General features: G+C 51.8%; 53 protein-coding genes (2 of these 53 running past the window's edge). 30 read left to right on the forward strand and 23 right to left on the reverse strand.

Annotated features, from left to right (window positions below):
- On the reverse strand, window positions 1–843 hold the 5' portion of the coding sequence (locus tag PsAD26_RS07265) for a TIGR01459 family HAD-type hydrolase (RefSeq protein ID WP_063309862.1). 12 nt of this gene lie to the left of the window's left edge; the window shows 843 of its 855 coding nt (coding positions 1–843); its start codon is at window positions 841–843; its stop codon lies beyond the left edge, outside the window.
- A 202-nt stretch (window positions 844–1,045) separates the two neighbouring features.
- On the opposite strand from PsAD26_RS07265, the gene mutL reads away from it, so the two are divergent.
- Window positions 1,046–2,989 (forward strand): DNA mismatch repair endonuclease MutL, encoded by a 1,944-nt coding sequence (gene mutL / locus PsAD26_RS07270; protein ID WP_063309863.1) that lies wholly within the window; start codon window positions 1,046–1,048, stop codon window positions 2,987–2,989.
- Window positions 2,990–3,089: 100 nt separating this feature from the next.
- Here mutL and PsAD26_RS07275 read toward each other — a convergent pair whose 3' ends face one another.
- The 3 genes from PsAD26_RS07275 to PsAD26_RS07285 all read right to left on the reverse strand — a co-directional run bounded on the left by PsAD26_RS07275 (window position 3,090) and on the right by PsAD26_RS07285 (window position 7,932).
- Window positions 3,090–4,391: a porin gene (locus tag PsAD26_RS07275; RefSeq protein WP_063309864.1), complete on the reverse strand. Its 1,302-nt coding sequence runs from the start codon at window positions 4,389–4,391 to the stop codon at window positions 3,090–3,092.
- Window positions 4,392–5,242: 851 nt separating this feature from the next.
- A complete protein-coding gene (gene rsmD, locus PsAD26_RS07280) occupies window positions 5,243–5,803 on the reverse strand; it encodes a 16S rRNA (guanine(966)-N(2))-methyltransferase RsmD (protein ID WP_063309865.1) in 561 nt (186 codons plus the stop codon).
- A complete protein-coding gene (locus PsAD26_RS07285) occupies window positions 5,800–7,932 on the reverse strand; it encodes a pseudouridine synthase (RefSeq protein ID WP_063309866.1) in 2,133 nt (710 codons plus the stop codon). The genes rsmD and PsAD26_RS07285 overlap by 4 nt, the downstream gene beginning before the upstream one ends.
- A gap of 510 nt (window positions 7,933–8,442) precedes the next feature.
- Here PsAD26_RS07285 and PsAD26_RS07290 point away from each other — a divergent pair.
- Both PsAD26_RS07290 and PsAD26_RS07295 read left to right on the forward strand, forming a co-directional pair.
- Entirely contained in the window at window positions 8,443–8,874 is a 432-nt protein-coding gene (locus tag PsAD26_RS07290; protein WP_063298790.1) for a nucleoside deaminase, read from the forward strand.
- Window positions 8,875–8,952: 78 nt separating this feature from the next.
- On the forward strand, window positions 8,953–10,266 hold the full coding sequence (locus PsAD26_RS07295) for an SEL1-like repeat protein (RefSeq protein WP_063309867.1): 1,314 nt from the start codon (window positions 8,953–8,955) through the stop codon (window positions 10,264–10,266).
- 22 nt (window positions 10,267–10,288) lie between these two features.
- Here the strand turns inward: PsAD26_RS07295 and PsAD26_RS07300 are convergent, their stop codons facing one another.
- A complete protein-coding gene (locus PsAD26_RS07300) occupies window positions 10,289–11,179 on the reverse strand; it encodes an EamA family transporter (protein ID WP_063309868.1) in 891 nt (296 codons plus the stop codon).
- 208 nt (window positions 11,180–11,387) lie between these two features.
- On the opposite strand from PsAD26_RS07300, the gene PsAD26_RS07305 reads away from it, so the two are divergent.
- Both PsAD26_RS07305 and PsAD26_RS07310 read left to right on the forward strand, forming a co-directional pair.
- Window positions 11,388–12,137: an AraC family transcriptional regulator gene (locus PsAD26_RS07305; protein WP_063309869.1), complete on the forward strand. Its 750-nt coding sequence runs from the start codon at window positions 11,388–11,390 to the stop codon at window positions 12,135–12,137.
- A 172-nt stretch (window positions 12,138–12,309) separates the two neighbouring features.
- Window positions 12,310–13,419 (forward strand): PLP-dependent cysteine synthase family protein, encoded by a 1,110-nt coding sequence (locus PsAD26_RS07310; protein ID WP_206599999.1) that lies wholly within the window; start codon window positions 12,310–12,312, stop codon window positions 13,417–13,419.
- Window positions 13,420–13,508: 89 nt separating this feature from the next.
- Here PsAD26_RS07310 and PsAD26_RS07315 read toward each other — a convergent pair whose 3' ends face one another.
- The gene (locus PsAD26_RS07315; protein WP_063309870.1) at window positions 13,509–13,952 is read right to left on the reverse strand and encodes a VOC family protein; all 444 of its coding nucleotides are present in this window, start codon (window positions 13,950–13,952) and stop codon (window positions 13,509–13,511) included.
- Between the two features lie 561 nt (window positions 13,953–14,513).
- Window positions 14,514–14,906, reverse strand: coding sequence for a DUF302 domain-containing protein (locus PsAD26_RS07320; RefSeq protein ID WP_063309871.1), 393 nt, complete (start codon window positions 14,904–14,906; stop codon window positions 14,514–14,516).
- Between the two features lie 511 nt (window positions 14,907–15,417).
- On the opposite strand from PsAD26_RS07320, the gene PsAD26_RS07325 reads away from it, so the two are divergent.
- Complete coding sequence (locus PsAD26_RS07325; RefSeq protein WP_063295484.1) at window positions 15,418–15,846, forward strand: transcriptional repressor; 429 nt, start codon at window positions 15,418–15,420, stop codon at window positions 15,844–15,846.
- Between the two features lie 96 nt (window positions 15,847–15,942).
- Here PsAD26_RS07325 and PsAD26_RS07330 read toward each other — a convergent pair whose 3' ends face one another.
- Genes PsAD26_RS07330 through PsAD26_RS07340 form a run of 3 tightly spaced genes read right to left on the reverse strand, consistent with a single transcriptional unit; the run spans window position 15,943 to window position 19,912 of the window.
- Complete coding sequence (locus tag PsAD26_RS07330; protein WP_063309872.1) at window positions 15,943–18,237, reverse strand: FdhF/YdeP family oxidoreductase; 2,295 nt, start codon at window positions 18,235–18,237, stop codon at window positions 15,943–15,945.
- Window positions 18,238–18,283: 46 nt separating this feature from the next.
- Window positions 18,284–19,036 carry a formate dehydrogenase accessory sulfurtransferase FdhD gene (fdhD, locus tag PsAD26_RS07335; RefSeq protein ID WP_063310079.1) on the reverse strand — a complete coding sequence of 251 codons (753 nt, stop codon included), beginning with the start codon at window positions 19,034–19,036 and terminating at the stop codon, window positions 18,284–18,286.
- Between the two features lie 30 nt (window positions 19,037–19,066).
- On the reverse strand, window positions 19,067–19,912 hold the full coding sequence (locus PsAD26_RS07340; RefSeq protein ID WP_063309873.1) for a patatin-like phospholipase family protein: 846 nt from the start codon (window positions 19,910–19,912) through the stop codon (window positions 19,067–19,069).
- A gap of 215 nt (window positions 19,913–20,127) precedes the next feature.
- Here PsAD26_RS07340 and PsAD26_RS07345 point away from each other — a divergent pair, with 215 nt between their 5' ends.
- On the forward strand, window positions 20,128–20,895 hold the full coding sequence (locus PsAD26_RS07345) for a LuxR family transcriptional regulator (RefSeq protein WP_208860111.1): 768 nt from the start codon (window positions 20,128–20,130) through the stop codon (window positions 20,893–20,895).
- Window positions 20,896–21,213: 318 nt separating this feature from the next.
- On the opposite strand, the gene purD is transcribed toward PsAD26_RS07345, so the two are convergent.
- Window positions 21,214–22,494 carry a phosphoribosylamine--glycine ligase gene (purD, locus tag PsAD26_RS07350; protein ID WP_063309874.1) on the reverse strand — a complete coding sequence of 427 codons (1,281 nt, stop codon included), beginning with the start codon at window positions 22,492–22,494 and terminating at the stop codon, window positions 21,214–21,216.
- 120 nt (window positions 22,495–22,614) lie between these two features.
- Here purD and PsAD26_RS07355 point away from each other — a divergent pair, with 120 nt between their 5' ends.
- Both PsAD26_RS07355 and ubiA read left to right on the forward strand, forming a co-directional pair.
- Entirely contained in the window at window positions 22,615–23,103 is a 489-nt protein-coding gene (locus PsAD26_RS07355; protein WP_063295488.1) for a hypothetical protein, read from the forward strand.
- Window positions 23,104–23,173: 70 nt separating this feature from the next.
- On the forward strand, window positions 23,174–24,118 hold the full coding sequence (gene ubiA, locus PsAD26_RS07360) for a 4-hydroxybenzoate octaprenyltransferase (protein ID WP_063309875.1): 945 nt from the start codon (window positions 23,174–23,176) through the stop codon (window positions 24,116–24,118).
- Window positions 24,119–24,226: 108 nt separating this feature from the next.
- Here the strand turns inward: ubiA and PsAD26_RS07365 are convergent, their stop codons facing one another.
- Window positions 24,227–24,826, reverse strand: a complete 600-nt coding sequence (locus tag PsAD26_RS07365; protein WP_063309876.1) for a DUF6101 family protein — start codon at window positions 24,824–24,826, stop codon at window positions 24,227–24,229.
- A gap of 317 nt (window positions 24,827–25,143) precedes the next feature.
- On the opposite strand from PsAD26_RS07365, the gene PsAD26_RS07370 reads away from it, so the two are divergent.
- The 6 genes from PsAD26_RS07370 to lpxK are packed head-to-tail and all read left to right on the forward strand — an operon-like array spanning window position 25,144 to window position 30,636.
- Window positions 25,144–26,487, forward strand: a complete 1,344-nt coding sequence (locus PsAD26_RS07370) for a TldD/PmbA family protein (RefSeq protein WP_063309877.1) — start codon at window positions 25,144–25,146, stop codon at window positions 26,485–26,487.
- Window positions 26,474–27,268, forward strand: coding sequence for a 3'(2'),5'-bisphosphate nucleotidase CysQ (locus tag PsAD26_RS07375; protein ID WP_063309878.1), 795 nt, complete (start codon window positions 26,474–26,476; stop codon window positions 27,266–27,268). The genes PsAD26_RS07370 and PsAD26_RS07375 overlap by 14 nt, the downstream gene beginning before the upstream one ends.
- A 50-nt stretch (window positions 27,269–27,318) precedes the next feature.
- Window positions 27,319–27,561 carry a DUF4170 domain-containing protein gene (locus tag PsAD26_RS07380; RefSeq protein WP_057462263.1) on the forward strand — a complete coding sequence of 81 codons (243 nt, stop codon included), beginning with the start codon at window positions 27,319–27,321 and terminating at the stop codon, window positions 27,559–27,561.
- 48 nt (window positions 27,562–27,609) lie between these two features.
- A complete protein-coding gene (locus PsAD26_RS07385; protein ID WP_057462264.1) occupies window positions 27,610–28,305 on the forward strand; it encodes a lysophospholipid acyltransferase family protein in 696 nt (231 codons plus the stop codon).
- A 24-nt stretch (window positions 28,306–28,329) separates the two neighbouring features.
- Window positions 28,330–29,619, forward strand: a complete 1,290-nt coding sequence (locus PsAD26_RS07390) for a 3-deoxy-D-manno-octulosonic acid transferase (protein ID WP_063309879.1) — start codon at window positions 28,330–28,332, stop codon at window positions 29,617–29,619.
- A gap of 3 nt (window positions 29,620–29,622) precedes the next feature.
- Window positions 29,623–30,636 (forward strand): tetraacyldisaccharide 4'-kinase, encoded by a 1,014-nt coding sequence (gene lpxK / locus PsAD26_RS07395; RefSeq protein ID WP_063309880.1) that lies wholly within the window; start codon window positions 29,623–29,625, stop codon window positions 30,634–30,636.
- Here the strand turns inward: lpxK and PsAD26_RS07400 are convergent.
- The 5 genes from PsAD26_RS07400 to PsAD26_RS07420 all read right to left on the reverse strand — a co-directional run bounded on the left by PsAD26_RS07400 (window position 30,633) and on the right by PsAD26_RS07420 (window position 36,696).
- A complete protein-coding gene (locus PsAD26_RS07400) occupies window positions 30,633–30,854 on the reverse strand; it encodes a DUF2093 domain-containing protein (RefSeq protein ID WP_093517470.1) in 222 nt (73 codons plus the stop codon). The two genes, lpxK and PsAD26_RS07400, sit on opposite strands and share 4 nt — an antisense overlap.
- Window positions 30,855–30,958: 104 nt before the next feature.
- The gene (locus tag PsAD26_RS07405; protein WP_063309881.1) at window positions 30,959–32,323 is read right to left on the reverse strand and encodes an MATE family efflux transporter; all 1,365 of its coding nucleotides are present in this window, start codon (window positions 32,321–32,323) and stop codon (window positions 30,959–30,961) included.
- A 6-nt stretch (window positions 32,324–32,329) separates the two neighbouring features.
- Entirely contained in the window at window positions 32,330–32,752 is a 423-nt protein-coding gene (locus PsAD26_RS07410) for a helix-turn-helix domain-containing protein (protein ID WP_063309882.1), read from the reverse strand.
- 146 nt (window positions 32,753–32,898) lie between these two features.
- Window positions 32,899–34,677 carry a monovalent cation:proton antiporter-2 (CPA2) family protein gene (locus tag PsAD26_RS07415; protein ID WP_063309883.1) on the reverse strand — a complete coding sequence of 593 codons (1,779 nt, stop codon included), beginning with the start codon at window positions 34,675–34,677 and terminating at the stop codon, window positions 32,899–32,901.
- A gap of 114 nt (window positions 34,678–34,791) precedes the next feature.
- Window positions 34,792–36,696, reverse strand: a complete 1,905-nt coding sequence (locus PsAD26_RS07420; RefSeq protein WP_063310080.1) for a monovalent cation:proton antiporter-2 (CPA2) family protein — start codon at window positions 36,694–36,696, stop codon at window positions 34,792–34,794.
- A gap of 217 nt (window positions 36,697–36,913) precedes the next feature.
- Here PsAD26_RS07420 and PsAD26_RS07425 point away from each other — a divergent pair, with 217 nt between their 5' ends.
- The gene (locus PsAD26_RS07425) at window positions 36,914–37,663 is read left to right on the forward strand and encodes a transglutaminase family protein (RefSeq protein WP_063309884.1); all 750 of its coding nucleotides are present in this window, start codon (window positions 36,914–36,916) and stop codon (window positions 37,661–37,663) included.
- A gap of 67 nt (window positions 37,664–37,730) precedes the next feature.
- Here PsAD26_RS07425 and tldD read toward each other — a convergent pair whose 3' ends face one another.
- The 3 genes from tldD to PsAD26_RS07440 all read right to left on the reverse strand — a co-directional run bounded on the left by tldD (window position 37,731) and on the right by PsAD26_RS07440 (window position 40,633).
- Window positions 37,731–39,155, reverse strand: coding sequence for a metalloprotease TldD (gene tldD / locus PsAD26_RS07430; RefSeq protein WP_063298805.1), 1,425 nt, complete (start codon window positions 39,153–39,155; stop codon window positions 37,731–37,733).
- Between the two features lie 115 nt (window positions 39,156–39,270).
- On the reverse strand, window positions 39,271–39,876 hold the full coding sequence (locus PsAD26_RS07435) for a LysE family translocator (RefSeq protein WP_208985558.1): 606 nt from the start codon (window positions 39,874–39,876) through the stop codon (window positions 39,271–39,273).
- Between the two features lie 139 nt (window positions 39,877–40,015).
- A complete protein-coding gene (locus PsAD26_RS07440) occupies window positions 40,016–40,633 on the reverse strand; it encodes a LysE family translocator (protein WP_208985559.1) in 618 nt (205 codons plus the stop codon).
- A 186-nt stretch (window positions 40,634–40,819) separates the two neighbouring features.
- Here PsAD26_RS07440 and PsAD26_RS07445 point away from each other — a divergent pair, with 186 nt between their 5' ends.
- Window positions 40,820–41,395: a DinB family protein gene (locus PsAD26_RS07445; protein WP_063309886.1), complete on the forward strand. Its 576-nt coding sequence runs from the start codon at window positions 40,820–40,822 to the stop codon at window positions 41,393–41,395.
- A 104-nt stretch (window positions 41,396–41,499) separates the two neighbouring features.
- On the opposite strand, the gene PsAD26_RS07450 is transcribed toward PsAD26_RS07445, so the two are convergent.
- A complete protein-coding gene (locus tag PsAD26_RS07450) occupies window positions 41,500–42,027 on the reverse strand; it encodes an invasion associated locus B family protein (RefSeq protein WP_082826817.1) in 528 nt (175 codons plus the stop codon).
- A 548-nt stretch (window positions 42,028–42,575) separates the two neighbouring features.
- Here PsAD26_RS07450 and coxB point away from each other — a divergent pair.
- The 8 genes from coxB (at window position 42,576) to PsAD26_RS07485 (ending at window position 49,611) form a co-directional block, all read left to right on the forward strand.
- The gene (coxB, locus tag PsAD26_RS07455) at window positions 42,576–43,499 is read left to right on the forward strand and encodes a cytochrome c oxidase subunit II (protein ID WP_063287202.1); all 924 of its coding nucleotides are present in this window, start codon (window positions 42,576–42,578) and stop codon (window positions 43,497–43,499) included.
- An 82-nt stretch (window positions 43,500–43,581) separates the two neighbouring features.
- The gene (ctaD, locus tag PsAD26_RS07460; RefSeq protein ID WP_063309887.1) at window positions 43,582–45,174 is read left to right on the forward strand and encodes a cytochrome c oxidase subunit I; all 1,593 of its coding nucleotides are present in this window, start codon (window positions 43,582–43,584) and stop codon (window positions 45,172–45,174) included.
- A gap of 141 nt (window positions 45,175–45,315) precedes the next feature.
- Window positions 45,316–46,248: a heme o synthase gene (locus PsAD26_RS07465; protein WP_063287204.1), complete on the forward strand. Its 933-nt coding sequence runs from the start codon at window positions 45,316–45,318 to the stop codon at window positions 46,246–46,248.
- Between the two features lie 23 nt (window positions 46,249–46,271).
- Complete coding sequence (locus tag PsAD26_RS29650) at window positions 46,272–46,427, forward strand: hypothetical protein (RefSeq protein WP_193757736.1); 156 nt, start codon at window positions 46,272–46,274, stop codon at window positions 46,425–46,427.
- A 9-nt stretch (window positions 46,428–46,436) separates the two neighbouring features.
- On the forward strand, window positions 46,437–47,060 hold the full coding sequence (locus PsAD26_RS07470; RefSeq protein ID WP_063287205.1) for a cytochrome c oxidase assembly protein: 624 nt from the start codon (window positions 46,437–46,439) through the stop codon (window positions 47,058–47,060).
- 58 nt (window positions 47,061–47,118) lie between these two features.
- Complete coding sequence (locus PsAD26_RS07475) at window positions 47,119–47,997, forward strand: cytochrome c oxidase subunit 3 (RefSeq protein ID WP_063309888.1); 879 nt, start codon at window positions 47,119–47,121, stop codon at window positions 47,995–47,997.
- A 143-nt stretch (window positions 47,998–48,140) separates the two neighbouring features.
- Window positions 48,141–48,536 (forward strand): DUF983 domain-containing protein, encoded by a 396-nt coding sequence (locus PsAD26_RS07480; protein WP_208985560.1) that lies wholly within the window; start codon window positions 48,141–48,143, stop codon window positions 48,534–48,536.
- A 127-nt stretch (window positions 48,537–48,663) separates the two neighbouring features.
- On the forward strand, window positions 48,664–49,611 hold the full coding sequence (locus PsAD26_RS07485) for an SURF1 family protein (protein ID WP_208985561.1): 948 nt from the start codon (window positions 48,664–48,666) through the stop codon (window positions 49,609–49,611).
- A gap of 52 nt (window positions 49,612–49,663) precedes the next feature.
- Here the strand turns inward: PsAD26_RS07485 and PsAD26_RS07490 are convergent, their stop codons facing one another.
- Window positions 49,664–50,149, reverse strand: coding sequence for a peroxiredoxin (locus PsAD26_RS07490; protein WP_057462915.1), 486 nt, complete (start codon window positions 50,147–50,149; stop codon window positions 49,664–49,666).
- Between the two features lie 140 nt (window positions 50,150–50,289).
- On the reverse strand, window positions 50,290–51,147 hold the full coding sequence (locus tag PsAD26_RS07495) for a protein-disulfide reductase DsbD domain-containing protein (protein ID WP_063302434.1): 858 nt from the start codon (window positions 51,145–51,147) through the stop codon (window positions 50,290–50,292).
- 192 nt (window positions 51,148–51,339) lie between these two features.
- On the opposite strand from PsAD26_RS07495, the gene PsAD26_RS07500 reads away from it, so the two are divergent.
- From PsAD26_RS07500 to PsAD26_RS07520, 5 genes are all read left to right on the forward strand, one after another.
- Window positions 51,340–51,933, forward strand: a complete 594-nt coding sequence (locus tag PsAD26_RS07500; protein WP_057462914.1) for a YqgE/AlgH family protein — start codon at window positions 51,340–51,342, stop codon at window positions 51,931–51,933.
- Window positions 51,934–52,123: 190 nt separating this feature from the next.
- Entirely contained in the window at window positions 52,124–53,530 is a 1,407-nt protein-coding gene (thrC, locus tag PsAD26_RS07505; RefSeq protein ID WP_063309890.1) for a threonine synthase, read from the forward strand.
- Window positions 53,530–54,801, forward strand: a complete 1,272-nt coding sequence (locus tag PsAD26_RS07510) for a pitrilysin family protein (RefSeq protein ID WP_063309891.1) — start codon at window positions 53,530–53,532, stop codon at window positions 54,799–54,801. The genes thrC and PsAD26_RS07510 overlap by 1 nt, the downstream gene beginning before the upstream one ends.
- 64 nt (window positions 54,802–54,865) lie before the next feature.
- Window positions 54,866–55,513 carry a GNAT family protein gene (locus tag PsAD26_RS07515; RefSeq protein WP_063298813.1) on the forward strand — a complete coding sequence of 216 codons (648 nt, stop codon included), beginning with the start codon at window positions 54,866–54,868 and terminating at the stop codon, window positions 55,511–55,513.
- Between the two features lie 102 nt (window positions 55,514–55,615).
- On the forward strand, window positions 55,616–57,671 hold the 5' portion of the coding sequence (locus tag PsAD26_RS07520) for an EAL domain-containing protein (RefSeq protein WP_063287212.1). Its footprint extends 833 nt past the window's final position; the window shows 2,056 of its 2,889 coding nt (coding positions 1–2,056); the start codon lies at window positions 55,616–55,618; the stop codon falls past the right edge of the window.

A 57,671-nucleotide genomic window follows, 5' to 3' on the forward strand; every position in this document is an offset into this window, starting at 1 on the left:
GCGCCCCATGAAACTGTGCGCATACAGACCTTCTGCCTTAAGCATGCTTTCAACGGCTTTGGCATCCCCTGTCAGATCCGCTGCATGAATACCTTCCGTCAAAAACAACGCGTTGATGCCCTGGGCATTTGCACCTTTGATATCAGTCGGTAAACCGTCACCAATTGCCAGAATTTCAGTTTTTTCAAGCGCTCTGCCTGCGTACACATTCAGCTCTGCCCGCGCCATATCGTAGATCGGATGAAAAGGCTTGCCCGTAATGATGACGCGGCCACCCATCTCCTCATAAAGCTTTGCGAGTGCGCCTCCACACCAGACCAACTTGTCGCCTTGTTCAGCAACAATGTCTGGATTAGCGCAAATGAGTGGCAGGTCCAGCTTGAATAACTCTTCAAAATGAGAACGATAGTCTTCAGGCTCTTCGGCGCGCCTGTCATTCAAACCTGAACATACGATAATGTCCGCAGCATTTGGCTCCACAAAGTCAAAACTTGCACCATGAAACAGGCTATGATTCTTTTTGGGTCCTATATGATAGACTTTTGCGTGATCTATGGCGCGCAGATCAGCCTGAACAACATCGCCTGACGAGACAATTGAGTCATAGCAGGTCTGCGGAACACCCAAACTGCGAAGATGCTGTTCAATCTCATGGGATGGACGCGGCGCATTGGTGATCAAAACAACAGGCTTGCCACAACGCGTCTTATAGGTCTCAAGAGCGTCAATTGCTGCCGGAAAAGCACTCACGCCATTATGTAAAACACCCCAGACATCACATAGAATGCCGTTGAACTGATCTGCAATCTGGCTGAGGCCAGTGATGGGGGATTGCTGCTTCATATGATGTTCTCTTGGAGGAAACTTGGATACGCTCTTGAAAAAAGAGTAGAGTTGAGCCAAATCCTCATAGCCTGAGCAGGTGGCGACGACAAGTAGATATAATCACTGCTCATCTTGCATTGATACTGAGCGCAAATCTCTGTCACAAATATGATTTGGATGCGCCATGTATATGCAGAACAATCTTTGAGACGGAGCGGTTATGGCGGTAAGACAACTTAGCGATACGACAATTAACAGAATTGCCGCTGGTGAAGTGATCGAGCGGCCTGCAAGTGTCGTCAAGGAGCTGGTTGAAAACGCAGTTGATGCTGGTGCTACGCGCATCGAGATCGTCACCGCGACCGGTGGTAAAAGCCTGCTGCGCATCACAGACAATGGTGCAGGCATGACGAAGGAAGATCTTCAGCTCGCCGTCCGCCGCCATTGCACATCCAAACTGCCTGAAGATGATCTCATGGACATCCGGACTATGGGTTTTCGCGGAGAAGCGCTGCCATCCATTGGCGCGATCTCACGTCTGGAAATAACTACACGCCATGCCTCGGAACCTCACGCCTGGAAAATTGAAGTTGAAGGCGGCCAGGACAATGATATTGAACCAGCTGCATTGAACTCCGGAACACGCGTAGAAGTGAAAGACATCTTCTTCTCGGTGCCCGCCCGTCTGAAGTTCCTGAAGTCCGACCGTGCTGAAGCAACCGCGATCACGGAAATCATCAAACGCATAGCTCTTGCAAACCCAACTGTCAGATTCACCCTCTCTGGATCAGATCGCCGGCAGTTGGAACTGCCAGCTTGTACAGGAGATGACGCAGACCTCGCCCGGATCGGACAAATACTGGGCGCTGAGTTTACAAAGAACGCTATGGAGATTGAAGCACTGAGGGAAGGGGTACATCTGTACGGATATGCAGGCCTGCCGACCTTCCACCGCGCCAACTCACAGCACCAGTTCTTCTTCGTAAATGGCCGCCCAGTCAGAGACAAATTGCTCCTGGGCTCCCTGAAAGCAGCATACTCAGACGTGCTATCTCGTGATCGCCACCCGATTGTAGTGCTCAACATTGATCTTGACCCTCACCAAGTGGATGTAAACGTACATCCAGCAAAGGCAGACGTACGCTTCCGAGATGGTCAGCTGGTTCGTGGATTGATGATCGGTGCACTGAAGAATGCCTTCGTTCAGTCTGGCTTCAGGGCATCCACTGCAAACACCCAATCTGCAATCAACGCCATCCGCCCAATGGGACAAAGCGCAGGTTTTAGTGTTCATTCAGGGGCATCCGTGCATTCACCTCAAGGCCATAGAGAGGCCCCTCAAAACTATTCGTGGCAACAATCATCCTATCGACCAGAAGAAAACGCTGCAGATATCCCTGAAGTCGGATCCAGTGAAACGCAGTTGGGCTTGATGGAAGCGAATGCGCCTTATTCTGGGCCACTGGATCAATCGCAGCCACAGCTGCAGGCGAACGAGCAGGGAACGCAGGCCTATCATTTGGTCGATGCGCCATCCGCAGACTCTCGAGCCCACGGACACCAGTTACCAGAAGATCGCGAAAACTTCCCTCTTGGAGCCGCGAGAGCGCAAATCCACCAAACTTACATCGTGTCGCAAACCAAAGATGGCTTGGTCATTGTAGATCAGCACGCAGCTCATGAACGTCTTGTCTATGAACAGTTAAAAGAAGACCTGTCGAAGCGCGATGTATCTCGGCAGATGCTCCTCATCCCGGAAATTGTCGACCTTCCTGAAGAGGATGTTGCACGATTGGAAGAACGTGCGACGGAACTGGAAGAAGTCGGCCTGGTTTTGGAGCGCTTCGGTCCAGGGGCAATTGCGGTGCGAGAAACTCCATCCATGCTTAAACGCCTCAATATCAAAGCGCTTGTGCAGGACCTTGCTGATGATTTTGCAGAGTTCGACAGCTCAACCCGTATCAGAGAAAAGCTGGATCTGGTTGCGGCGACGATGGCATGTCACGGATCAATCAGAGCAGGCCGGAGAATGCGGCCTGAAGAGATGGACAATCTGCTTCGTGATATGGAAGCAACGCCAAAATCCGGGCAATGCAATCACGGCAGACCAACATGGATCGAGCTGAAGCTCTCCGATATTGAGCGTCTCTTTGGGCGTCACTAGGTTTTACGATAAAAAACCAGAAGAGGCGGATCAATGATCCGCCTCTTCCAGTTCGTATTCTCGATTACACTAGGCAATCGATGGGTTCTGACATGTGGCCTCAGAAGTCCCGTTGAACACGGAGCAGGACTGAGATGATATCCTGTTGGCCGAGTGGACGAGTTGGATTGCCGCCGTTAGTAGAGTTGTCGGGATAAAGATCACCCAAGCCTACGTTACGGTATGCAACTTCAGTACCAATTTCGAAGCCGCTAACTGGCGTCCAGCCAATCTTACCAACAACATCCCACTGGTTTTGGTTCCAAAGGAACTTGGAGCGAGCATTTGCAAAGGAAGCCTGGATTGCTGCGTTCCACTCAGGAGAGAAGTCAGCTTGGAAACCCCATGCAATGGACCATGCGGTTGCAATCCCGTCTTCGCCATCAGTAAGTGAGGTTGCATCCCAGACTACGTTCTGCCAGTCGCTGTTGACGTAACCTAAAGCACCTTGAGCAAAAGTTGCTTGGACGACGCCTTGGAAGCCAGAAAGGTAGCTTGTAAACCATGGGATGTTGAACTCAACACCACCACCGACAGCCCAACCAAGCTTTCCAGATGGGTAAGATTCCAGATAACGGATCTCTGTCAAAGCACCCATGATCTGTGCGGAACCCCAACCTTGGTCAAGGCGGATGTTAGCAACAAGGTCTGGGAAGCGCATGCCACCGTAGCCTTGGTTAAATCCAGTTGAGTCAAGATATTCACCAGTAAAGAGGTTCTGCTGGCGAGCTGTTCTGTCTTCCACAGACCAGCTGGTGGACAAGCCGTTACCCAGATCGAAGGTGTAACCAGCAAGCCAGAGGTTTTGGTCAGAGTACGCAACGGTGGTGATCGCACCGTAGGCATAACCGGTCCAGAAGTCATAGAAGGACTGTGCACGACCGATGGTCATACCGCCAAACTGTACGAACGCATAATCTAGCGTCATTACAGTGTTGTCCTGTTCAACTCCGAATGAGCCGACCGGGTTGTTCACGTTAGGAACAGAGCTGTCATCCTGAATAAAGCCAGGTGTGTCGACTGTTCCGAACAAATCGATGTAAGCACGAAGCAAGCCGTATTCTGTTTGAGTTCGGGCGTCCATGCGGAGGTAGCCACGTGCACGAGTGGATGTTGAATTTCTTGTCCGCTCAGACCAGTCGCTTGGGGCCGCCCCAAAGTTGTTGAAACGGTATTCAGCACGAACACGACCGCGAATTCTCAAACAGGTATCAGTGCCTGGAATATAAAAATATCCAGTACCGTAGGCGTCACAAATCTGGACATATTCTACGGGCTCCGGTGCAACGGGAAGATCGGCTGCAAGGACCGGAGTGGCACTCATCATAAGCGCTGCTGCGGCGCTAGTTGTAAAGTGGCGCATAATTCGACTCCTAAATCGGGTAGAAACCCACTCCTCAAACAAGGTTAATTGACGAAACTACTTAAGGTGGCCCAAATGCTACCTAAGCAAAACTAATTTTATTGTTGTGTACGCGAATTCCCTGCAGCAATTGATGCCAGCACATGCTTATGGATGCAATAATAACTCTAAAAATAACCTAGAGTTATCAAGCTAATCGAAATCGCTGTTTCATTCCTGCAACGCTTTTATCCCAAACTAAGTAGATGTAACAAACGTAATTCAGGGGTGCTGATCATCGAATTAAGTCATTGTTATTGTTCGTTAAAAATTCATTACGCAGATTTACGAGCTCTTTTCGTATGCAACCTGCGTCATTCGAATCATAGGCACAATGTGGGTCTCTATCAGGAATGATCAAGATTCCCTGATAAGTAGATTGATAGTAATTACAAGTATTAATATTTTGCGTTATTTTGGGGAATTTTGCGTTCTTTTGAGGACTGACGCGCTGCTATGTGAACTGTGAGGCCCAATCCCGCAAATCTCTGCTTTTTAGGAGGCCGAGGGTCAATGTATCCCTCCAGCCCATCCGCACCGGACCAAGTTCTCCGCCACAGTACGGCGCCACCACCTCAAACCGCCAGACAACGACCGTCAGACAACAACCGCCTGCCACAACACCCCGGCTAAAGACGCAAGGCGCACCTCTGCCTAGCAGTCCTTGTCCTCCCGCGCCATCAGCTAGCCCATTCACATGGCACAGCAGCAGTCCACTCAGCGTGAAGAGGGGAGGGCAACAAAAAAAAGGCCTTCCCGAAACCACATCGGAAAGGCCTTCATCTACTCTTTATATATAGGGTCGCTCTGAGCTACACGCCGTTGTAGCGGAGAATGAGGATCTGGCTGTCGCCCGCATGGCGCACATCCAGCCCTTCAAACCCATCAGGGATCACTGGAGAAACACTCGTATCTTCTTCCCAGATGCAAAGTGCGCCCTCATTGAGCCAACCACCAGCCACTGCACTGGACAGAGCCTTCTCGCCCAGCTCGTTGCGGTAGGGCGGATCCAGAAACACCAGGTCGAACGGGGCAATCGTTCCCGCTTCCCCTAAAGATGTTGCATCACGCCGCAAAATCTTTGTGGCGCCCATCAATCCGGTGGTCTCCACATTCCGGCGGATCAGACCACGCGGCTCAACTGCCTCTTCAACAAAGACGCAGTACTTGCCACCACGGCTCATCGCTTCCAGACCAAGAGCGCCGGTCCCTGCAAACAGGTCCAGAACGCGTGCATCCTGAACCGGGTTGTCATAGGAATGAGCGAGCACATTAAAAATGGTCTCTCTCATCCGGTCACTGGTAGGCCGTGTGTTTTGTGTCTTGGGCGTAGCGAGAGCAGTTCCCCGAAAGCGTCCAGCAACAATTCTCACGATTTTCTGCCGCCTTTGTTTCCACGAGGCGCGCCAGAGCGATCACCACCTGGGCGACCACCACGCGCTTTATCGCCGCCAAAGCTCTTGCCGCCGCCACGTGGGCCTTTGCTAAAGCTTGGCTTGCCGCCATCACGACCACCTTCACGAGGACCCTTGCTAAAGCTCGGCTTACCGCCATCACGGCCACCTTCGCGAGGACCTTTGCTAAAGCTCGGCTTACCGCCATCACGGCCACCTTCACGTGGGCCTTTGCTAAAGCTCGGCTTGCCGCCATCACGGCCACCTTCACGAGGGCCTTTGCTGAAGCTCGGCTTGCCGCCATCACGGCCACCTTCGCGAGGGCCTTTGCTGAAGCCGCGCTTTTCGCCATCACGGCCACCTTCGCGAGGGCCTTTGCTAAAGCCACGCTTTTCGCCGTCGCGACCACCATCACGACCGCCTTCGCGCTTATCGCCACGTGGTCCCTTATTGAAACCACCACGCTTTTCATCAGAAGGCGCATCATCGCGGGAGCGACGGTTGGAGAAGCGGCGCTCACCCGGTGTTGGGCCGGTATCGCCAGAATAACGCGCATTGTCTGCAGGGTTAAAGTCACCACCGCGACCACCGTCACGTTTTGGAGCGTCGGCCTCAGCTGAACGTTTTGTGCCGCCATGAGCCAGATCGAAGTCACCACGCTTGGTGCGGGTGCCAAAACGACGCTCTTCCGGCTTACGCTTCGCAGCGGTTCTGCCTTCATCCTCATCAAAACTTGGAGTGTATGTATCTACGCTGCCGTCTGCGCTGAACACGCGGCGCGGCTTGATGTAACCACCACGCTCGTTGCTGCCAAAGCGGGAAGGTCCAGCCTGACGGTCACGATCGCCGAATGATTTGCGGTCGCCGCGGTCACGATCACCAAATGGCTTGCGATCGCCACGGTCACGATCACCGAATGACTTGCGTTCACCACGATCACGATCGCCGAATGGCTTACGATCACCGCGATCACGGTCGCCAAAGGATTTACGCTCACCACGGTCTTCAGAAGGCTTGCGGTCACCAAAGGTTGGTTTCACACCAACGCGCTTACGGTCACCAAACGGGTTCTGTTCAGAGCGTTCACCACCACTATCTTTCTGGTCGCTGCCATGGCGCAGTGGCTTACTCTTGTTCTTAGCAAGAACAGCAGCAGCATCTTTTGCGCTGATCCAGCCACCACCGGCACCACCGGAAGATTTCTTTCTCTTCTTCAGTTCGGCTTGTTTGCTGGTCCGGGTATCCATCTGGTTGACGATAGGGGCGTCAAAGTCCAGGTCAGCTTCAGTAACAAGGCGTTCGCCCAGCTGGTCTTGAAGCACACGGCCACGGATTTCCTGCAGTTCACTGTCACCAAGGTCGCCCAGCTGGAACGGACCAAAGGAAATGCGGATCAGGCGGTTCACGGAAAGGTCAAGATGCTCAAGAATCCGCTTAACTTCGCGGTTCTTGCCTTCACGCAGGCCAATGGTCAGCCAAACGTTGTCGCCTTTTTCAGTGTCCAGTGTCGCTTCAATAGCGCCATAAAGAACACCGTCAATGGCAACACCGTCTTTCAGGGCATCCAGCTGCTCTTGAGTCACCTTGCCGTAGGCGCGCACGCGGTAGCGGCGCAGCCAGCCAGTTGCAGGCAATTCAATCACGCGGGAAAGGCCACCGTCATTGGTCAGCAGCAGCAGACCTTCGGTGTTGATGTCGAGACGGCCAACAGTCACAACGCGTGGCATGTCAGCAGGCAGGATGTCAAAAACGGTTTTACGACCCTCAGGGTCTTTATTCGTGGTTACCGTGCCACGTGGTTTGTGGAACAGCCAAAGGCGCGTCCGCTCACGGGTTGGCAGAGGTTTGCCATCAACGACAACCTTGTCTTTCTGGGTAACGGTAAAAGCTGGTGTTTCCAGCACGGTGCCGTTGACGCTGACACGGCCAGCTTCAATCCATGTTTCTGCATCACGGCGAGAGCACAGACCAGCACGTGCCATTGCCTTGGCAATACGTTCGCCTGCAACGGTGACTGTCTGATTTGGTTTTTTGTCGCCGGAGGATTTTTTGGTCTGCTCGCCAGATTTGCGGGGGGAGCTAGATGGTTTTTTACCGCTGTTTTTCATTGGCTCTTGCCCGGCGAACCGGGGCCTTTAACTTTCTACACTCTGATCAGATACACTGGATGAGCTCGCATAGGCGTCACCGCCTTGGCTGCCCAGCAGTCTGCCAGATGCCACACAATATTCGAATGTCGTTAGAGTGCATTCCGTTTGATTGCAGAGAACCAGACGATAAGAATTCACTCATAATAAGAAAACGGAGCGCGACGCGTGGATGCATTCAAAACGCGGGCGTGCTCTATCCCGGTCATAACCTAAGAGGCGCCAGTTGGCAAAGGGGCAAAAGCAGACTCTCGAATTTTTTTCTGATTTTGTTGGCTCAGACTCACCTGACACTTTCATAAATGATGACAGCTTGAGTGATCAGAACATTTGCACGTCGCATAGGTCTAGCTCTTGTTAAACTGCTTTATCTCTTGTTTTTGCGTGTCTTTATCCAAAACCTGCTTCCACTTTTTAGCAATACGCACTAGCATGGCCTCCATGAAGACGCCCACATTGAACTCTACTTTTATGGATCTGGCATTGGAGGAAGCGCGCGCAGCAGAAATGCGCGGCGAAGTCCCCATTGGCTGTGTTGTTGTAAAAGATGGAAGTGTCTTATCCTCTGCGGGCAACCGCACACTGGAGCTGAATGACCCCACTGCACATGCAGAAGTGCTGGCCATTCGCGAAGCCGGAAAGCAGCTCAGCTCTCAGCGGTTGGAAGGCTGTGACCTCTACGTCACGCTGGAACCATGCCCAATGTGTGCCGCTGCCATCTCCTTCGCCCGCATCCGCAGGCTCTATTATGGGGCAGGGGATGCCAAAGGCGGCGGCGTAGACCACGGCGTCCGCTTCTACTCCTCCCCAACCTGCCACCACACCCCCGACGTCTACTCCGGCCTCGCCGAAACAGATTCCGCCGCTATGCTCAAAACGTTCTTCCAGGGGAAGCGGGATTGAGGTGTTGGGGTGCTTAAACTAGCTGCACGCTTACTTAATTTCTTATTCTTTTAAAAATTATTATTTCTGGAAATACAAATGCATAGAAAATACCTGTTTTTTTTCTTCGTTGCACCATTCCTTTATTTATCAGTCTTGTTGTCGCTCCCTGCCAATGGTTCAGATTTCGATGTCATCAAAGAGGCAGCTCAGAATGGAAACCCGAATTCACAATTTGAACTCGGGAAAAAGTACGTTACTGGCGATGATGTACCTAGAGACTATAAAGAAGCAGCCAAGTGGTGGCGTTTAGCTGCAGACGCAGGTTACCCAAACGCCCAAAATAGTCTTGGTGTTCTGTATGCCATAGGGAAGGGCTTGCCACAGGACTACGAAGAAGCAGTTAAATGGTATCGCCTTGCTGCTGACCAAAGCTATGCGGTCGCGCAATTCAATCTCGGAAAGGCCTACATTCGTGGACGAGGGGTGCCACAGAACTATGCAGAAGCAGCCAAATGGTATCGCCTTGGAGCTGAGCAGGGCCACATAGGGGCTCAGTTCAGTCTTGGGCGCATGTACGTCAAGGGGCAATCTGAGCAGAAAGATCTTGTTGAAGCAGTACATTGGTTTCGAATGGCCGCAGAGCAGGGCCATTTAAAGTCACAAGTTCTCCTTGCTGAGGCCTACACAAATGGATTTGGTGTCCCTCAAGATTATAATCAAGCGGCCGAATGGCATCGCCTTGCCGCCGAGCAGGGCTTTCTCTCTTCGCAGAATAATCTAGGGCAATTGTATGCAGATGGGCGAGGTGTACCGCAAAGCTTCAAGGAAGCGGCAAAATGGTATGGCCTTGCCGCTGAGCAAGGTAATGTTTATGCGCAAAATAATCTCGGAACTTTGTTAGAGGCGGGGCAAGGGGTACCAAAAGATCATGCAGCAGCAGTAAAACTGTATCGATTGAGTGCTGAGGCTGGATTGGCCGGCGGACAATATAATCTCGGGAAAATGTATTACTTAGGTCAAGGTATTCAAAAAAGCGTTGCTGATGCTATGAAATGGTGGCGTCTGGCAGCAGATCAGGGTGATGCTGATGCACAGAGTAATCTGGGTACGCTGTATCAGCGCGGAGAGTTCGTAACTCAAGACCATGCTGAGGCTGCCGAGTGGTATCGTCTTGCCGCAGAACAAGGCAATGCTTCAGCACAAAGCCAAATGGGTATATCGTTCACTTTGGGGCGGGGCGTAAAACAAGATTATAAGAATGCATATTTTTGGTTTTTTGTGGCGGCTAAAATTGGAAACAAAAGTGCTGCCCAAAACAGAGATAAAGTTGCAACACAGCTTACATTTCAGGAAATAAAAGAGATTAAGCAAGAAGCTTCAGAGTTCCTCGCCAAGATGAAAAATCAGTGAGGCTTCTGCCTCACTGTTACTCCTAAGCCGCTCTTTTCGCCGCGATCAAAGACCCTCCTGCAATCGCCAGTGCTGCGATTACGATGTTAGCGGCAAGGGTGCCTTCTCCAAACGCGATCAGCAGAAGCGTCGAGATTAAGGGCGCGCCATAAGCGAGGACGCCGAGCAGTTGAACGTTGCCGTGCTTCACGCCAAAGTCCCACGTGTAAAAGGCAATGCCCACGGGCCCCAGACCCAAACCAATCACGGCGATGATTTGTGTAAGATCCTGAGGGACAGCTGTGGTCTCCCAGAGGAAATGTGCGAGCCAGCCAAACACGGCAGTTAAAGCACAATAGCCGATCACCGCATCGGAAGAGGTGGTCTTGATCAGTCGGCTCAAAACAGAATAGCTGGACCAGATCAACGCACAACCCGCCGCCGCCACATAGCCAACAACGTACTCCCACTGCAGATTGCCTGCAGAATTGTCCCAGCCAAGCAAAACCCAATACCCAGCAAGAGCGACAAGAGCGCCGCCAACATGCCACCTTGTAATGGTTTCTCCCGGCAACAGGGCAGAGAACAACACAATGAGCAGCGGCCAGATGTAGGCAATCAGTCCCGCTTCAACAGCAGGCGCATTCTGCAAAGCAACAAAGTACAGCGCATGGAACCCAAACAATCCGCCAACACCAAGCAACCAGCCGGACAGAGGCAGCTTGAAGGCGGAACGCACATCAGCTTTTCCTGTCAACAGCTTGCCGGAGAGTGTGAGTGTCGCCACCGTAAACGTCATGGCCAGCAGCTGGAACGGCGGAAACTGATCACCGGTCAACTTGGTCAGCACAGCAAGCGTGCCCCACAAAACAATGGAGATACTCCCGATCGAGGTCGCAGCGCTGACCTTGCCAGCTGATTGGTTCTGTAACATTTAAAATTCCGCTTGAAGACTGAGGCCATCACATCGCTGGAGTTTCCAACGAAACCGACCAGATCCTGCCTCATTTCCTGCATATTAGAATTAGGCAAAACAGGAAATAGATTTTCTTTTTGAGATTTTCGAAAGACCGCGGTATCCCTGAACCAGCAGTCCTCTTAAACAAGCTTTTGGACCAAGAGTGGAGATCTGGAACGAAGTCATGCCCTATCAAGCTGTCATCCGTGAATATGACCGGCTGGAACTCGGACATCACCACGCGTTCGCGCAGGCTGTTGTTCCGTTAAAGGGCGAAATGCAGATTGAAATTGGCGGCCACTTCAAGCAACTGACAGTCGGCTCCGTCGGCCTCATAGCGCCAGAAACCCTGCATGACAGCGAAACAACCTCCGGCAGTCGCTTCCTGATCATCGATGTCAGCGACAGAGCGGCCATCTCTCAGTTCTTCCGGCATCCCGGCGACAGCCATCAGGAGCTCTCACCGCTCGCACTGAAGTACCTCAACTTCGTCGCCTCGCTCACGGACACGTTTGAAGTGGACGCAAACGGCGCTGCCTCCATCCTGAACACAGCCCTTGAACTGGCAACAGGCCGAACCACAGATTTCATAGATCAAAACGCAATCACACAGCGACTACAGAGCGTAAAAGAGCAGCTGCCCACTCACAACAAGATCTCCGATATCGCGAAAGAGGGCGGCTACTCGGTCAGCAGCCTGCAAAAGAAACTCAAAGCCTCCTACGGCAAATCCCCAAAACAACTCCAGCTGGAGATGCGTCTGGACAAAGCTCTGACCCTGCTCAGATCAACAGACCAATCCATCGCAACCATCGCCTTCCAGGTTGGCTACGAGAACGCCTCGTCCTTCACAAACATCTTCAAAAAACACTTCGGCCTGACACCCTCTGACTACAGAGCCCAGTACCGTGCTTCCATGACGAGCCACGGCTAAATCCGTGCAGCTGTGAGTTCTTTCTGAAACTCTCTCATTTTCACCAGCAGCTTTACTCTCTGTTTCATACGGCAACGATCAGCCCATGCCATTAGTCGTGCAGCCGATATAATCGGTCCGAAGAGGTGCGTCACAAGCAGGGCACCGTGGCAAAGGCAGATCAGGTGGTTCCATGCTGGAGTTTAACAGCCATACCAATCACAGAAATCCCTCAGGCAGAGCATGGGCGCTGCAGGCGATCCAGAACATTGAGGCGGACTACAATCGCTCGGCAGATACCCACCTCATCAAACTGAACATTCCCAAACTCACAAGGGCAGGGATTGATCTTTACCTGAAAGACGAAAGCACCCACCCAAGCGGAAGTCTCAAACACAGGTTGGCACGCTCGCTCTTCTTATATGGCATCTGCAACGGCTGGATCCGGGAAGGGACACCAATTGTAGAATCCTCTTCAGGCTCAACGGCGATCTCAGAAGCGTATTTTGCGCGGCTGATCGGAAACCCTTTCGTCGCAATCGCGCCCAAGGCAACTGCAACAGGCAAGATAAGAGAGATCGAAGCGCTGGGCGGTGAGGTGCATTTGGTTGAGCCCTATCAGATCTACAAGGAAGCGGCGCGACTCGCGAAAGAACTGGGCGGCCATTATGTGGATCAATTCACCTATGCGGAGCGCGCAACCGATTGGCGCGGTAACAACAACATAGCGCAAAGCCTGTTCTCCCAAATGGAACTGGAACGCTTCCCGGCACCCAAATGGATAGTCATGAGCGCTGGAACAGGCGGGACAACGGCAACCCTTGGCCGATACATCCGGCTCCATACTGAGGACTACTCCAAAACACAGCTCTGTGTGGTAGATCCTGAAAATTCGGTGTTTCATGAGTATTACCGAAACAGAGACAAAAGCATCGTCAGGAACAAACCTTCGCTGATTGAGGGGATCGGCAGACCGAGAGTGGAACCATCCTTCATGCCGGACGTCATAGACAGAATGATCGACATACCGGACGCTGCGAGTATCGCGACAATCAGATGGCTGGAAGGCGTGATCCTGCGCAAGTGTGGCGGCTCAACAGGCACAAATCTGTATGGAGCTCTCGCATTGGCCAAGGAGATGATGGAAAACGACCAGGAAGGCTCCATCGTCACTCTCATCTGCGACAGCGGAGAGCGATATCTGGACACTCTTTACAATGACGATTGGGTCGCCAGCAAAAATCTGGATCTCTTACCCTACATGCACAAACTCATAGATTTCGCCGAAATCGACAGCATTTAGTGTGCTTGTCAGGTAGGACAGTCTGTTCCCAACTCGTCACAGACTGTGTGGATCTCGAACCGACGACAATATGGTCGTCGTCTGCACCATCAAGGCAGATCATAGAAACCTAAAGCATTGCCAGAAGGATCGGCAAACTCCGAATATGTAACGACCTCTGGTATTTCGACTGCTTCACCAGTGTCGATATTCAACTCAGATCGTACTTTTTGAGCAGCTGCCATCTCCTCCACTAGAAAGCGAAGGATGGTGCCACTTGGTTGCGCGTCATCCGCTTCAAAGATTTGCAGCCAAACGCCCGGCGCAACCTTGAACTCCACGATGCCGGGAACTGGTCTGATTACTTCAGTGTCTGGGCCAAGAAAGTTCGTATACCACGCCTCTGCTTCTGCCAAGGAAGGCACAGGCACGCCAATAGTCACCTCTTGAAATGGCTCTGCTGAGACAATACTCGCGAAAGCCAACGAGGCAACACAGACCAATGCGAACCTGCGAATGACGGTGATTATATTTTGCAGCGAATTAAACGACATAATTTTTCCTTTATGACTTAAATATAGTAACTATACTTTATGTACATAAAGCCATTTGTCAACATCACCGCTTTTGGCCCCGGAATATTGAGAGTGTCACGGTCTCAAGCATGTTCCCCTTTTGGGAAGGAAGAGGGGATGCAGTCTTTAGAGATGTCGTGATGGCTGGAAGGTGTAATCCTGCGCAAACGCGGCGGCTCAACAGGTGCAAACCTTTATGGAGCTCTGGCATTGGCCAAAAAGATGATGGAATGCGATCAGGGAGGCTCCGTCCTCATTTGCGACGGAGATGAGCGTCATCTGAACATCCTTTAGGAAGATGATTGGGGGAGATGGTATTGGCATCCTAAACTACAAGCAGGCTTAGTTCGGGTAAGCTGGAGCTGGTTCTTGCCAGTATGCTTTGGAGAAATACCAGTCGGTTCTGATTGTGTTCGCTATCAGCAGTCACTGAGTCAACAAGTACCTATAGGTTCGACGTAGATGGCCATTTTTACATATCCAGGGTCGTTCTACAGACCCTGGAATGGACTGAATTTCTTCATCAGCCGTCGAACTCGACTATTTGGCAGCCTTGGAGGTCAGCTTCGCCAAAACACCGCGCATTTTCTCGATTACCGGGGACTTATCGATATTATCCAGATCCTTCATTGTTTCTTTTGGATCCTCATAAGCCAACCAGACCTGACCCTCGGAATCCTCATAGACCTGCACTTTGAGTGGCAGGAATAGACCTGCCCGCGGATCGATCTCCATCGCAGGTGTGCCAAGAGCCGGATTACCGAAAATCAGTAACTGGTTCGCTGGAATGGACATGCCAACTTTTTCGGCTCCCGCTGCATGATCAACACGAGCAAATATTGTTGCCCCTGCCTTTTGAGCAGTAGCCTCCAGTGCGTCCATAGTCTCTTGCACTGCCTTGTTGGTGTTGACCTTGATAATATCTTGAGCCATGGCGGGATACAAACTTCCAAGTATTAGAGCTGAGGCCAGAAACAAACTACGCAAATCATTATCCTTCTTGTGAAACTAATTCGACGTGGGGGACATAAAGTTAAATGCAACAGAAGCCCAACATAAACTCCAAGCTGAAGAAATAGAGCCTTTCCCCTACCGGAGTTTATTTATTTAACTATGGAAATATTCTGACTACATATAAATTATTTTCACATGATCGTGTTTTAAGGCTGGAAGCTATGGGATGAGGCTTACAGCCACCTAGCAGATTTTATTCGAGTAGCGGCATCATCTAAACGAATTGTCTCAGTCTTCAATGGGACAGCCAAACGAGGGATTCTGATCGTTCGTCCCACGACGCTACCTGCTGTATTTGAAGGTTTGATTTCCAGTTGCGAATGCTTCTTAATTGCAATAAGTTTATCTCTAGTGAAACTCAGCTCGAAGACTTCGACTGTTGAGGACGGAATAAGCCCGACTTTGCGCACACCATCAAGGAAGGCATCTTATGTCGACAAATACAGCTGCAGATACCTCAATCGACTTACCTACTAAATTTCGAAGTGCTGGATTGCGTTTCACAAAGCAAAGGTGCCTCATTGCAGAGCACTTATTTTCTGGTGGTCATCGGCATATAGACGCTGCCATGCTGTATGCAGAGCTTCTCGCAAACGGCAAGCACCTGTCTCTTGCCACAATCTACAACGCACTACGCGATTTTGAGCAGCATAATCTCATCCGGCGCATTGCAGTCTCAGCAGATAAGGTGTGGTATGACACGGATATTGGCGATCATCGCCATTTCTATGTTCCCACTGAAAATCGCATTATGGATTGCCCTGATCAGAAGCTATCACTCGCCAAGTTTGCCGATCCCCCAGAGGGGTATCAGGTGACGAGCATCGACATAGTTGTACACTTGGCACCCAAAAATTAAAGCTGGTGCCAGTAAACTCCAATGCCAGAAACTGTTTCTTTCAAGATGAAACCACTCTTCCATCCTGCATCTTGTGCCTCTCTCAAAACAGCGAAATCAAGAACGCCTGCGAGACTTAGACAGTGACACGGGAATAGCCTTGCTCGTTGGGGTGCCGGATTGATCGCCTACGGAGTAAACTGGTACGAGGACATTCACCTCGGGGAAGTAAGAGGCGATGCAGCCCTGTGGCATGTCGTAGGGTACTACCTGAAAATCGAGAGCACGCCGATTACGTCCATCTTCGCTCACCGTCCCGATATCAACCTTTTCACCCCTGGAAACACCTGCCCGTCGCATGTCGATCGGGTTCATGAACACCACTTTGCGTCCACCAGAGATTCCTCGGTAACGGTCGTTGAGTGTGTAAACGGTGGTGTTGAACTGATCGTTGGAGCGCAGGCTCTGTAGGGTAAAGGTGAGCTTGGGGGCTCTGGAAGTTTGCTGTGCTGAAGTCGCAAGCGGAAGGGAGTAGCCGGAGAACTCCGCTTTGCCGGACTTTGTTGCCCATCTGCGATCAGCAATTGGATTACTCAGATAAAATCCGCCCGGGGTACGCACCTGACCATTAAATCCAGCAAACTCAGGCAGCACTTCCTCAATCTTTTCCCGAATGCGATCATAATTCTCAATGTAATGCGTCCAGTTGACCACCTTGTTGCCAACGGTCGCTCTGGCCAGTCCGGCAATAATCGCAGGTTCTGACATCAAAAGATCAGAGGCTGGCGGATTTACTCCAGTAGATCCATGGATTCTGGAGAGTGAATCCTCCACAGTGACCATCTGCTCACCAGAACGCTGGTCGTCGTATTCAGTGCGGCCCAGGCTAGGCAGAATATAGGAGAGGGCACCTGTCATCAGATGACTGCGGTTCAGCTTGGTTGCGATGCTCACCGTCAGGCGACATTTGCGTATCGCTTCTTCTGTCAGGTTTGTGTCCGGCGCAGAGCGGGTAAAATTGCCTCCAAGGCTCATGAAGACCCGCAGCTTGCCTTCATTCATCATCTTGATGGACTCAACGGCATCAACACCGGCATCCATCGGCGGTTCAAACTCAAAGGCTTGCTGCAAAGAGGTCAGAAATTCCTCTGAAGGGTCAGAGGTAATGCCCATACGGCGAATACCCTGCGTGTTCGCATGGCCCGGCATAGGGCAAGCTCCAGCCCCCCGCTTGCCAACGTTTCCGCGAATAAACAGCAGGTTCATCATCTCGCGAATTGTTGCAACAGAGTGTTTGTGCTGGCTGATCCCTGTGCCCCACGTGATGATCGGGCGATCTGCCTGCACATAAATCGCAGCTGCTCTTTCAATCTCGTCGCGGGAGAGGCCAGACTGGTCCTCAATCTCTTTCCAAGGCGTCAGTTCAAGCGCTTTCTCATAGCTCTCAAACCCGTTGCAGTTCTCTTCAATAAACACCCGGTCAACATGGTTATGGGTGAGTATCCGCTCATAGTCCCATGCCAGAATGGTCTTCACCATGCCGCGCACAGCCGCCATGTCACCGCCCAGCTTCGGGGTGAAGAAATGGCTCGCCACAGGTGCGGAACCAAACCGCATCATCTCCAGTTGGTTCTTGGGGTCCGCGTAGCGTTCCAGTCCGCGCTCTTTAAGCGGGTTGAAGGAGACCACATGTGCGCCGCGTTGCGTGGCTGCACGTAACACCGGCAACATCCGCGGGTCAGTCGAGCCCGGATTGTGGCCAAAAACGAAGATGGCATCAGCTTTGGAGAAGTCTTCCAGACGAACCGTGGCCAGCCCACTGCCGATCGCTTCTTCAAGCGCAATACCACTGGCTTCATGGCACATATTGGAGCTGGACGGGAAGTTTGTGGAGCCATAAACACGCCCGAACAGCTGATAGAGAAAGGCCGCTTCGTTACTTGCATGCCCGGAGGTGTAAAACACGACCTCTTTGGGGTCTTTGATGCCCCGCAGTTCTGCACCAATTTCCTTGAAGGCCTCAGCCCAACTGATTTCGTTATAGCGGTCAGTTATTCTGTTGTAGCGCAGCGGAGCTGTCAGGCGGCCTTGGTCCTCAAGGTCAATATCGGAGAAGGTCTGTAATTCAGAAACCGTGTATTCCTGAAAAAAGGACTCCGTGATCCTCTTATCCGTCATCTCGGCAGCAACAGCTTTGACGCCGTTTTCACAAAATTCGATGGACGAGGTCTTTTCAGGGTCAACCCATGCACAGCCAGGGCCAATAAAACCGTCAGGCTGGTTTGTTTTTAAAACTGTCTGGATTCCTGAAGTAAGCGACGTGTTTTGCAACAGAGCCTGACCACAGCTCCACACGGCACCCCAGCCACCAGCGGGAGCTGTTGATTTCTTTGCAATAATAGTGTCGGACACGCCGGACTCCTCAGGCTCTTAGAACGCCCACGAACTTGATGAGTCGCTAGCTGTAGCGTGTGAAGCTGTATCCACGGTTGCAACTAAATAGATTTAAACAATTCTCTTGTGCTAACTTGACAGCCAGATCGCTGGGCGTTGCCATGACTGCAAGTGTTCCAACGCGGGCGCTAACGGCTTTTTGCACCAGATCAGAGCTGCACCGGCTCGTTGTGATGACCAGATCAACGGGTTCGTCGCTGCGCACACCAGCCCCGAGAGCTTTGTCCATGGCGTTGTGCCGGCCAATATCTTCGCGCACAGCCAGTATCTTATCACCACAACACACAGCAGCTGCATGCAAACCACCGCCATAAATGCCATTGAGCTTTTGCTTGGATTGCATCGCTTCAAACATGGCCCCAATGCTCGCGGTTTTGGGAGCAGGCTGCTGGGCAAGCGGGGTGAGGGCACGTAAGGCGGCACGAATGCTATCAAGACCGCACAGGCCACAGCCAGACGTTCCGGTCAGCAGGCGCTTGCGCTTCAAAGCCGTGAAGAACAACTCATCATCAATATCCAGATTGACGCTGATGCCTTCCTCGCCATGCTCATTCAGATTGATCGAGCGCACATCACTGATGGAGGACACAATCGACTCGCTAATAGCAAAGCCAACGGCAAAGTCTTCCAGGTCTCTGGGCGTGGCCATAAACACAGCAAAGCCTTCTCCATTCAACGTCACCGCAATGGGGACTTCTGGAGGAAGTTTTCTGCCTTCAGCAATCGGTGTTTGCCACTCAGGGTCCAGAATAGACAACCCAGACTCCACTTCTTTCTATTCTTCTTATCAAGAGATTAGGTAGTTCTCGATCTTTTGGTCAAGCTCAACCTTTACCTCATCACGAAGCCCGGCGCTATCCTCCAATATTTCTCGCGCCTTCAAAAAATCAAGCACTTGATACTGCTTAATGTTTGGGAAGATTGAAAGATCAGGTGCGCGTATCTTCAACTTTTCCTGAGAAATGGTCTGCATGAGGATTTGGGTCGCCCCAAACACGCTTTCTGTTGCACTGGGAAAATCGCGTTTTTTACTTCTTTTGGGCGTGCCGACTACATCCACCGCAATCACCATGTCACAATCGCTCGGTAGTGCATCAAAGGGCAGCGGGTTTACAACGCCGCCATCAATGAGAACGGTATCGTTCAGGTGCACAGGCCTGAAGACAAACGGAATGGCGATACTGGCTGAGACAGCATCCACCAGATTACCTTCTGAAAACCGCACTTCCTCTGCCTTGTAGTAATCCGCGGCAATGGCCTGAAACGGGATGGAAAGCTCGGAAAAATCATTCTTCAGCACATCCCCCACAAAGACTTCCAGCACACGTTTGGAATCAAACTGACCAATGCTGGACTTACCACCAAGCAGGTCTGCAAAGCGCTTGGGCATGCTCACTTCAACCAACTTGCTGAGCACCTTCTTCCACTCACCAAGTGTTTCAAGAGTATACGCCTCAAGCTCGTCTCCGCTCACGCCCCCTGCATATCCTGCACCAATCAAAGCGCCGATGGAGGTACCGGTTATGGCATGAGGTGTGATGCCCATGTCATCAAGAGCTTGCAAAACCGGGATATGGGAGAGACCACGGGCGCCTCCGCCACCAAGGGCGAGGCCAATCTTGGGAGTGCTCATTGAAAGCCTGATCCTTTAATAACTCTCATTAAAAATATAGGTGCTCTCGCTTGCTTTCCAATTGAAAACCGAGAGAAATACCGTGATAATCACGAATGACGAACATAGATAAACAATAGATGGGCACTGGGGCAAACATATCAATTGATTTGGTGGCAGTTAAGCATACAGCTTGGCTGGTTGATATGAAGCAAGGCTCCAATCTTGCGGTGTAAATGATGAACTATTCCATGGGTTATCCGGCAGGCTTTGATCGAAACCTACTGCAGTTTTCTCAAGACCTATGGAACTGTTCGTCCCTGCAAAGCCGCTGGGAAGAACTTACCAGTTTTGCTGAAAAGCTGGGGTTTGAAAAGGGCGCCTACATCATCGTTCCCAAAATCGAAGGCCGTGTAGAAGACCGGCAGCCGATTTGCTTGTCAAATCACGCAGATGATTGGGTCGATCATTACAACAGCCATCATTACTACTTCAAAGATCCCGGTATGGATCACCTGCTCAGCGGCAAGAAAGCGGATCAGCTCTGGACGGATTACACCGTCAGACCAACCGGGAAGATTGATGAAGGCTTCTTCCATGATGTCCGCTCTGCGGGCCTGAAGTTCGGTGTGACCATCCCGGTGGACTGTTCCAACAAGCATTTGGTTGGCGGCGCCAGCTTTGCCTCCTGTGAACGGACACAACTCGGCTTTGATGCACAGATGACGGCGAAGTATCCGATCCTGAAAGGTGCAGTGCAGCTTTTCCATACCTACGCGCAAGAACCTGAAACCCTGAGTGAGTTTTTCGGGTTCACGCCGAGAGAGCATGAATGTCTGCTGTGGTTGACGGCGGGGAGGGCAAATAAAGAGATCGCCCACATCCTGAACCTCTCAGAGAAAACCGTAGAACATCACATCAAACGAGCCTGCAAAAAGCTGCGAGTGACGAACCGTACGCATGCCGTAGCCCGTGCCATGACCTTTCAGTTGCTTTCGCCCTAGGCCTCTGCAACTTTAAGGCATCAGGGAAAATCCCCCATTGTTATGAGTTGTGCATTTATGCATAATCAAAGTCGCTAGAGGTTGCACTTTAGCTCCTGCATGGCAACTTTTCGCCTCGTGCAGTTGTTTGTGGTAGTTTATCAATTTGATCTGTTGGTTGGGCACAGGCTGTCGTTGTCCGACTGAAAGTGTAGATAAATTTAACTCCTCCGAAGTTCGCTTCGGAGGATTTTTTTTGACAATGACTTCAGTTGGCACAAAAAAGAGCGGCTCGAAAAGCCGCTCTCTGTGAACTCAGGTTATTGGGTAAAGAACCGCTTAGTCCTGCTGCTCACGCTCAACAGCGCGCCAGCCGATATCTTTGCGGTAGAACCCACCCGGCCAGTTGATCTTCTCAACGGCCGCATATGCTTTTTCACGCGCTTGGGAAACTGTCGCCGCCCGCGCTGTGATGTTCAGAACACGCCCGCCATTTGAAAGCAATTTGTCATCAGCAGAAACCGTACCCGCATGGAAAATCTCCACGTCCGGGTCAGCTGCGGCTTCAGTCAGGCCTTTAATCTCGCTCAGTTTCTCATAGGAACCCGGATAGCCCTTGGTTGCCATCACAACAGTGATAGCAGGATCTGTGTGCCATTCTGCATCTACCAGATCCAGTGTCCCCTCAGCGCAGCCAAGCAGAATCGGCAGTAGATCGGTCTTGAGGCGCATCATCAGAACCTGACATTCCGGGTCGCCAAAGCGCACGTTATACTCAATCAGCTTCGGACCGTCCTTGGTGATCATCAGACCCGCATAAAGCACGCCTTTGAACGGGCAACCTTGCGCTTTCATGTCTGCAATGGTTGGGTGAATGATTTCTCTCATCACCCGGTCCATCATCTCCTCGGTCATCACAGGGGCAGGGGAGTAAGCACCCATGCCGCCGGTGTTCGGACCTTCATCACCATCGAACGCTCGTTTATGATCCTGTGCTGTCGCCAGCGGGAGAGCATTCTTACCGTCTGAAAGAACAAAGAAGCTGGCTTCTTCACCTTCAAGAAACTCTTCAACAACCACTTCTGCACCAGCATCACCGAAGGCACCGTCAAAGCAGCTGTCGACTGCATCGAGCGCTTCCTGCTCGTTCATGGCCATGATGACGCCCTTGCCAGCAGCAAGGCCATCTGCTTTGACCACGATCGGAGCGCCTTGCTCACGAATGTAGGACTTGGCAGCCTCGGCATTATCAAACCGGCCATATGCAGCGGTTGGCACGTTTGCGCGGGAGCACATGTCCTTGGTGAAACCTTTTGACCCTTCCAGCTGAGCAGCAGCAGAAGAAGGACCAAACACACGCAAACCAGCATGAGTAAGACTGTCAGACAGGCCATCAACCAGTGGAGCTTCCGGGCCAATTACAACAAAATTGATGTCGTGGAGGCGGCAGAACTCGATAACACTGCGATGATCAGTCGGGTCCAGTGCAATACACTTGGCAAATTGCTCGATGCCTGCATTGCCCGGGGCAACAAACAGTTCGTTCAGCACCGGAGATTTCGCCAGAGACCATGCCAGCGCATGTTCACGCCCGCCAGAACCGATCAGCAGAATATTCATTGAAGTAGACCCTGAAAATAAGAAGGGAACAGGTTCCCCAGTTGTGCGTCTAGGATGTGATGCAGCCTGTAGCATGAGTATGGCTCACAGTAAACGAACAACAGCTCTGGAGAGACCAAAATGCCCCGTCCATCAGTCGAACTGTTGCTGGTTACACCACTGTTTATGAATGAATTCTTCGAGCTGCTGGCAAAATGGGGAGAGCAAGACACCCTTTCAGAGCCGGTTCGTTCGCTGGAAGAAACTGCCCGCAGATTGCTGGTAGACCCAAGTGCAGGGCAAGCATGGTTGATCAGGAGCACGGGAAAAAGCCTCGGGTTTGTGCTCGTAAGCTATCGGTATAGCGTACGGGCCGGCGGCAAAGTCGGGTTCATTGAGCAGGTAGCGCTCGCTCCAATGGAAGGGATTGAGCGACTGTTACCTCCTGTGCTGCAAGCATTGGAGGATGATCTGGCACAAAAGTCTGTCGTTAAAATGGAAGTTTCGCTGAAGAGACCGGAGCGAAAGACCAGAAAACAGTTCTTCGAGGAATTTGGCTTCTTGACGCAAAGTGTTGATCTGTTGGAAAAGACAATTCACTACGAAGAGGAATTTCCTCTCAGCTTTTAGAGCCAAATTGGATCTGGCTGCAAAAATGCAAGAGAATGCAGACAGACTCTAAGAATACGGTGAGGTGGCAATGTTCAATACCAAAGACACTGGTCCAGTTGCAGATGCTGTAAAGCGTCATTGGGTTGATACGCGCTTGCCACCAGGCCTTCGTCCCTTTGCCCGTCTTGCAAGGTGGGAGCGGCCAATCGGCTGGTACCTGCTTATGTGGCCATGTTTGTGGTCATTAGCCCTCGCATCCAATGCGGCAGGAGCTGCCATTCCAAACATCTGGTACGCAGTGCTGATGTTTATCGGCGCAGTGGCAATGCGTGGGGCAGGGTGCACCTACAACGACATCGTCGATAAAGATATTGACGATAAGGTCGAACGCACACGCTCTCGCCCAATCCCCTCAGGTCAGGTTTCTAGCAAGCAAGCCAAAATCTTTATGGCGTTGCAGGCGCTCGCCGGGTTTGTGGTATTGCTGCAGTTCAACACCTTCACCATAGTCCTGGGCATATCCTCTCTGGCAATTGTTGCTGCCTACCCATTTATGAAACGCATCACCGACTGGCCACAATTCGTGCTTGGTCTGGCGTTTTCTTGGGGGGCATTGATGGGATGGGCAGCCGTATTTGGCAGCCTGTCACTGGCGCCAGTTCTGTTGTATTGTGGTGGCATCCTCTGGACAATCGGCTACGACACCATCTACGCCCATCAGGATAAAGAGGACGATGCTTTGGTCGGCGTACGCTCAACAGCGCGGTTGTTTGGTGAAAAAACCCGTCAGGCTCTTGTCATTCTTTATGGCGCAACAGTTGTTCTGTTTGCAGGCGCCTTCATTGCTGCAGGCAGTGGCCCACTTGCATTTGCCGGATTGGCGCTTGGTGCGTTTCACCTGCTGAACCAGATCCGTGTATTGGACATTGACGATGGCGACCAGTGCCTTCAGCTCTTCAAGTCCAACTCAACCTTCGGCTTGATCCTGTTTATCGGATTGGTGCTGGACGGCCTCGCGACCTATTACCTTTAGAGCGTATTCCTGAAAAGTGGTTTCGGTTTTCGGATAAGAATACGCGTGAAAATAAAGGCTGAGAGCCTGTTATGTGAATGCAAATGAACACAACAGGCTCTAAGAGTCTTAGCGCCGCAAAGATGTGAAACGGCGGGAGCTGGCGAAAATCTTCTGCAGACGTGTTGGTTTGCCTGTTTCGCGGCCAACAAGAAAACGCGGGCGCCGCCCAGTCAGCGCTCGAAGCTTTCTGCGTGGCAGCGCCTCACCTTTAGAGCAAGTGTTAAGTCCAAGACGGGCCAACTTTGAGGTGCCATCGCTATCAATCATGAGCAGCGGTAGTGCCAAAATATCTGACCAGGCTTCCCAGTAATCAGCCGTCAGCTCCATATCTGTGCTGGTATAAAGCGGAATGCTCAAAGCATGATCGCGATGCAGTAAAATGACCTGATACTCAAGCTCATCACTAATCTCATTGACTGTCGCTCTGGCACCAACACCAGAGTAAGACCCAAGCGGAACCGTTAAGGTCAGCGGAAGACCGCCCATCTCACGGCGTATAAGCACCTTGTCTGGATCAATGCGAATATCGGATCTGTTAACACCCGGTGTTTCAAGAAGATCATCAGGAAGGTCCGCCTGCATGCAAAACGGCAGCGATACACTCACACGATTAATGTGGTTGTCGTTGCTCGCAAGGCCCAAAAACTGCGATTTGTAGTTGATCACGGAACTGCCCCTCCCTCCACAGGTGTGGAGGTTTCAATTCATCTTCTTTTCAAACTAGAGGAAAATTACAGGGTAGAATCTGCGTAAGTTCTTAACTCGAATGGTTAAAAAACTCTGTTTTTAAAGAGGCTTAGCGAACCTATTCTGAACTTGATAAAATTCTAACTATCTTTAAGTGGGCTCATTTATACGCCAAGCCATGCTTGGCAAGCCGCTGCAATTTCTGCGTACAGCCCCGCGATTATTGGCAGGTGTGCTTGCTCTTGAGACAGGCACGCCCTAAACACGAAGAGCAAGAAAACAGGAGGTCCATGCGAATGTCTGACGCAATTGCCAATTCAAAGCTTGAAGAGCAGGCAGTGAGCTTGGTGGAAGCTGCAAAAGCAGCCGGTGCCGATGCAGCAGACGCAATCGCAGTTACGGGCATGTCATTGTCTGTTTCCGTGCGCGAAGGCAAGGTTGAAAACACCGACCGCGCAGAAGGCAACGACGTGACACTCCGCGTATTTGTGGGCAAGCAGGTTGCCAGCATTTCATCCAATGCGAGTGACGACCCTGCTGAACTTGCAGCCCGTGCCGTTGAAATGGCAAAGGTCACGCCGGAAGATCCATACGCTGGGCTTGCTGAACCTGAGCGTCTCCTGAAAGACATCCCTCAGCTGGACCTGATAGATCCACGTGAGGTGAATGCCGAAGAGTTAACCAGAACCGCACTGGACGCAGAAGCTGCGGCTCTTGCTGTTGAAGGTGTTTCCAAATCAGGCGGTGCTGGCGCAAGTTGGGGACTTTCCGGCATCGTACTTGCCACAAGCCATGGCTTCGTTGGTGCCTATCAACGCTCTCGTTCAGGCTTCTCCATGACTGCCATTGCTGGTGAAGGCACCGGCATGGAGCGTGATTACGAGTTCGATTCCCGCACCTATTGGGATGATCTGATGTCTGCGGAAGAAGTTGGCCGGATTGCAGCAGAGCGTACCGTGCGCCGCCTCAATCCACGCCAGCTGGAAACCCGTAAGGCGCCAGTGGTTTATGAACCACGCACAGCGCGTTCCCTGCTTGGTCACTTTGCAGGCGCGATCAACGGAGCCTCAATCGCCCGTGGAACCAGCTTCCTGAAAGATAAAATGGGCCAGCAGGTCTTCGGGAAAGGTATCACCATCTCCGATGACCCGTTTAAGGCGCGCGGCGGCGGCACAGCTCCGTTTGATGCGGAAGGAACCGGTGCTGAATACCTCAACATGATTGAAGACGGTATTCTGGGCCATTGGTTCCTTGACGGATATGCAGCGCGTGAGCTTGGCCTGACCTCAAATGGCCGTGCACGCCGTTCCGGGTCCTCCACCTCTCCAAGCGCAACCAATCTGACGCTTCAGGCGGGTGAGAAAACACCGGAAGAAATCTTAAGAGATATCGGCGAAGGTTTGCTGGTAACGGATTTGATTGGTCACGGTGCAAACGGTGTAACAGGTGACTACTCCCGAGGAGCCTCAGGCTACTGGGTCGAAAATGGCGAAATCGCCTATCCAGTGAGCGAAATCACCATCGCAGGCAACCTCAAGGATATGTTCCTGAACCTGACACCGGCATCTGATCTGGACGAACGATATGCAGTGGCCACGCCAACAGTGGTTATCGAAGGACTGACGATTGCCGGAAGCTAACAAATATAGCGTGCAGGAAGATTTAGAGCTGTTGGTTTCAGCAGCTCTGGAGGGCGGCAAGATCGCCCTTTCTTATTTTGGGAACTCACCAAAAAACTGGACCAAAGAAGGCGACTCGCCTGTATCTGTCGCTGACATCGAAGTTGATCAGTTTCTGGCATCTAAATTGCGCGAAGCACGCCCCGACTATGGCTGGCTCTCGGAAGAAACTGAAGACGATCTGGTCCGAAAAGACTATGAGACAGTTTTTATCATCGACCCGATTGATGGAACACGTGCGTTTTTGAATGGACGTGATGAGTGGTGCCTGTCGCTGGCAGTGGTCAAAAATGGTCGCCCAACAGCTGGCGTGATTTTTTGCCCGGTGCGTGATGAGCTTTACACCTCCGTAGAGGGAGGAGGCAGCTATCTCAATCAGGAAAAGATTGTGGTTTCAGATCGCCCGTCCGTCACCGGCGCCTACATCGCAGGCCCCGTCAGCTTCCTTGAAAAAGAAGGCGTAAAGAGTGAACAGATTCGGTTCAGTCCTTATCTGGGCTCACTTGCCTACCGTTTTGCTCTGGTTGCCTGTGGGAAATTGGATGCAGGTCTGGCGCGTGCAAGAGCCCGCGATTGGGACCTTGCCGCAGCGGATTTAATCATCAGTGAGGCTGGGGGCCAGTTAGTAGACTTGTCTGGATCGACCCTCTACTACAATAAAACTAGAACAAATCACCCCGGACTAGTGGCATCTTCTGCCAAATTGTTTAAAAGGCTTCAGGGAATATCCGTAGAGGATTAATCCTTATCGGTTTCCGGTCGGACTCTCTGTGAAGAAGGTGAGCGAACACTATGAGTGCTCAAGAAGAAAACCAGCAGCTACTTCACCTCGTGTTTGGTGGTGAATTAGAAGATATCAGCAATGTTCGCTTTAAAGATCTTAAGGATCTGGACATTGTAGGCATCTACCCGAACTACGCTGAGGCACATGTCGCGTGGAAAGCAAAGGCGCAAGGTACCGTTGATAACGCATTGATGCGTTACTTTATTGTACACATGCACCGTCTGCTTGATCCGGGCGCAGAAACCAAGTAAGTACTGCGCCTCCCGGGAATTCTGCCCGAACTCAAATGGGCTTGTGAAATGTTGAAAAAACTAGGCAAACACCCGCTTGTCATGAAGCTAGCGGGCACTGCCATGGCGTATTATCTGCTCTTTGTCTACAAGAGCAGTAAACTCACCATTGATCCTCCAGAGGTTTATGAGGAACATGAGGAGGGTGCACCATTCATCGCGTCCATGTGGCACGGTCAGCATTTCATGCTACCCTTTGCTTGTCCAAAGCACTGGGACATTAGGGTTATGATTTCCCGCAGTGCTGACGGCGAAATGCAAGCGGTTTGCGCATCAAAACTGGGACTCGGTACAATCCGGGCCGCTGGTGCGCAGCGCTCCAGTCAAATCAAAAAACGTGGAGGCATGCGCGGCTTTATTGAAGCTGTGCGCGTGCTCAAAGCAGGCGCCACAGTCTCCATGACAGCGGACGTGCCCAAAGGTCCTGCGCGTAAGGCAGGCAAAGGCATCGTACAGCTGGCCAAGCACTCCGGTCGGCCAATCCTGCCCGTAGCAATGGCAACCAGCCGCCATTATGACCTTGATACTTGGGATAAGGCATCCATCAATTTGCCGTTCAGCCATATTGGGTTATGCTTTGGTAAACCTATTCCGGTGCCGGCTGATGCAAGCGATGAACAGGTCGAGGAAATTCGTCAGCGTCTGGAAAACAGCATGAACGAAATAACTGACAAAGCTTACGCCATCGCCAAATCAGGCAAATAACAAACACTGGCAGAACTGGGTCCCATGAGTTCAGTGATCTTCAGAGTCTATCAAGGTCTTGGCCGTCTGGCCGCGCCGCTCCTTGTTGGCTTGTATAAATTGCGCGCCCGCCAGGGCAAAGAAGATCAGAACCGCAAAGGGGAACGGTTTGGTGTCGCCTCGAAAGAGCGGCCATCTGGCAACCTGATCTGGATCCATGCAGCAAGTGTAGGGGAGGCCAATGCCGTCCTGCCGCTTGCAAAGCAAGTCGTTGACGGTGGTTCCAAAGTACTGCTCACAACAGCGACACTGACATCTGCGCAGGTGGTTGAAGCCTCTGCGCCAGAGGGCGTGATCCATCAGTTTGTTCCTTACGATACGCGCGGCAACATCAAGAGATTTCTGAACCACTGGTCACCTTGTCTGGCAATCACAGTTGAATCAGAAATCTGGCCGGCAACATTCCATGAGTTGGAAAAGCGGCAAATCCCACTGATCATCGTCAATGGACGCATGTCAGAAGGCTCCTTTTCAAATTGGAACCGTGTTCCCTCCTTTGCCTATTCAGTCTTTGGAACCGTTGATTGCGTGCTCGCCCAGTCAGATGATGATGCGGCCAGGTTCAAGCAACTGGGAGCAATCCGCGTCAGACCTACGGGCAATATCAAGTTTGACGGCAATATTCCTGAGTGTGATCCGGTAGAACTCGCTGACTTCAAAGATCAGCTCGAAGGTCGCCCACGATGGCTTGCAGCCAGCACGCACCCAGAAGAAGAAGTTGAAGTTGCCAAGGCCCATCAAGAGCTCAAGCACAAGTTTGATCGCTTGCTGACGATTATCGTTCCAAGGCATCCGGTCCGGGCACAGGAAATTCGCGAAGAGCTGGAGCAGATGGGCCTTGTGTGCACTCAGCGCTCTCGGGGCGAAGCCATTACCAATGCGACCGATATCTATATAGCTGACACACTCGGAGAGCTAGGCTTGTTCTACCGTGTTGCTCCAATCGTGTTTATGGGTGGTTCTCTGAGGCCAATCGGTGGACATAACCTCCTTGAGCCTGCGCAGATCGGCTGCGCGATCTTATCTGGTGTGCACACTCAGAATTTCGCATGGATCTATCGCCACTTCTCAAAGGAAGAAGGCGTTCTTCTGGTACACAACACCAGTGAGTTGGCCGATCAGATCGAAAACCTGCTTCACAATCCTGCGGATGTTCAAAAGCGTGCTGACACAGCAAAAACGCTGGTTGAATCTGGACGGGGCGCTCTGGCAGCGACCCAACTTGAGCTGCAGCAGTATCTGCCAGTGAAGCAACGAGCAGCAGGGAAGGAGTAGACGATGAACGCTCCTGACTTTTGGTGGACGAAAAACGGAACCTGGCAAGCCAAACTCTTGAGCCCTTTGGGTGCGCTCTACGGCTACATGGCGACACGTCGTTTCAGGTACAATCCCAGATACAAAGCCCGTCAACCTGTCATTTGCATTGGCAACTTTACAGCAGGCGGAACCGGTAAAACACCATTTGCGCTGGCGTTGAATGCTCTGTTGAAAGAGGCTGGCCACAAACCCGGCTTTCTTCTGCGTGGCTACGGAGGTTCGATTAAAGGACCGCTGCTCGTAGAGCCGTCAAAATATGCCGCCGCAGAAGTCGGCGATGAAGCGATGCTATTGGCACGCCGTGGCCCAACAGTGATCTCTGCTGATCGCACAGCTGGTGCCAAGCTTTTGGAAGAGCAGGATATTTCTGTCATCATTATGGATGATGGATTCCAGAACCCGTCTTTGCATAAGGACTTCTCCATCGTTCTTCTGGATGCGAAGACCGGTATTGGCAATGCTAGATGTATTCCGGCGGGTCCATTGAGAATGCCGTTCAAGAAACAGCTGCAGCGGGTTGGCCTGCTGATGGTTGTGGGTGAGGGCGATGCGAGTATCGATCAGCAGATGGCGGCACAGCAAGCTGGGATCGATTTGATGCACGCCGCAATCCGTCCTGTGTCCGCAGATGCCTTAGACGGGGAGCGCGTGCTTGCATTCGCGGGAATTGGCCGCCCTGAAAAGCTATATGCCAGCCTGCGGGAGGCGGGAGCTGAGGTCGTTGAGACCATGTCCTTCCCGGATCATCATTACTTCACGAAAGACGACGCGCGCCTGATACTGCGTGAAGCTGAAGCGCAGGACTTGCTGCCAATCACGACCACAAAAGATTACGTGCGTTTGGATGGCCGCGAAGAGCAATCTATTGCGCGGCTTGCAAGCGTGGCAAGTGTGTTGGAAGTGGAGATGAAAATCGCTGATCCAGACGCCCTCATTGAGCGCCTGAAACCTGTGTTGGACTGCGAAAAGCCTTAGGCTTGTAGGCCGTTGCTCTCATAGGCTTTAAGGGCAGCATCTGCATCAATGTACGCTTCCTGGCGAGATACACTCCAGTACTTGAGTTCTTCAAGCATGATCGTTTTGCCAGTGATCGCACACTTCACAAAGTTACCGGGTGCTTTCACCTGATAATCACCATCCAGATATTGGATACGTGCTTCTGTTGGAACGCGTGGCTGTTCAAAACGGTTCATTATTTCAGCATCCAGAGTTGTTGCGTTTTTCCTTTCTTACCGCTCAAACCCTAAAAAGGCCAGCGGTAAGAACATGCATCTTATGCAAATAAATCTGGCAGCATTTATGCAGCTGCTAGTTTTTCCTTGCGGATTTTCTCAATCGTTCGCCAGCAAACATATTGGGCCAGAAAGGCGAAAACAACACCGCCGATGGCTTGTCCTGCCAGAACACCGTTTGCTTGATAGAAGTACGCACCGGCAATGGTGAACGGGATAGTCCCAAGAGTTGCTCTGCCCCAGTTGAACAGCATGGAGTAGATTGGGAAACCCAGATTGTTGAAGACTGCATTGGTGACAAACAAAGCAGCATTGAACAGGAAACCAGCTGCCGCAAATGTGCAGAAGAAGAAGACCAGCGAAGCGCTGTCACCCTCAGCATTGAAGAACTGCACCAATGGCTCCTGCAACACAAACAGCAAACCCCAGGCTGACAGCGTATAAACCACGATCAGCAAAAGAGAATCCTTCACAACCTTGCTAAGCCGGTCGAACTCCAGGGCTCCAAAATTCTGGCCAATAATGGGACCAACTGCACCGGAAAGAGCGAACAGCGCACCGAAAGCAACAGGAATAATCCGACCAACAATCGCAAAGCCTGCGACCGCTCCATCACCAAACTGAGCCATTTCCGCAATAATCCAGGCATTACCTGCTGGTGTTGCGATGTTGGTCAACATGGCTGGCGTCGCCACTTTGAACAGATCGACCGTATCGCTGACAGTTTTCGAAATCTCAGGCTTGCCGAGCATGTTGTGCTTGATGATCAGGATATAGAGGCCAACACCAACCATCACCAGGCGAGAGACAACAGATGCGATTGCTGCGCCAGTGATACCCATATCAAATCCGAAAATGAGGATCGGATCTAAAATGGCTGTCACAAAACCGCTTGATAAGGTCACAAACATCGCGCCACGTGCATCGCCAACTGATCTCAGCAGCGCTGAAAGCACCATTGCGCCAACAAGGAACGGCATGGAAGGCACGACGATGTAAAGGAAGAGCAGCGTGAAATCGAGCGTGCGCCCGGAAGCACCAAGTAACATCGCCAGGTCATCCAGAAACGCCAGACTTCCAGCTACCACAGCAAGTGATATTAGGGTCGATATTATAAGAGACATGCTCACAAGGCGATATGCGCCTTTAACATCACCTTGCCCGATACGCCGGGCAACGGAAGCACTGGCGGCAATGGAAAGCCCGATGCCAATGGCGGAGTTGAAAAACATGATGGTTCCGGCATAGCCAATTGCCGCCGCAAGTTCTTCAATACCTAACTGTGCTATGTAAAAAAGGTTTGCAAAATCAACGAGAAAAATAGCAATCAATCCGACTGAGCCGGTGGATGTCATCACCAGGACATGGCGCATGGTCGAGCCATAGGTGAATTTTGCATCCCGTGCGCCGGATGAAGTTGGTCTGGACATAAAAACTCACTTTTGGCGATGCTGATAGCAATCGCAAGAGAGGGCCTCAATGACCCTGCAATCATGTATCTTTCCGCTGGAACAGTGTTTCAGCATCTTTTTCAGCTCGGTTTGTAGGCTTTGGAGACGAATAATTTTGTCTTCCACCTCAGTCAGGTGAGCCCGTGCAATCTCGTCTGCGCCTTCGCAATCGTCTTCAGGATGTTCTTTGAGCAGCATAAGGCTCTCGATCATTTCCAGAGAGAAACCGAGATCGCGACCATGGCGAATGAAAGACAGTCGGTTCAGATGATCTTCGCTGTAACGGCGCTGGCCACCTTCAGTGCGTGGGGGCTCCGGAAGCAGCTTTTTTTGTTCGTAAAAACGAATAGTCTGGACTTTAACACCAGCCTTCTTCGCAAGATCTCCGATTGAGTATTCACCAGCCATATCGAACCATAGGGATTAATGTGGTCTCTGCGAGAAAGCAGTGCCGCAGATCACGAAATGTTGAGAAGAGGATGCCAGGCACCCTCGCAATAAATGTGCTTCAAATCAGTCAGCGTCAAGAGCAGGGCTCTGATAACTTGATTTAATCAGTCAGGTTTTTCTGATTTACCATCGTCGCGCGGAGTGCGTTGGTGCAACTTGTCAGAGCCAGCAAGATCACCACCAGCAAGCTGAAGTGTCAGACGTTCATCATCCCGTTTGCGAACATCATCTTCAACTTCGTCAATACGATCTGCTGGCAAACCAAGGAACTCAAGCGCTTTGCGTCCAAAGGTCAAACTGGACTCAAAAGTCTCGCGGATCTGATAGTCAACGCCCAAACGAGTGAGGTCAAGCGCATGAGCGCGATCTGTGGCACGGCAATAAAGCGCAGCATTTGGGAACGCAGACCTGATTTGCAGGATTGCCTGTTTCATGACGCGATCATCCTCAATGCAGAGTGCGATCAGAGTCGCGCTATCACCACCAGCAGCCTTGAGCACGTCGGGTCGCGTCGCATCCCCGTAATAAACCTTGTAGCCATATTGGCGGGCATAGTTGATCCGGTCCGGCTTGTTGTCGAGAGCCGTGACGGAAATACCCTCAGAGGTCAGCATCTGTGCGACCATCATGCCAAACCGCCCAAATCCAACGATCAACACGCTGGGGCAAGCATCCTCAAAGGTCTCGATCTTGTTGGTGGTGTCACCACGCTTCTTCATGCGCTCAGCAACAAAGTCCAGACCGACAGCTCCAAGTGGTGTGAGCAGCATGGTCAAAATAACAATAGCGCTGAGGATATTCGCAGTCTCCTCTGGCAGGATTGCCGCTGCAGTGGCCGTTGAAAACAGCACAAAGGCAAACTCCCCGCCTTGTGGAAGAGTGACCGCCACGCGCAGAGCATCAGAGTTAGAAGAGCCAAACAAACGCGATAAGCCCCAGAGCAGAACGCCCTTGGTGAGCATGAGCAAGACAACCGCAGAAACAACACGCTGCCAGTTTGCGACAATCAGATCAAGTTCGAGCGCCATCCCCACAGTCATGAAGAACAGGCCCATGAGCATAGTGCGGAACGGCTCAATATCCGCTTCCAGCGTATGCCGGTAACTGGATTCCGCTAGCATCACACCAGAAAGAAAAGCGCCCAGGGCCATGGAAAGACCGACAAGGCTCATAAGCCCGGCACTGCCAAGCGCAACCAGCAGTGCAGCCGCTATCATCAACTCGCGAGCGCCAGAGGCCGTCAAAAGCTGGAAGAGGGGAGAAAGTAGAAAGCGACCTGCAAAGATCACAAAGCCAACTGCCGCGATGACAGTGATCACCTGCATCGCAATGGAAGCTTCCTCCACATCCGCTTCAGCAGGTGCCAAAATGCTGACCATTGCAAGTAAAGGCACAATAGCCATGTCCTGCAGCAGCAAGATACCGAAGGCGCGTTGGCCATATTTGGTGCTCAGGTGTCCGCGCTCCTGCAGCATTTGCAGGGCGAATGCCGTGGAGGACAAGGCAAGACCAAGTCCGGCAATCAGCGCAACCTGCCAGGACAGACCGAACACCATAGCGCCTAAGGTCAGTATCAAGCCTGAGATAACAACCTGTGCCGTCCCAAGCCCGAAGATGTCTCGCCGCATGGTCCATAATCGGGCAGGCTCCAACTCTAGCCCGATCACAAACAAGAGCAGAACGACCCCAAGTTCAGCGAAACCTAGTATGCGCTCCGGTTCATTGAAGAAGCCAATGCCATATGGGCCAATTGCCATCCCAGCAGCAAGGAAGCCAACGACAGCACCAAGGCCAAGCCGTTTGGTGATGGGCACAGCGATAACTGCAGCGGAAAGAACCACAATGGTTTCGATAAAGAACGGAGGGACGTGAGCTTCTGCCATTGGCATCCTAAAAAGCGGAATTCAAATTACTAAAACAGACTTTTCTGATTTCTGTCGATTCTGAGGGAAATACCTTAATTCTATCTAAGAGAAAATGTAGTTTTCCGTATAAAGCTAGTCTGAAGATGGCTTGTGTGGTGAAGTTTTTTCAGAATTCTCTGATTGTTCCTTCTCTGCCTTCTTTTCGGCCTCCGCAAGGCGGCGTGCAGGTTCGTTCAGGGCAGTTGATTCTGATTTCGGTTTGATCAAAGGTTTCACAGGCACATCGGGCAGCTTGAATTGCTTGTAACCCGCATACAGGCCACCCACCTGCTGCAATGCCAAAAGTTCTGCATCTCTACGCCGCACATCCGCAAGAATTTCATAGGTGCGGTCTTCATCCTCGCCCAATTCCTCCAGTATTTCCCGCCCGAACTGTAAAGCCGACTCCAGGGTCTCACGCAGCTGATAGTCTGCGCCCGCTGTCACAAGTTGAATAGCGTGACGACGGTCGTGGGCGCGGGCAAAGATTTTGGCGAGTGGGAACTGTGTTTTCGTCATGCGTACAATCTGGCTCGTTGTTTCGGCCCGCTCGGTACAAACCGCAATCACACTAGCATTTTCCGCCCCTGCTGCCCGCAAAACATTCAGTCGTCGCCCATCTCCGTAGTAAATCCGGTAGCCAAACCGAGAGGCCTCCCGGATATGCTGTGCGTCTGTATCCAGAACGGTCACGGTTGAGCCCTGCGCAATCAGCATCTGAGAGGCAAGCTGCCCAAAACGCCCAAATCCAATCACCAGCACATTGGTGCGGCCTCCCTCTGTATTGGGTATATCCGGTTTCACGGGCTCAGGCCTCAGCTTCACGCCAAACCATTGCGAGAGCCAAACGCTCAGCAGAGTAAACGCCATGGTGAAAGAGATGATTGCGGAGAGCAGGCTGCTCTGATGCGGGTTCAGCAAATCAACGGCGACGGATGCTGAGAAGATGACAAACCCAAACTCTCCAGCCTGAGCCAGCAAACCACCAATCTGCAAACTGTTTTCTGGTGTGTGACCGGACAGGCGGGTGACAGAAAAAATGCTCAGACACTTCACGACCATCAAACCAAAACTGCAGGCAAGCACCATCACCCAGTTCTGATAGACAAAGTTGAGGTCAATAGACATGCCGACCGTGATGAAGAAGAACCCGAGCAACAAGCCGCGAAAAGGCTCCAGATCAGCCTCAAGCTCATGCCGGAAAGAACTTTCTGCCAGCATCACACCCGCAATAAACGCGCCCAATGCACTCGAAAGACCCACCGCTTTCATCAGTGTTGCTGCGCCAAGCACTGTGAGCAATGCAGAGGCTGTCATCATCTCGCGAGCACCAATACGGGCAAACAGCCGAAACAATGGGGTGAGCAGATAGCGGCCAACAGCAACCAACAGAAGCACGGTCGAAGCCATAATCAACGCCGTCTCCCAACCTGGCCGTTGGCCCGTATCGATAGGAACAGGCGCCACAATCGCCATCAGCGCGAGAATGGGAACAATCATCATGTCCTGAAACAGCAAGATTGCGATAGATGTTTGCCCCATCGGCGTCGTGCGATCACCGCGGTCTTGCAAAATACGCAAGGAAAGAGCCGTTGATGAAAGCGCGAGCGAAAGGCCAATAATGAGAGATTTTTGCCAGGTCAGTCCCGCAAAATAGATAGCAAGCCCAATCAGAAGCGCGGAAAATCCTACTTGAGCTGACCCTGAGCCAAAAATCTCCTTACGCAAAGACCATAGACGGCCAGGATTCAGCTCAAGCCCGATCAGAAACAGCAGCATGACCACGCCAAGCTCACCAATGGGCCGCAGCTCATCAGGAGCGCTAAAGGGACTGCCAAGATACTGCCCAATACCCCACGGCCCTAAAATAACGCCCGCTATCAAATAGCCGACGATGGTTCCAACCCGGATCAATTTGGCAAACGGCACCACCAGAATCGCCATGCTTAGAAACAGCATGATGTCTGTCACAAAATCCAGTTGGTGGAGTGTGATCATGAAAGGGTGCGGCTCATCATTATTTTTGCAAGAAGCTACAGACCCAGCGTAAATTCGGTTTGAACGGATTGCAGACAAGCTGAGGTAAATCTTCAGGACCCTTAACGAAGTGCCAGTTTGAGCTCTCAGGTTGTAGTGAAACAAGACGCAATTTAGCGCTTGAACCTACAGTGACTAGAGCCTTTACAGTCGATTCATTCTCGATTGGAGGCGCAAAATGTTAGACCGACCCAACACGCAATTAGACATCCTGCTCAAGGAAACCCCACTACTCAACTTTAGAGCGCCAGCAATCCGGAAGCTTGTCGATCAGCGCAAATGGAAGGACCTCCCTCTCTTTGATCGCGCTGGAGCAGTCTACGACTTTGTCCGCAATGAAATTCTGTTTGGCTACAACAAAGCAGACAATATTCCAGCAAGTCAGGTGCTGGCTGATGGAATAGGGCAGTGCAACACCAAAGGCACTCTCCTCATGGCACTGATGCGAGCCGTTGGAATTCCCTGCCGTCTGCACGGCTTCACTATCCATAAAGAGCTACAGCGTGGTGTGGTGCCGGAGTTGGTCCATAAGATCGCCCCGGATAACATTCTCCACTCGTGGGTTGAGATCTATCTGGAGGACCGCTGGATCAATCTGGAAGGCTTCATTCTGGATGATGTGTTTCTCTCCGCCTTGCAGCAGAAGTTCGTACCAAGCAGACAATCTCTATGTGGTTATGGCGTTGGCACCAACTGCCTCAGCGAGCCACAAGTCAATTGGGTAGGGCAGGACACCTACATCCAGAAAACAGGCATCAACAATGACTTTGGTACATATACGAGCCCAGACGATTTCTACGCCGAGCACATGCAGGCGTTTTTGCCAGTGATGAAGGTGCTTTATGAGAACGGTATTCGTCACGTGATGAACTGGAGAACCAACCGCATCCGTGCGGGCAAGGTGCCTATAATCCCTCTGCGGGATTAGAAGCATCACCACAAAGAAAAAGGGGCATCTCTGCCCCTTTCAAACTCAGAGCATCTGTCTGAACCAATCAGGTTGCCGTGCCACCAATCGTCATTTCATTGATGCGCATGGTCGGTTGTCCAACACCAACTGGCACGCCTTGGCCGGCCTTACCGCAGGTTCCGATACCCGGATCCAGCTTCATGTCGTTGCCGATCATGGACACGCGTTTGAGCGCATCTGGACCATTACCAATCAGCATTGCACCTTTCACTGGGGCGCCAATCTTGCCGTTTTGAACACGATAAGCTTCCGTGCAGGAGAACACGAACTTGCCAGAAGTGATATCCACCTGACCACCACCGAAGGAAACAGCATAAATGCCGTCTTCAAGGCTCTCGATGATCTCCTGCGGGTCATCATTGCCAGCCTCCATGATCGTATTGGTCATGCGCGGCAAAGGTTGATGTGAGAAGGACTCACGGCGGCCATTACCAGTTGGCTCAACACCCATCAGGCGTGCGTTCTGACGGTCCTGCATGTATCCAACAAGAACACCATCCTCGATGAGTGTGGTCCGGCCAGTCGGCGTACCTTCATCATCAACAGAGAGAGAGCCGCGACGTTTGGAGATTGTGCCGTCATCAACAATGGTCACACCTTTTGCGGCAACCTGCTGTCCCATCAAGCCTGCAAACGCAGATGTTTTCTTTCGGTTGAAGTCACCTTCAAGGCCATGCCCCACGGCCTCATGCAGCAAAATGCCCGGCCAGCCATTACCTAGCACCACGTCAAACGTTCCTGCAGGAGCAGGGATCGCTTCCAGATTGACCAGAGCCTGACGCAGAGCTTCTTCAACGGCATGCTGCCAGCTGGTCTCAGCAACAAACTCACCAAACCCTTCGCGGCCACCAGAGCCAAAAGAGCCGGTCTCCTGCTTGTCGCCGTCACCAGCCACAATGGAAACGTTGAGGCGCACAAGAGGACGTACATCACGAATACGGTGACCGTCAGCACGCAGGATGTCGACTGTCTTCCAGCTGCCAGCAAGAGACACAGTTACCTGCTGCACACGCGGATCTTTTGCGCGTGCATAGGCGTCAATTTCCTGCAGCAGCTGCACTTTTTCAGCAAAGCTCGGGCTGCCAATCGGGTTTTCATCTGTGTAGAGCTTCTGATTGGTGCGAGCCGGCGGCGCTGCATAGGTACCGGAATGGCCGCTCTGTACAGAAGCCACTGCATCAGCTGCGCGTTTCAAAGCAGCTTCAGAAATGTCGTCGGAATGGGCATAACCAGAAGCTTCACCCACAACAGCACGCAGGCCAAATCCCTGACCAGTGCTGAAGGTGGAGGACTTCAGGCGTCCGTTGTCGAACACAAGTCCCTCGTTCTGGCTGTACTCCAGATAAAGTTCCCCATCGTCGGCGCCTTTCAGCGCTGCAGCAGTAATCTGGCGCGCTGTTTCCTCGTCCAGTCCAGAAGTCTGGAGAAGATCAATCGGTTTATCGCTCATGGGTAAAACTCCGAAATAATGGATTTGCTCTGTTGTGGCGAACAATCCGTGCACTTTCAAGGCTTACTATTCAATAAAGGAGGAGGGAAGGCCATCGCTCCCAAGTATTTGAGGGTCAATGCAAGAAGGCGAGTACCAATCCGGCACAAACCAGAACAGCTCCAGAAACCCGATCGAGCTTGAATTTTGCAGTGGGTGCTGACAACCAGCTGCGGGAATACCCGCCAAGCACGGCAATTAACCCATCAATGAGCACCGCCATGACAAGATAAGTCACACCCATCACCGCCAGCTGTGGGTCTGGCGGATATACCTTATCAATGAACTGCGGAAAAAAAGCAGCCATGAACAGCAGTGATTTTGGGTTCGAAAGACCAACAAAGAAGCCAACTTTCAAATGCTTCCGGCCTCGGCTTTCTATCTTGTCATGCCGCCCCGCTCGCAGCCAGCTGGAGATGCCCAGAAAGATCAGATAGGCTGCTCCCCCAAGCTGAATAATCTCGAAGGCGTCAGGGTAGGTGTGCACCACCCAGGAAAGGCCAAGCACAACGGCAAGGATCTGAATAGCTTGCGCGATTGTCATGCCAGCCATAACAATCAGGCCTGTTGAAGTACCTTCACGAGTGGACTTGGCCAATATCATCATCACGTTAGGGCCGGGGATCGCCAGCAAAACGAATGTTGCTACAATAAATCCAAGGTAAAGGCTGATATTCATCATCTGGATTTGATACCCAAATCTGTAATGGTGAACGCAAGCAGCTGAGTGCGAGCTATTGTAGAGTATGGTCCCAAACATGCATGAGTTCCCCAATCAAACTCTTGGGATTTCACGAAGAGTTTTATGCATGCTCCGTGTTTCATCGAAAAACCAGCAATCCCATAAGGAAAACTCCGGCAGTGAGCAGGACACCACTGTTGAACCGCTTCAGGACGTCTTCCACTCGCGGGGATCGGAACAACCGTTCAACCAATCCGCCACCAAGTACAAGTGGCAGATCCAGACAGGTCGCAATTAATAGAAATGTTGTGCCGAGAACGACAAACTGGGCATCTATCGGATGCGCGTGGTTGAGGAAATGAGGGAAAAGAGCTGCCAGAAAAATGAGAGTTTTCGGATTGGCAATGCTGATCATGAAACCCGTGAGAAAGTCTGAGCCCTGACTGCTGGGTTCGGCAATCCTGCGGCTTGCGGCTCTCCATCTTCGAAGGCCGAGATAAATCAGATAAGCCGCCCCTAAAACAGTCACGGCCTCAAAGACATAAGGATAGCTGACAATGAGCCAGGAAAGACCAAAAGAGACCAACACCACCTGAATGGCTTCCGCTGCTTTGACGCCGATGAGTGTAAAGAGACCTGCAAAAGTTCCTCCAGATGCGGATCTGGAAAGGATCAACATTTTGCTGGCGTCAGGCACAGACATGATAATCAATGTTGTGACAACAAACGCAATATAGACATGCATTGCTATGGGCACGGATCACCTGCAAAGGTCCGATCTGTTCGCATCAGAAGGCAGATGCTGCCGCAATCAAACAGAATGTGCTGTCATAGAAAACAGCGCACAGAGTTTAAGGTGCAAAAACCCTTTGCTATGCGTGTTTGTTTTTAGGAAAACCAAGGGCTCTCTTTGAAATGACAGAGCCTGATCTTAAACTTTTACATGACGGAAATTGAAGTGCTTCAGTATTTTCAAGTGCAGGCTAAAAACAATGCCTGGGCAAATTATAGACTACTTTCCAGTTGCATGAAGCTCTCTGATGACGAGCTAACTGCACAGCGGACAAACTTTTTCCCTTCAATCCTTATGACACTGAATCATATCGTCACTGTGGATTGGTTCTATGTCAGCGCTCTGGAAGGAACGCCGCTCGGGATTAATGCATTTGATCCTGAGTACCCTTTTGAGCGACTGCCATCTCTTTTCGAGGCTCAAAGAAACTCAGATCAGAAATTAATTACACACATAGGTTCAATGGATCTCGCTGATCTCTCCAAAATACATGTGCTGAGAGATGACAAGCCTTTGAGTGAGCGAGCAGACAGGCTTCTTCTGCATCTCTTCCAACATCAGACACACCATCGCGGGCAAGTGCATGCCATGTTGAGCGGAACTTCAGTCGCACCACCTCAGCTCGATGAGTTCTTTCTCAGCAATGAGATGGAGCAGAAGGCCCGTAAGGATGACTTTGCCGCACTCGGGTTCTGTGAGGCAGACATTTGGCCCGATCGCGGGTGATTAGATAGTTATGCAATACCGTTTCCCGCGACTGAAAAGACAAAAGCCGAGGCGATTTTCATCATCCCGGCTTTTAGATCAAATTCGAAGAGAAGCACTCAAGCTTAAGGCAGGGCCGCGATTGCTTCTTTCAGACCAGTCAGGGAAATCGGAATACCGATACCTTCTTCTGGTGTTTCAAAGATAATGAAGGTTGCAGTCTGACCAGTTGTGAGTTTGTCGATCAGGTCCTTCTCAAGCATCGCTTCAGAAACGCAGCCGCTAGGTGCAGGCAAACAACGAATGAATGGCATCCGACCCACATCTTTACCATCTACGTTCAGACCAAGCTGCATAGGCAGCAAAACGCCAAGTGGAGCGAGAATGCGCAAAACGGTCGCTTGTTGGTCAGCCGTCTTAAGAATAATCGCTGTCAGGCCTACAGTATCACGTGCAGAGTCTGTCACACTTTGAATGAGAGCGCACTGCTCAACGTTGGATCCCGGGGATTTGGCACAACGCTGCTGCCAATCACCAAACTCACCTTTGAGTTCGCCGAGCGCTTGTTGAGCATGACCTGCTCCGGAAAATCCTGCGGCGCCCGCCACTGTCATCGCAACTGTTAAAGTCAGCGTGCGTAAAAACTGCTTCAAAAAACCTTCCTCCAGTTCACCGGCTGTGCAGTGTCTGTCTCCCCAGCCAGCCAGCGTGGGGTGTTTCCATAAAATATTGGAATACCGCTCCTGACGTCAAAGCGCAAACTGGCATTATTGGCTGTCCACTTAACTGACGAGGAAGGAGGGATCCGACTCACATTGTTCACGCCGAGGTAACGGTCCTTTTTGCCGATAAAGTGACGATTTAGTGAGTGAATTTGGATGCATGGATAGAAATGATCGATTATCTATATAGGGAAAAGTAACTAGGTGAAAACAGCGGAGATCATTCAAAATCCAATTGCATCTGCGGATTTCTTATGTTTTTTGTCCAACTCATTGATTCAAGTCAAATGATACTGCGACTTATAGTCGCTATAACCTTAGGGGAATCGCGTAGAAACCCTTATTGGGTTATTATGTCGCAGACATTCACGCAGGTGTGAGGACTGGTCGGACGGGCCAAAGTGGGCACCCCACATGTGTGGACAAGAAGAGGATTGCCGTTTCGGCGGCATTAAGAGGGACAGGGAGCGCAAGACGTGATGAAGCTCTTGAAGCATCACCTGGCGACCATTGCCGCAACTATGGCAATCGGATTGACGGGTTTTATGGCCGGTGCAGCCAATGCAGCACAGCCAACACCGTGGCAGATGGGCATGCAGCCTGCGGCGACGACAGTGATGGAAGACATTCGCTGGTTTAACGATTTTACCCTGATTATCATGGCTGGCGTGACGGTTTTCGTAGCACTACTGCTGCTCGTTGTGATCATCAGGTTCCGCAAGAAGGCGAACCCAACGCCATCTCGCACTTCACACAACACTATGATCGAGGTTGTCTGGACGGTTGTTCCAATCCTCATTCTGGTGATGATCTCAGTTCCGTCTTTCCGTTTGCTCTTCAAGCAGCTTGATATCCCTGAATACGAAATGACCATCAAGGCAACTGGTTACCAGTGGTATTGGGGTTATGAGTACGCGGATGAAGGCATGGAAGATGTCTCATTCGATGCCTTGATGATTCAGGACGATGAGCGTGCAGACATCATGGCTGAAAAAGGCCTGACAAACGCTGAGCTTCCTCGCCTTCTTGCGACGGACTACAACATTGTTGTTCCAGTCGACACCACAGTGCGTGTTCAGGTAACGGCAGCAGACGTGATCCACTCATTCGCTGTTCCTGCATTCGGCATCAAGATCGACGCTGTTCCATACCGCCTCAACGAAACCTGGTTCCGTGCTGATAACACCGGCATGTTCTACGGCCAGTGTTCAGAGCTTTGCGGTAAAGACCATGCGTTTATGCCAATCGCCGTGCAAGTCGTGACCAAAGAGCAGTATCAGGCCTGGGCCGAAGCTGCGAAGTCCGACGTCGACGAAGCAAACACACTTCTCGCAAAACTGATTGCTGATGAGAAGAAGGTTGCTGCCACCGCAGCCACCGACGTGAAGGTTGCGTCCCGTTAATCGGGACCACTGATTGAGCCGAGTATGCGCGCGTCAAGGGCTGCTGCGCATACGAGCAAGAACTTTACGAGGGAGCACAACTATGTCTGCGTCTGAAACGCATGCACATGACCATCCAACTGGATGGGTGCGGTGGGTCTACTCCACCAACCACAAGGATATCGGTATCCTTTACCTGATCTTCGCGATCATGGCTGGCATCATCGGCGGTCTTCTGTCCATCGCAATGCGTATGGAGCTGCAAGAGCCGGGGATGCAGTACTTCTCCGATCCACACCTGTTCAACGTGTTCACCACAGCGCACGCGCTGATCATGATCTTCTTCATGGTTATGCCAGCGCTTATCGGTGGCTTTGCGAACTATTTTGTTCCGATCATGATCGGTGCGCCTGATATGGCGTTCCCACGCATGAACAACATCTCATTCTGGCTCCTGCCACCAGCATTCATCCTGTTGCTCCTGTCACTCTTCGTGCCAGGTCCTCCAGGTGCAAACGGTGTTGGCGGTGGTTGGACCATCTATCCTCCGCTGTCCACTTCTGGTCAGCCTGGTCCTGCAATGGACTTTGCAATTCTGGCGCTACACGTTGCCGGTGCATCTTCCATTCTGGGTGCCATCAACTTCATCACCACCATCTTCAATATGCGCGCGCCTGGCATGACCATGCACAAGATGCCGCTGTTCGTATGGTCCGTGCTGGTAACAGTCTTCCTGCTGTTGATCTCTCTGCCTGTTCTGGCTGGCGCGATCACCATGTTGCTGACAGACCGTAACTTCGACACCACCTTCTTCACAGCTGCCGGTGGCGGTGACCCAATTCTGTTCCAGCACTTGTTCTGGTTCTTCGGTCACCCTGAAGTGTACATTCTGATCTTGCCTGCATTCGGCATCATCTCCCACATCATCTCCACCTTCTCGCACAAGCCTGTGTTCGGTTATATCGGCATGGCCTACGCGATGGTTGCGATTGGTGTTGTTGGGTTTGTCGTTTGGGCGCACCACATGTTCACCGTTGGTCTGTCCGCAGACACGCAGGCGTACTTCCTGTTCGCCACCATGGTGATTGCAGTGCCAACCGGCATCAAGATCTTCTCATGGATTGCGACCATGTGGGGCGGTTCTATCGAGTTCCGCACGCCAATGATCTGGGCGATTGGCTTTGTGTTCCTGTTCACCGTTGGCGGTGTAACCGGCGTTCAGCTGGCAAACGCAGGTCTCGACCGCGCGCTACATGACACCTACTACGTTGTGGCTCACTTCCACTACGTTCTGTCTCTGGGCGCTGTGTTCGCGATCTTTGCAGCCTGGTACTACTGGTTCCCTAAGATCTCCGGTTACATGTACTCCGAGTTCCTCGGCAACCTGCACTTTGCGCTTATGTTCATCGGTGTGAACCTCGTGTTCTTCCCGCAGCACTTCCTTGGTCTTGCTGGTATGCCACGCCGTTATGCCGACTACCCGGACGCATACGCTGGCTGGAATATGGTTTCCTCCTACGGTTCCTACCTCACTGGTTTTGCAGTGCTCATCTTCTTGTGGTGTGTCCTTGACGCATTCATCAAGAAGCGTGTGGCTGGCGATAACCCATGGGGCAAAGGCGCAACTACTCTGGAATGGACCCTGTCTTCACCTCCTCCATTCCACCAGTTCGAGATCCTTCCAAAGATCAAGTAACTGCACCGAAATTGCCGGGGGCGTGTCAGCGCCCTCGGTTCTAGGTAAAGCACAAGCCCGGAAGTGCTCCAATGTTCCGGGGATGAAGTCTAGAACGCTGAAAAACGGCACAGGTTTCAATATCGCGACAGAGGTACAGGCATGACAATGCTGGAACAGACACAAGGACTTCACGAGGACGCAACCGATCTTGGTGGTCGTGGAAGCGTTTCTGATTACATCGCGCTGCTCAAGCCGCGGGTAATGTCTCTTGTTGTGTTCACAGCAGCTGTTGGTCTGGTCATGGCTCCGGGTAATCAGCACCCGGTCCTCAGCTTCATTTCTATTCTTTGCATCGCCATTGGTGGTGGTGCATCTGGTGCGCTGAACATGTGGTGGGATGCAGACATTGATGCTGTCATGTCCCGCACTAAAAAGCGCCCGATCCCGGCAGGCAAAATCACACGTCAGGAAGCCTTTGCTTTTGGCATGGTTCTGTCCTTCGGTTCTGTCCTGACCCTCGGTCTGGTGGCAAACTGGATGGCCGCTGGTCTGCTGGCGTTTACGATCTTCTTTTACGTGGTCATCTACACAATGTGGCTCAAGCGCAGCACGCCGCAAAACATCGTTATCGGTGGTGCTGCTGGCGCGCTTCCGCCAATGGTCGGCTGGGCAGCTGTTACAGGTGACGTAACACTGGTCAGCATCGCACTGTTCATGATCACCTTCACCTGGACACCTCCACACTTCTGGGCCTTGGCGCTGGTTAAAAACGGCGACTATCAGGCTGCTGGCGTCCCAATGTTGCCGGTCGTCGCAGGCGAAACCGCGACCCGTCACCAAATCGTTTTGTATTCTTTGCTGTTGCTACCAGTTGGCATGGCACCGTACTTCCTAGGCTTTGCCTCGGTGTTTTATGGTGTTGGTTCTGCCATCCTTGGCTTGGTGTTCCTCGGTTATGCAATCCGTGTCTGGAGAGTGCGCGAGGGTGATGCAGCCAAGAAAACAGCAATGTCTCTCTTCAAGTTCTCTTTGTTCTATCTCATGCTGATTTTTGCTGGGTTGCTCGCTGAGAACATGATTGGTCTGGTCTAACGCATAACTGGAAAGAGAAGAAAATGAGCAAGCAAAAAGCAGTTCTTTCTGAAGAGCAAGTCAAGACCCGCCGCGGACGTTCAGTGGCTCTTGCAGTCACACTCGGCGTTCTTGTTGCTATGTTTTATGTGATCACCATCGTGAAGCTCGGTCCGGGCATCATGGATCGTCCACTGTAAGAGACGCAAATGACTGATCAAAAACCAAAAACAGCAGAACAGGCCAAAGTAAACCGCAGCAACGCTACCGTCGCTGTGATTTGCGGGGGCGTGTTCTTTGGAATGGTTGGTTTGTCCTTTGCAGCTGTCCCGCTTTATCAGCTCTTCTGTCAGGTGACGGGCTATGGCGGCACCACACAGCGAGCAGAAGAGGCATCCGATACGATCCTTGATCGTGAGATCATCGTGAGCTTTGACGCCAATGTCGCTCCGGGTCTGGATTGGGATTTCAAACCAAAACAAAAGAAAGTCCGCGTGAAGCTGGGTCAGATGACCGAGATTATGTACGAGGCCCAAAGCCTCGCGCAGCAGGTTTCTACCGGGACTTCCACGTTTAACGTGGCGCCTTTCGAAGTCGGGGGCTACTTCAACAAAATTGATTGCTTCTGCTTTACCGAGCAACCGCTTGAAGCAGGAGAATCGATCGATATGCCGGTCGTGTTTTTCATCGATCCGGAACTGGACAAGGACGAGAGCCTGAAGAATATCAAGGAAATCACCTTGTCCTACACATTCTTTGAATTGCCGAAAGACGGCGAGGAAGAAACAGCTGCAGTGGCTTCTCCAAGCGACGCGGCCACTGACAAGCTTTAGGTTGCGAGACGGATCTGCCTTTTGCAGAAGCGACCTTTTTTGAAATGGGGAGAAAGATATGGCTGGTGTTAAAAACCACGATTATCACATTATCGAGCCAAGCCCTTGGCCATTTGTTGGGTCAGTTGGGGCGCTGGTTATGGCAATCGGCGCGATTGTATTCATGCGCATGAGTGAGGGTGGCGTAAGCTTCTCATTTCTGAGCAACTCTGATGGCGAAACAACCGTTGGCTTTACGCTGAACGGTTGGGGCCTGTTTGCAATTGGTCTTGGTATCGTTCTTTACACCATGTTTATGTGGTGGCGTGACACGGTTAAGGAATCTCGCGAAGGGCACCATACACGCGTTGTATCCTTGCACTTGCGCTACGGCATGCTGCTGTTCATCCTGTCCGAAGTTATGTTCTTCGTTGCATGGTTCTGGGCCTTCTTTGATGCATCCCTGTTTGCGGGTGAAGCTGCGCAGTTTGGTCGTGTAGAGCACACTGGCGGTGTTTGGCCTCCACAAGGTATCGAAACCTTCGATCCGTGGCACCTGCCGCTGTTGAACACATTGATCCTGCTTCTGTCTGGTACAACCGTAACCTGGGCGCACCACGCACTGGTTCATGGAGACCGTGATGGCCTGAAATGGGGTCTGATCGCGACAGTTGTTCTGGGTGTGATCTTCACCATCTGTCAGGCCTACGAATACTCTCATGCAGCCTTCGGCTTCTCAGAGAACATCTATGGCGCAACCTTCTTCATGGCGACAGGGTTCCATGGCTTCCACGTGATCGTGGGCACCATCTTCCTCGCTGTGTGTTTGTTCCGTGCACTGGCAGGCCACTTCTCCACCACCAAGCACTTCGGCTTTGAAGCGGCAGCCTGGTACTGGCACTTTGTGGATGTGGTTTGGCTGTTCCTGTTTGCATCCGTTTACATCTGGGGCGGCTAAGCTTGCGGCATTAGCCAAGAGTGGGTCTGGAATTCAGACGAAAAACGAAAAAAGATAAGGGCGGCGCAAGCCGCCTTTTCTATATGTATATGACCTAGGTGCCTTACGAGCGTTCAAAGTCACCTGTGTATCCGAGGCTTCACATGAGTGAGAGGAAGAAGACAAAGGCTTATCTTGGCCTTCCTGCCAATCCATTTTCAGCTGGTCTTCGCGGAAAATGTCCACAGTGCGGGGAAGGGCCATTGTTTCAGGGCCTGCTAAACCTGCGTGTGTCCTGTTCCAGATGCGGTCTTTCCTATGACTTTGCAGATTCTGGAGACGGACCTGCAGTCTTTGTCATTCTCATTCTGGGATTTATTCTTGTTGGTGGTGTTTTGTTCGTTGAGTTTGCGTACGAACCTCCACTCTGGCTGCATTTGATTATCTGGGCACCCGTGACTGTGGTGTTGAGTGTGACACTTCTGCGCATACTCAAAGGCCTGTTGATTGCATTGCAGTACAAGAACAATGCAGCGGAAGGAAAGCTTGATGATCGCTGAAAGGGAGATTGGCGATGCTTCATCTGATTCAAAGCCTGCGCGAAAAAACGATGTCGCCTGGCATGAGGAACCTGAACCGGTTCCTGAACACACTCATCGCAACACGAGAAAAAATAAAGATAACACCGTGACTGATGATCAAATGGAACATGACGATACTGATGCTGAGAAAGCAGTAGCAAAGCCTGGGCTAATTGCATTTCTCAAGCGCTACTGGATTTTGCACCTGTGCGCTGCAGTTGGGCTAGCTATTCTGGCCAATCTGAGTTTGTGGCAGTTCAATCGTTTGGATGAAAAGGTAGCTTTGATTGCGCGCGCTGAGGTGCGGGCGACTGAACCAGCTGTTGCTGCGCCCGGCCCGGCAACCTGGGAAGACATGTCGAGCGACGAAATCGACTATATGCCTGTTGAACTGTCTGGCCAGTTTATTATCGGAGAGCTGTACTACTTTGATACCCTGACCAAGCCGAAGGGCCCACTGGGCGGGCAGGGGTATTTTGTCTACGCACCCTTCATCACGAATGACGGCTGGAACGTTTTGGTCAACCGTGGCTTTGTTTCAATTGATCGCAAAGAGTTTAGCACGCGTTTGGGTTCAGCTCCGCCGCGTGGCCAAATAACCATAACCGGCCTTGCCCGTAGAGCCGAAGTGGCGAGCATGTTCTCCGCAGAACCAAACCAGAGAACCAATGTGTGGTATGTGCGCGAACCGAAGGCTATGGCTGAAGCTATGGGATTGCTGCCGGACCAGACCGCGCCCTACACGATTGACCTTCAGGAGACAGTAAGCGTTGCTGGTGATCTGCCTCAGGCAGGTGAGACCCGTATGACGTTCTCTAACAATCACCTGCAATATGCCTTCACATGGGCAGGTCTGGCACTCACTCTGGTCGGCGTCTACTTTGCCTTCCTGATCAAAGCATGGCTGGATCGGGGCAAGGTCTCTTCTGAGAATGAAGATGACGATGATGAAGACGACGATGATTTTGATGCGGAAGAGGAAAAACGGAAGGCTGATCGCTTCCGCATGATATCTGACGCGGCACGGCGCAAGCGAAATAAATTTCAGCGATAGACCGCAAAAAAGGGGGGCATGGCACCCCTTAAACGTTCTTGGGCAACTTGCCTTATAGCTGAGAAAGAATGTTCTCAGCAGAGGAGATCGTTGCTTCTCCCGGAGCTTCTTCAATATTCAGAGAAGCCAGCACACCATCTTTCACGATCATGGAATAGCGCTTGGAGCGGATGCCCATTCCAAAGGCGCTTGCGTCAAGCTCAAGGCCAACTGCCTTGGTGAAATCAGCGCTGCCATCAGCGAGGAAGAGGATCTTGTCATCAGCGCGCGTGTCACGTGCCCAGGCCCCCATGACAAACGCGTCGTTCACGGAAACAACAGCAATTGTTTCAACGCCTTTTGCTTTGATAGCTTCTGCATTGTCGATGAAACCCGGCAGGTGGTTCAGGTGGCAGGTTGGCGTGAAAGCGCCAGGAACTGCGAACAGAACTACGGTTTTGCCGGCAAATAGCTCTTCACTGGTCGCATCCACTGGCCCGTCTGCACTCATGGTTTTGAATGTAACGCTTGGCAGCTTTTCGCCTACTTGAATGACCATGGAAAGTTCCCCCAATTTGCTTTTGCTGATCACAACATAACAGACATCTCAATCAGAGGTCTGCATCTAAAAAGAAACGGGCTTCAGTTGTAGCCGCGAGCTATCTATTTCGCAAATACAACTAAAGCCCGTAAACAAGCTTATTTCGAAGCGCTGGCCTGAGGAACTGAAACACTTTGCGTTTCCTCAAAAGCACCATCCTTGGTCACCAGTGTAAGGCGGAGCTCAATGTCGCTCACATCTTCTGGCAGTCCAATATAGGACATAGTCCAGTGTGCCCTACCTTTTTTCACAGAGGCCAGCTTGGGCACTCCATGATAAGAACCTGCAGGGCCTTCAATGAAGAGCTCCGGCGATTTGTCCTTGGAGGAGACTTTCGCGCTGATGTTTACAGTGCGGTCCTTGCCTTCTCCGGTGATTTTTATCTCTGGAAACAAGCTCGGCATGTCGCCCTGCGTAATTGGAACCTGCGCAAAGGCATCATTGACCAGTTTGTCGGCAACATCATCTTTCATCGTGGCCGCAGGAAAGACGAGAGAGACCTCGGCCTGTCCTGGGATACAAATGTCTTTGCAGATGCCAAAGGTCAGATTTGCATTCAAAATGGCCGGGCGTCCGTCATCCATGCGCTTAATTAGCAAAGGCAGCACCACCTTGTCTGAATAGATCAGAGATGTGGAAAATCCGTCAGAGTAAGCCTTCGGCGCAGGGAACATCAGCTCCGCGCTAGCTATATTGACTGAATTAACAAAGCTGGCTTCTGTCGGAATACCGGCTTCACCTGGATATCTCCAGTATGTGTGCCAGCCTTCTTCAAGGCGAAATTCAATCCCGCCGCGATAGAGGCCATCGGTGTTAGGCTCGCTCGCACGTAAAAGGCGAACTGCACCGCCTTGAACAATAACCCATTCAGACACACTTGATGACAAGGCGCTTGAAACAGAGGCGGAGAGCACCGCAGCAGCGATGAGGGTCGATTTGAAGAATCTAGAAATCATAGAGTCTATTTAAACGGTCCCTTTTCAAATTCCCATTAAGATTGCCTCTCAGACAATCAATGATCCGTGAACAATCTCACCTTTTTTCCACTGATCATTGATCACCGGAAAAATCCGTGAGTACCTATAATATAATTGCCTCTACACTGAACTGAGGCAATCCGTTTGAAGCATGAGGAGAGCGCCCCCAACATGTCTGGTGAAAAACCGGGTTACATTGACGGACAATATCTCATTGCCATGCCCACTATGGAGGATGGCCGTTTTGCCCATTCCGTCATCTACGTGTGTGCTCACTCCGAAGAGGGAGCGATGGGGATTGTGCTCAATCAGCCGGCCCCTAACATCACATTTGGGCAACTTTTGGGTCAACTGAATATCGTCGAAGACGAAAATGAAGATCCATTGGCAATCGATATTTCTGAACGCAAAGTCTATCGCGGTGGGCCAGTTGATGCTGGTCGCGGTTTTGTCCTTCATTCAGACGACTATTTTCTGGAGGAGACGAGCCTCAAGATTGAGGACGGCGTTGTTCTAACTGCTACGGTCGAAGTTTTGCGCGCCATCGCAGCAGGCAAAGGCCCTAAGAAATCTTTGTTGGCATTGGGTTATGCTGGCTGGGCGCCAGGACAGCTTGAAACGGAATTACAGGCAAATGGTTGGCTGACGTGTCAAACAGATCCCTCATTGATCTTTGAGGGAGAGGGCGATCAGAAGTGGCACAACGCGCTTGATATTCTTGGTATTGATCCTGGGATGTTGTCCAGCGACATTGGTCACGCATGATCTTACGTGCCTAAACGAGATTTCGCCGTGCAACTTCCTACAATTTCTGCTATTTCCCTGTGCGCACTTGAAACGCAAATGCGACAGTTTTGGGAATCTAATTTCAGATTCCAGCTAAAAACCTGAGAAATACCAATGGGGTATGGCACTAAAATGCCCTGATTCAGGTTGAGCGAGAAGGGATGTAACGGTGAGATATGTAAGTACGCGCGGCGATGCACCAGAACTCAACTTTTCTGAGGTGCTGCTCACGGGGTTGGCACGCGACGGCGGTTTGTATCTACCAAAAGAGTTCCCGCAATTATCTACTGAGGAAATTTCAGGATTTGCTGGAAAGCCTTACAGCGAAGTCGCTCTCAAGGTCATCGCCCCATTCGTTGGCGACTCCATTCCGCATGACGACTTGAAAAAAATGATCGACGAAGCCTATGCCAGCTTCTCGCATAAGGCTGTCACGCCGCTCATCCAAACTGCTCCCAACACCTACGTACTGGAACTCTTCCACGGCCCGACCCTTGCATTCAAAGATGTTGCAATGCAGCTACTCGGTCGCTTGATGGATTATGTGCTGACTCAAAAAGGTGCACGTGCAACCATCGTTGGCGCCACTTCAGGCGACACGGGCGGTGCTGCAATTGAAGCATTCCGTGGTCGTGAGCGCACAGACGTCTTCATTCTGTTCCCTGAAGGGCGTGTCTCTCCTGTTCAACAGCGCCAGATGACCACCTCCAAGGAAGACAACATTCATGCCCTAGCTGTCAAAGGCAACTTTGATGATTGTCAGGGCATCCTGAAAGACCTCTTCAACGATTTCTCCTTCCGCGAGCGCGTAGGCCTGTCGGGTGTAAACTCCATCAACTGGGCACGCATTGTTGCTCAGGTGGTGTATTACTTCACCTCCGCAGTGTCTCTGGGTGCTCCACATCGCAAAGTGTCCTTCACAGTACCGACTGGCAACTTTGGCGATGTGTTTGCAGGTTACGTGGCAGCTCAGATGGGTCTGCCAATTGAGAAACTGGTGATCGCAACCAACACCAACGATATTCTGGCGCGTACTCTGGACACAGGCCGCTATGAAATGCGCGGCGTTGTGGCGACCACCGCACCGTCCATGGATATTCAGGTGTCGTCCAACTTCGAGCGTTTGCTGTTTGCTGCAAACGGCGAAGACAGTGCAACTGTTAAAGCTCAGATGGACAGCCTCAAGCAGTCCGGTGCCTTCACTCTCTCAGAAAAAGCCCTAGGTTTTATCAAAGAGAAGTTCTCTGCAGGTCGTGCAAGCGAAGAAGAGACAGCTCAGACCATCACTGAAACGCTTAAGGAGAGTGGTTATCTGCTTGACCCGCATACCGCGGTCGCGATCTATGTCTCCAAAGAGCACAATGATGGTGTTACCCCGATGATCGTGCTGTCCACAGCACATCCGGCAAAATTCCCAGCGGCAGTAGAAAGTGCATCAGGTATTCATCCTGACCTGCCAGCTCATCTTGCTGACTTGATGGAACGCGAAGAGAAATTTTCCGTTCTTCCAGCAGATGCGCAGGAAATTGCAAAATTCGTTGAAGGCAATGCACGTGCCGTGAAAGCAGGCGTTTAATGGCGGTCAAACTAACAAAACTAGAAAATGGCCTGACTGTAGTTACTGATCAAATGGAATACCTCAAGACAACAGCTCTTGGGGTATGGGTGAAAGCTGGTTCTCGCTCTGAAGGCGAGCATGAAAACGGCATCACCCACCTTCTGGAGCACATGGCATTCAAGGGCACCAGCAAGCGCAATGCCCGCGAAATTGCAGAGGAAATCGAAGCCGTTGGCGGCGAGATGAATGCCTCCACAAGTGTTGAGCATACAAATTACTATGTGCGCACCTTGGCAGATGATGCGCCTTTGGGGTTGGATATTCTCTCCGACATCCTTCAGGATTCCATCATTGACCCTGAAGAGCTTGCTCGCGAAAAGCACGTAATCCTTCAAGAAATTGGCGCAGCACAAGACATGCCTGATGACCAGGTATTTGATGTGCTTCTGGAAACCGCATGGCCGGATCAGCCACTCGGTCGCCCAATTCTTGGTACGCCTGAAACCGTCACCGGCTTTTCTGCGGATGCCATCCGTCAGTATGTCGCGCGCAAGTACACAGCATCCGATATGGTGCTTGCTGCTGCTGGTGCCGTCGATCATGAAGCGCTCGTAGAACTGGCTGAAGCCAGCTTCTCAAAGCTGTCGAATGCAGCGCCGGATGAAGACTATGTGGCAAAGTATGTCGGCGGTGAGGGCTCCATTGAGCGGGAACTGCAAGAATTGCAGGTCATCCTTGGTTTTGAAGGCCTGCCATACGAGCATGAAGACTACTATGCTGTGCAGGTGCTTGCCTCGATCCTCGGCGGCGGCATGTCATCGCGTCTCTTCCAGGAAGTGCGCGAGAAGCGCGGTCTATGCTATTCTGTCTATGCCTTCCATTGGGCATTCGCGGATACCGGCTTCTTTGGCGTTCATGCGGCGACTGGACCAGAAGATGCCGCTGAACTGACAGAAGTGCTTGTGGAACAGCTGAAAGAAATTGCTAAGGGCGTGACCGAAAAAGAAGTGTCCCGTGCAAAAGCCCAGCTGCGATCCGGTTTGCTGATGGCATTGGAAAGCCCGGCAGCGCGCGCAGGCCAGATCGCTCGTCAGGTGATGATCTACGGTCATCCAGTAGCACTGGAAGAGTTGGAACGCCGCCTCAATGCTGTATCCTCTGACCGTGTACAGATGCTGGCAGAAAAACTATTTGCCTCTGACAACCCCACATATGTGAAGGTTGGGCCAAAGGCACCTATGCTTAACTATGCTGAATTAAAAGAGCGTTTGGCAGGGATCAAAGCATAAGCCTGTTGCAATTCAGGTAATGCTTTTTGCATAATGGAGCTCTGATTAAGAGGGGAGAGAAGCTGTGTCATTTTTCAAAACAAGCACATCTCCCCAATCTCTTGCAACATTAACCACAGGCCGCCTGTACTTGCGTGCGCCATCCATGGCGGATTTTGCGCAGTGGTCTGATCTGCGAGCTCAGAGCAGAGCCTTCCTGCAGCCATGGGAACCCACGTGGCCAGCAGATGATCTGACAAAAGCTGCCTTCCGAAAACGCATCCGGCGGTACAATCGCAATATCCGCGAAGGCTCTCACTACCCGTTTTTTCTGTTCAACCGGGATACCGACGAGTTGATGGGTGGTTTGAACCTTTCCAATGTCCGTCGCGGTGTTGCACAGGCAACCTCACTTGGGTATTGGATGGGAGCATCCTTTGCGGGCAATGGATTTATGAAAGAGGCCGTTCAGCGTGTCTGTTGTTTCTGCTTCAATGATTTGCACCTGCACCGCATCGAAGCAGCCTGCCTGCCATCAAATGAAGTCTCCAGAGCGCTCTTAATGAAGGTTGGATTCTCTGAACTGGGCTTTGCACCCTCGTATTTATTCATAAACGGAATGTGGCAAGACCATATTTTGTTTGGCAAAATCCGGGATTCTGCGCCTATACCAGCCAAAGTCCTGCCACAATCAGAGGCAGATGGGGATAAATTGCCTGTAACACATGCTTGAACCATGAAACTGGCGCCTTGACGATGTAATGATCTTGGCAAGGAATTCAGTTAATTTTTCGTTATCGTGGAGAAGCCGGTGTCAGGGACTTATTGTCAGCGCATGCAGAACGTTATTCAGGCTGTTCTGTTAAGCGCTCTCCTGCTCATTGTGGTTGCGTCACAAGCCTTGGCTTTGGAGGCGATTGTCGTCCCCAAGGACGTTGATGCGCTCGATCTGACCAGCTCTGTCGATATCTATCCCAACACCAGCAAAAGCATTCAGGTTTCCACCGCTCCAGACTCGGATGGCATCGTCAGACGCATCGAAGTGCGTTCCATTGACGATACTGCCAGCTCTTGGGCCGTGTTCGCGCTCTCCAATCCGGGGGAGGAACAGATCGACCGCCTGCTTGTTGCACCTTACTACAAGATGACTGGCGGCGGTGTATTGGTGCCGGACCTTGGTCAGCGCCGCATCGTGTCATTGACACCTAGTCAGGGCATCCCACCAATTCGCGAGCGCAGCACAGAAGCGGATATTTACCGCATCACGCTGGATCCGGGTGCGAATGTGACCTTCATCGCGGAGGTCAACACCCCAAGCCTACCGGAACTCCGCCTCTGGAAGCCAGAAGCTTACAAAGACAACATCAACGCTTACACGCTTTACCGCGGCATCGTGCTTGGCATTGCGGGCCTCTTGGCGCTGTTCCTCACTATCTTGTTTGTGGTGAAGGGAACTGTTCTCTTCCCGGCAACTGCAGCTCTGGCGTGGGCTGTTCTTGTTTATTTATGTATCGACTTCGGCTTTTGGAATCTCGTCTTCGGGCGAACGCTGGGGGATGATCAGCTCTATCGAGCGGTAGCGGAAATCAGTCTCACAGCCGCGCTTGTGGTCTTCCTTTACGCCTATCTCGGCCTCAGCCGCTGGCACATCCATTATACGCACCTTGCAATCGGCTTGTTCATCACTGTGCTCAGCTTGTTTGGCTTGGCGCTTTGGGATCCAACCATTGCAGCTGGTATCTCCCGTATCCTGATGGGTGGTGTGGCAATCGCTGGCTTCGGCGTCATCCTGATGCTCACCGTTCGTGGGTTCGAACGCGCGATTATGCTGCTGCCGACATGGTTCCTGTTCCTCGCATGGCTGTTCGCTGCGTGGATGGCAACGACAGGCATGTTGCAAAGTGATCTGGTGCAGCCAGCGCTGGCAGGCGGTCTTGTTCTCTTCGTTCTGCTGCTCGGTTTTACCGTCATGCAGCATGCCTTTGCAGGGTCTGGTCTCTCCCACAGTGTGATGAGTGATGTCGAACGCCGGGCTCTGGCGCTGACAGGCTCCGGCGACATCATCTGGGACTGGGACGTCGACCGCGACAAAATCCACACCAGCGGTGGCCTGGAAGAAGCTCTGGGCATCAAGCCAGGTCTTCTGGATGGGCCAGCCCGCCTCTGGCTCGAAATTCTGCACCCGCAAGATCGCGACCTGTTCCGTGGAACATTGGACGCTGTGATTGACCACCGCCGTGGCCGCGTTAATCAGGCGTTCCGCCTCCGTGGCGAAGATGGTCATTATCGCTGGTTCAAAATGCGTGCCCGTCCAGTGCTCGGCTCTGATGGTGAAGTGATCCGCTGCGTTGGTACGTTGCTGGACATCACCTCTCAGAAAACCGCTGAAGAGCGCCTGATGCATGATGCCGTGCACGACAACCTGACCGGCCTGCCAAACCGTGAACTGTTTATGGACCGCCTCGTTGCTGCGCTCGCTCGCTCCAGAGCAGAAGGCAATGGCAACCCGACTGTCATTCTGATTGATCTCGACCGCTTTAAGCAGGTCAACGACAGCATCGGTCAGACGGCTGGCGATTCCATGCTGCTCACCGCTGCACGCCGCCTCTCTCGTCTGATCAAACCGCAGGACTCCCTGTCTCGCATTTCTGCAGATACCTTTGCAGTTCTGATGATCTCTGAGCAGGACGCAACACGCATCGCGTCCTTTGCTGATGAGCTGCGCAAGTCTCTGCGCACACCAGTCACCTTCGGTGATCAGGAAGTGTTCCTGACAGCATCCATCGGCGCTTCCATCTTTGATGGTGGTCCTGAAAAGGCTACTGACCTGATGCGCGACGCGGAGATTGCACTCAACCACGCCAAGCGCCTCGGTGGTGACCGCATCGAGA

This window comes from Pseudovibrio sp. Ad26, from assembly GCF_001623285.1.
GTDB lineage: Bacteria > Pseudomonadota > Alphaproteobacteria > Rhizobiales > Stappiaceae > Pseudovibrio > Pseudovibrio ascidiaceicola.

Excerpts from the sequence above, each read along its gene's own strand:
- ctaD (WP_063309887.1), top strand. The coding sequence starts at position 43,582 with ATGTCTGCGTCTGAAACGCATGCACATGACCATCCAACTGGATGGGTG.
- PsAD26_RS07475 (WP_063309888.1), top strand. The coding sequence starts at position 47,119 with ATGGCTGGTGTTAAAAACCACGATTATCACATTATCGAGCCAAGCCCT.
- PsAD26_RS29650 (WP_193757736.1), top strand. The coding sequence starts at position 46,272 with ATGAGCAAGCAAAAAGCAGTTCTTTCTGAAGAGCAAGTCAAGACCCGC.
- PsAD26_RS07420 (WP_063310080.1), bottom strand. The coding sequence starts at position 36,696 with ATGATCACACTCCACCAACTGGATTTTGTGACAGACATCATGCTGTTT.
- PsAD26_RS07295 (WP_063309867.1), top strand. The coding sequence starts at position 8,953 with ATGCATAGAAAATACCTGTTTTTTTTCTTCGTTGCACCATTCCTTTAT.
- PsAD26_RS07385 (WP_057462264.1), top strand. The coding sequence starts at position 27,610 with ATGTTGAAAAAACTAGGCAAACACCCGCTTGTCATGAAGCTAGCGGGC.
- tldD (WP_063298805.1), bottom strand. The coding sequence starts at position 39,155 with ATGAGCGATAAACCGATTGATCTTCTCCAGACTTCTGGACTGGACGAG.
- PsAD26_RS07300 (WP_063309868.1), bottom strand. The coding sequence starts at position 11,179 with ATGTTACAGAACCAATCAGCTGGCAAGGTCAGCGCTGCGACCTCGATC.
- mutL (WP_063309863.1), top strand. The coding sequence starts at position 1,046 with ATGGCGGTAAGACAACTTAGCGATACGACAATTAACAGAATTGCCGCT.
- PsAD26_RS07305 (WP_063309869.1), top strand. The coding sequence starts at position 11,388 with ATGCCCTATCAAGCTGTCATCCGTGAATATGACCGGCTGGAACTCGGA.
- PsAD26_RS07340 (WP_063309873.1), bottom strand. The coding sequence starts at position 19,912 with ATGAGCACTCCCAAGATTGGCCTCGCCCTTGGTGGCGGAGGCGCCCGT.
- PsAD26_RS07345 (WP_208860111.1), top strand. The coding sequence starts at position 20,128 with ATGATGAACTATTCCATGGGTTATCCGGCAGGCTTTGATCGAAACCTA.
- ubiA (WP_063309875.1), top strand. The coding sequence starts at position 23,174 with ATGTTCAATACCAAAGACACTGGTCCAGTTGCAGATGCTGTAAAGCGT.
- PsAD26_RS07325 (WP_063295484.1), top strand. The coding sequence starts at position 15,418 with ATGTCGACAAATACAGCTGCAGATACCTCAATCGACTTACCTACTAAA.
- PsAD26_RS07410 (WP_063309882.1), bottom strand. The coding sequence starts at position 32,752 with ATGGCTGGTGAATACTCAATCGGAGATCTTGCGAAGAAGGCTGGTGTT.
- PsAD26_RS07370 (WP_063309877.1), top strand. The coding sequence starts at position 25,144 with ATGTCTGACGCAATTGCCAATTCAAAGCTTGAAGAGCAGGCAGTGAGC.
- PsAD26_RS07445 (WP_063309886.1), top strand. The coding sequence starts at position 40,820 with ATGACGGAAATTGAAGTGCTTCAGTATTTTCAAGTGCAGGCTAAAAAC.
- PsAD26_RS07435 (WP_208985558.1), bottom strand. The coding sequence starts at position 39,876 with ATGATGAATATCAGCCTTTACCTTGGATTTATTGTAGCAACATTCGTT.
- PsAD26_RS07320 (WP_063309871.1), bottom strand. The coding sequence starts at position 14,906 with ATGGCTCAAGATATTATCAAGGTCAACACCAACAAGGCAGTGCAAGAG.
- PsAD26_RS07290 (WP_063298790.1), top strand. The coding sequence starts at position 8,443 with ATGGATCTGGCATTGGAGGAAGCGCGCGCAGCAGAAATGCGCGGCGAA.
- PsAD26_RS07495 (WP_063302434.1), bottom strand. The coding sequence starts at position 51,147 with ATGATTTCTAGATTCTTCAAATCGACCCTCATCGCTGCTGCGGTGCTC.
- PsAD26_RS07285 (WP_063309866.1), bottom strand. The coding sequence starts at position 7,932 with ATGAAAAACAGCGGTAAAAAACCATCTAGCTCCCCCCGCAAATCTGGC.
- PsAD26_RS07465 (WP_063287204.1), top strand. The coding sequence starts at position 45,316 with ATGACAATGCTGGAACAGACACAAGGACTTCACGAGGACGCAACCGAT.
- PsAD26_RS07275 (WP_063309864.1), bottom strand. The coding sequence starts at position 4,391 with ATGCGCCACTTTACAACTAGCGCCGCAGCAGCGCTTATGATGAGTGCC.
- PsAD26_RS07315 (WP_063309870.1), bottom strand. The coding sequence starts at position 13,952 with ATGTCGTTTAATTCGCTGCAAAATATAATCACCGTCATTCGCAGGTTC.
- PsAD26_RS07310 (WP_206599999.1), top strand. The coding sequence starts at position 12,310 with ATGCTGGAGTTTAACAGCCATACCAATCACAGAAATCCCTCAGGCAGA.
- PsAD26_RS07500 (WP_057462914.1), top strand. The coding sequence starts at position 51,340 with ATGTCTGGTGAAAAACCGGGTTACATTGACGGACAATATCTCATTGCC.
- PsAD26_RS07415 (WP_063309883.1), bottom strand. The coding sequence starts at position 34,677 with ATGGCAGAAGCTCACGTCCCTCCGTTCTTTATCGAAACCATTGTGGTT.
- PsAD26_RS07510 (WP_063309891.1), top strand. The coding sequence starts at position 53,530 with ATGGCGGTCAAACTAACAAAACTAGAAAATGGCCTGACTGTAGTTACT.
- PsAD26_RS07405 (WP_063309881.1), bottom strand. The coding sequence starts at position 32,323 with ATGTCCAGACCAACTTCATCCGGCGCACGGGATGCAAAATTCACCTAT.
- purD (WP_063309874.1), bottom strand. The coding sequence starts at position 22,494 with ATGAATATTCTGCTGATCGGTTCTGGCGGGCGTGAACATGCGCTGGCA.
- PsAD26_RS07490 (WP_057462915.1), bottom strand. The coding sequence starts at position 50,149 with ATGGTCATTCAAGTAGGCGAAAAGCTGCCAAGCGTTACATTCAAAACC.
- PsAD26_RS07380 (WP_057462263.1), top strand. The coding sequence starts at position 27,319 with ATGAGTGCTCAAGAAGAAAACCAGCAGCTACTTCACCTCGTGTTTGGT.
- lpxK (WP_063309880.1), top strand. The coding sequence starts at position 29,623 with ATGAACGCTCCTGACTTTTGGTGGACGAAAAACGGAACCTGGCAAGCC.
- PsAD26_RS07480 (WP_208985560.1), top strand. The coding sequence starts at position 48,141 with ATGAGTGAGAGGAAGAAGACAAAGGCTTATCTTGGCCTTCCTGCCAAT.
- PsAD26_RS07425 (WP_063309884.1), top strand. The coding sequence starts at position 36,914 with ATGTTAGACCGACCCAACACGCAATTAGACATCCTGCTCAAGGAAACC.
- PsAD26_RS07400 (WP_093517470.1), bottom strand. The coding sequence starts at position 30,854 with ATGAACCGTTTTGAACAGCCACGCGTTCCAACAGAAGCACGTATCCAA.
- PsAD26_RS07390 (WP_063309879.1), top strand. The coding sequence starts at position 28,330 with ATGAGTTCAGTGATCTTCAGAGTCTATCAAGGTCTTGGCCGTCTGGCC.
- PsAD26_RS07470 (WP_063287205.1), top strand. The coding sequence starts at position 46,437 with ATGACTGATCAAAAACCAAAAACAGCAGAACAGGCCAAAGTAAACCGC.
- coxB (WP_063287202.1), top strand. The coding sequence starts at position 42,576 with ATGAAGCTCTTGAAGCATCACCTGGCGACCATTGCCGCAACTATGGCA.
- PsAD26_RS07355 (WP_063295488.1), top strand. The coding sequence starts at position 22,615 with ATGCCCCGTCCATCAGTCGAACTGTTGCTGGTTACACCACTGTTTATG.